General features: G+C 49.2%; 43 protein-coding genes and 2 pseudogenes (1 of these 45 only partly in view). 5 read left to right on the top strand and 40 right to left on the bottom strand.

The window, feature by feature from the left end:
• Positions 1-69 precede the first annotated feature (69 nt).
• The 13 genes and pseudogenes from RCO25_RS18165 to RCO25_RS18225 all read right to left on the bottom strand — a co-directional run bounded on the left by RCO25_RS18165 (position 70) and on the right by RCO25_RS18225 (position 17,780).
• Positions 70-1,695, bottom strand: coding sequence for a GMC oxidoreductase (locus RCO25_RS18165; RefSeq protein ID WP_308997558.1), 1,626 nt, complete (start codon positions 1,693-1,695; stop codon positions 70-72).
• Entirely contained in the window at positions 1,637-2,047 is a 411-nt protein-coding gene (locus RCO25_RS18170) for a hypothetical protein (RefSeq protein WP_308997559.1), read from the bottom strand. Before RCO25_RS18170 ends, RCO25_RS18165 begins: the two co-directional genes overlap by 59 nt.
• A 147-nt stretch (positions 2,048-2,194) precedes the next feature.
• Positions 2,195-3,157, bottom strand: coding sequence for a sugar phosphate isomerase/epimerase family protein (locus RCO25_RS18175; RefSeq protein ID WP_308997602.1), 963 nt, complete (start codon positions 3,155-3,157; stop codon positions 2,195-2,197).
• Positions 3,158-3,230: 73 nt separating this feature from the next.
• A complete protein-coding gene (locus RCO25_RS18180; protein WP_374992127.1) occupies positions 3,231-3,410 on the bottom strand; it encodes a GMC oxidoreductase in 180 nt (59 codons plus the stop codon).
• A 449-nt stretch (positions 3,411-3,859) separates the two neighbouring features.
• Positions 3,860-5,311 (bottom strand): GMC family oxidoreductase, encoded by a 1,452-nt coding sequence (locus tag RCO25_RS18185; protein ID WP_308997560.1) that lies wholly within the window; start codon positions 5,309-5,311, stop codon positions 3,860-3,862.
• A 20-nt stretch (positions 5,312-5,331) separates the two neighbouring features.
• A complete protein-coding gene (locus RCO25_RS18190) occupies positions 5,332-5,892 on the bottom strand; it encodes a sugar phosphate isomerase/epimerase family protein (RefSeq protein ID WP_308997561.1) in 561 nt (186 codons plus the stop codon).
• A gap of 682 nt (positions 5,893-6,574) precedes the next feature.
• Positions 6,575-7,981, bottom strand: coding sequence for a GMC oxidoreductase (locus RCO25_RS18195; RefSeq protein WP_308997562.1), 1,407 nt, complete (start codon positions 7,979-7,981; stop codon positions 6,575-6,577).
• Between the two features lie 71 nt (positions 7,982-8,052).
• Complete coding sequence (locus RCO25_RS18200) at positions 8,053-9,537, bottom strand: GMC oxidoreductase (protein ID WP_308997563.1); 1,485 nt, start codon at positions 9,535-9,537, stop codon at positions 8,053-8,055.
• A gap of 1,038 nt (positions 9,538-10,575) precedes the next feature.
• Positions 10,576-12,438: a right-handed parallel beta-helix repeat-containing protein gene (locus tag RCO25_RS18205; RefSeq protein ID WP_308997564.1), complete on the bottom strand. Its 1,863-nt coding sequence runs from the start codon at positions 12,436-12,438 to the stop codon at positions 10,576-10,578.
• Between the two features lie 42 nt (positions 12,439-12,480).
• The gene (locus RCO25_RS18210) at positions 12,481-13,437 is read right to left on the bottom strand and encodes a peptidylprolyl isomerase (protein WP_308997565.1); all 957 of its coding nucleotides are present in this window, start codon (positions 13,435-13,437) and stop codon (positions 12,481-12,483) included.
• Between the two features lie 482 nt (positions 13,438-13,919).
• Positions 13,920-15,905, bottom strand: coding sequence for a hypothetical protein (locus RCO25_RS18215; RefSeq protein WP_308997566.1), 1,986 nt, complete (start codon positions 15,903-15,905; stop codon positions 13,920-13,922).
• 19 nt (positions 15,906-15,924) lie between these two features.
• Positions 15,925-16,802, bottom strand: a pseudogene (locus RCO25_RS18220) (carbohydrate ABC transporter permease).
• Between the two features lie 18 nt (positions 16,803-16,820).
• Positions 16,821-17,780, bottom strand: a complete 960-nt coding sequence (locus RCO25_RS18225; protein ID WP_308093807.1) for an ABC transporter permease — start codon at positions 17,778-17,780, stop codon at positions 16,821-16,823.
• 157 nt (positions 17,781-17,937) lie between these two features.
• Here RCO25_RS18225 and RCO25_RS18230 point away from each other — a divergent pair, with 157 nt between their 5' ends.
• Both RCO25_RS18230 and RCO25_RS18235 read left to right on the top strand, forming a co-directional pair.
• Positions 17,938-19,686 (top strand): sensor histidine kinase, encoded by a 1,749-nt coding sequence (locus RCO25_RS18230; protein WP_308997567.1) that lies wholly within the window; start codon positions 17,938-17,940, stop codon positions 19,684-19,686.
• Entirely contained in the window at positions 19,667-21,277 is a 1,611-nt protein-coding gene (locus tag RCO25_RS18235; protein ID WP_308997568.1) for a response regulator, read from the top strand. Before RCO25_RS18230 ends, RCO25_RS18235 begins: the two co-directional genes overlap by 20 nt.
• A 53-nt stretch (positions 21,278-21,330) precedes the next feature.
• On the opposite strand, the gene RCO25_RS18240 is transcribed toward RCO25_RS18235, so the two are convergent.
• From RCO25_RS18240 to RCO25_RS18255, 5 genes and pseudogenes are all read right to left on the bottom strand, one after another.
• A complete protein-coding gene (locus RCO25_RS18240; protein WP_308997569.1) occupies positions 21,331-23,025 on the bottom strand; it encodes an extracellular solute-binding protein in 1,695 nt (564 codons plus the stop codon).
• Between the two features lie 269 nt (positions 23,026-23,294).
• A pseudogene (locus RCO25_RS18245) lies at positions 23,295-23,690 on the bottom strand (carbohydrate ABC transporter permease); the annotation flags it as partial.
• Between the two features lie 201 nt (positions 23,691-23,891).
• The gene (locus RCO25_RS18250) at positions 23,892-27,584 is read right to left on the bottom strand and encodes an S-layer homology domain-containing protein (protein ID WP_308997570.1); all 3,693 of its coding nucleotides are present in this window, start codon (positions 27,582-27,584) and stop codon (positions 23,892-23,894) included.
• Between the two features lie 739 nt (positions 27,585-28,323).
• Positions 28,324-28,581: a restriction endonuclease gene (locus tag RCO25_RS34875; protein WP_374992129.1), complete on the bottom strand. Its 258-nt coding sequence runs from the start codon at positions 28,579-28,581 to the stop codon at positions 28,324-28,326.
• Positions 28,582-28,651: 70 nt separating this feature from the next.
• Positions 28,652-29,455, bottom strand: coding sequence for an acyltransferase domain-containing protein (locus RCO25_RS18255; protein WP_308997571.1), 804 nt, complete (start codon positions 29,453-29,455; stop codon positions 28,652-28,654).
• 259 nt (positions 29,456-29,714) lie between these two features.
• Here RCO25_RS18255 and RCO25_RS18260 point away from each other — a divergent pair, with 259 nt between their 5' ends.
• On the top strand, positions 29,715-29,906 hold the full coding sequence (locus tag RCO25_RS18260) for a hypothetical protein (RefSeq protein ID WP_308997603.1): 192 nt from the start codon (positions 29,715-29,717) through the stop codon (positions 29,904-29,906).
• A gap of 101 nt (positions 29,907-30,007) precedes the next feature.
• On the opposite strand, the gene RCO25_RS18265 is transcribed toward RCO25_RS18260, so the two are convergent.
• The 14 genes from RCO25_RS18265 to RCO25_RS34880 all read right to left on the bottom strand — a co-directional run bounded on the left by RCO25_RS18265 (position 30,008) and on the right by RCO25_RS34880 (position 47,282).
• Positions 30,008-30,286: a response regulator transcription factor gene (locus RCO25_RS18265; RefSeq protein ID WP_308997572.1), complete on the bottom strand. Its 279-nt coding sequence runs from the start codon at positions 30,284-30,286 to the stop codon at positions 30,008-30,010.
• 64 nt (positions 30,287-30,350) lie between these two features.
• The gene (locus RCO25_RS18270) at positions 30,351-30,488 is read right to left on the bottom strand and encodes a hypothetical protein (protein ID WP_308997573.1); all 138 of its coding nucleotides are present in this window, start codon (positions 30,486-30,488) and stop codon (positions 30,351-30,353) included.
• 47 nt (positions 30,489-30,535) lie between these two features.
• Positions 30,536-33,934, bottom strand: a complete 3,399-nt coding sequence (locus RCO25_RS18275) for an S-layer homology domain-containing protein (protein WP_308997574.1) — start codon at positions 33,932-33,934, stop codon at positions 30,536-30,538.
• A 110-nt stretch (positions 33,935-34,044) separates the two neighbouring features.
• Positions 34,045-34,497, bottom strand: a complete 453-nt coding sequence (locus RCO25_RS18280) for a discoidin domain-containing protein (protein ID WP_308997575.1) — start codon at positions 34,495-34,497, stop codon at positions 34,045-34,047.
• 47 nt (positions 34,498-34,544) lie between these two features.
• Positions 34,545-35,177 (bottom strand): hypothetical protein, encoded by a 633-nt coding sequence (locus RCO25_RS18285; RefSeq protein WP_308997576.1) that lies wholly within the window; start codon positions 35,175-35,177, stop codon positions 34,545-34,547.
• A gap of 42 nt (positions 35,178-35,219) precedes the next feature.
• On the bottom strand, positions 35,220-36,605 hold the full coding sequence (locus RCO25_RS18290; RefSeq protein WP_308997577.1) for a hypothetical protein: 1,386 nt from the start codon (positions 36,603-36,605) through the stop codon (positions 35,220-35,222).
• 19 nt (positions 36,606-36,624) lie between these two features.
• A complete protein-coding gene (locus RCO25_RS18295) occupies positions 36,625-38,292 on the bottom strand; it encodes a DUF4091 domain-containing protein (RefSeq protein WP_308997578.1) in 1,668 nt (555 codons plus the stop codon).
• Positions 38,293-38,319: 27 nt separating this feature from the next.
• The gene (locus RCO25_RS18300) at positions 38,320-39,849 is read right to left on the bottom strand and encodes a glycoside hydrolase family 31 protein (protein WP_308997579.1); all 1,530 of its coding nucleotides are present in this window, start codon (positions 39,847-39,849) and stop codon (positions 38,320-38,322) included.
• Between the two features lie 35 nt (positions 39,850-39,884).
• A complete protein-coding gene (locus RCO25_RS18305) occupies positions 39,885-40,769 on the bottom strand; it encodes a carbohydrate ABC transporter permease (RefSeq protein ID WP_308997580.1) in 885 nt (294 codons plus the stop codon).
• Between the two features lie 17 nt (positions 40,770-40,786).
• Positions 40,787-41,698, bottom strand: a complete 912-nt coding sequence (locus RCO25_RS18310; protein WP_308997581.1) for an ABC transporter permease — start codon at positions 41,696-41,698, stop codon at positions 40,787-40,789.
• 78 nt (positions 41,699-41,776) lie between these two features.
• A complete protein-coding gene (locus RCO25_RS18315) occupies positions 41,777-43,459 on the bottom strand; it encodes an extracellular solute-binding protein (protein WP_308997582.1) in 1,683 nt (560 codons plus the stop codon).
• Between the two features lie 188 nt (positions 43,460-43,647).
• The gene (locus RCO25_RS18320) at positions 43,648-45,321 is read right to left on the bottom strand and encodes a response regulator transcription factor (RefSeq protein ID WP_308997583.1); all 1,674 of its coding nucleotides are present in this window, start codon (positions 45,319-45,321) and stop codon (positions 43,648-43,650) included.
• On the bottom strand, positions 45,314-47,044 hold the full coding sequence (locus RCO25_RS18325) for a sensor histidine kinase (protein WP_308997584.1): 1,731 nt from the start codon (positions 47,042-47,044) through the stop codon (positions 45,314-45,316). Before RCO25_RS18325 ends, RCO25_RS18320 begins: the two co-directional genes overlap by 8 nt.
• A gap of 97 nt (positions 47,045-47,141) precedes the next feature.
• Positions 47,142-47,282, bottom strand: coding sequence for a (2Fe-2S)-binding protein (locus RCO25_RS34880; protein ID WP_374992130.1), 141 nt, complete (start codon positions 47,280-47,282; stop codon positions 47,142-47,144).
• A 64-nt stretch (positions 47,283-47,346) separates the two neighbouring features.
• Between RCO25_RS34880 and RCO25_RS18330 the strand changes: the two genes are divergently transcribed.
• On the top strand, positions 47,347-48,135 hold the full coding sequence (locus RCO25_RS18330) for a GMC oxidoreductase (RefSeq protein WP_308997585.1): 789 nt from the start codon (positions 47,347-47,349) through the stop codon (positions 48,133-48,135).
• Positions 48,136-48,167: 32 nt separating this feature from the next.
• Positions 48,168-48,950, top strand: coding sequence for a hydroxypyruvate isomerase family protein (locus RCO25_RS18335; RefSeq protein ID WP_308997586.1), 783 nt, complete (start codon positions 48,168-48,170; stop codon positions 48,948-48,950).
• A 256-nt stretch (positions 48,951-49,206) separates the two neighbouring features.
• Here RCO25_RS18335 and RCO25_RS18340 read toward each other — a convergent pair whose 3' ends face one another.
• The 8 genes from RCO25_RS18340 to RCO25_RS18375 all read right to left on the bottom strand — a co-directional run.
• Positions 49,207-49,698: a NanQ anomerase/TabA/YiaL family protein gene (locus RCO25_RS18340; protein WP_308997587.1), complete on the bottom strand. Its 492-nt coding sequence runs from the start codon at positions 49,696-49,698 to the stop codon at positions 49,207-49,209.
• Positions 49,695-51,383 carry a ribulokinase gene (locus RCO25_RS18345; RefSeq protein ID WP_308997588.1) on the bottom strand — a complete coding sequence of 563 codons (1,689 nt, stop codon included), beginning with the start codon at positions 51,381-51,383 and terminating at the stop codon, positions 49,695-49,697. The genes RCO25_RS18340 and RCO25_RS18345 overlap by 4 nt, the downstream gene beginning before the upstream one ends.
• Before the next feature lie 41 nt (positions 51,384-51,424).
• Positions 51,425-52,348, bottom strand: coding sequence for a dihydrodipicolinate synthase family protein (locus RCO25_RS18350; RefSeq protein WP_308997589.1), 924 nt, complete (start codon positions 52,346-52,348; stop codon positions 51,425-51,427).
• Positions 52,349-52,385: 37 nt separating this feature from the next.
• On the bottom strand, positions 52,386-53,402 hold the full coding sequence (locus RCO25_RS18355) for a sialidase family protein (RefSeq protein ID WP_308997590.1): 1,017 nt from the start codon (positions 53,400-53,402) through the stop codon (positions 52,386-52,388).
• Between the two features lie 39 nt (positions 53,403-53,441).
• The gene (locus tag RCO25_RS18360) at positions 53,442-54,269 is read right to left on the bottom strand and encodes a carbohydrate ABC transporter permease (RefSeq protein ID WP_308997591.1); all 828 of its coding nucleotides are present in this window, start codon (positions 54,267-54,269) and stop codon (positions 53,442-53,444) included.
• Positions 54,270-54,282: 13 nt separating this feature from the next.
• On the bottom strand, positions 54,283-55,140 hold the full coding sequence (locus RCO25_RS18365) for a carbohydrate ABC transporter permease (RefSeq protein WP_308997592.1): 858 nt from the start codon (positions 55,138-55,140) through the stop codon (positions 54,283-54,285).
• Positions 55,141-55,222: 82 nt separating this feature from the next.
• A complete protein-coding gene (locus RCO25_RS18370) occupies positions 55,223-56,548 on the bottom strand; it encodes an ABC transporter substrate-binding protein (RefSeq protein WP_308997593.1) in 1,326 nt (441 codons plus the stop codon).
• A 121-nt stretch (positions 56,549-56,669) separates the two neighbouring features.
• Positions 56,670-57,671: the 3' portion of a LacI family DNA-binding transcriptional regulator gene (locus RCO25_RS18375; protein ID WP_308997594.1), read on the bottom strand. Its footprint extends 15 nt past the window's final position; 1,002 of the gene's 1,017 nt are visible here — the last part of the coding sequence; its start codon lies off the right edge, out of view; its stop codon occupies positions 56,670-56,672.

Consider the following 57,671-nt stretch of genomic DNA (forward strand, 5'->3'; position numbering starts at 1 on the left):
CGCTTATGCTTACAGGCATGCTGAAGTGGAAGCACCCGCGCCTCCGATTTTCGATGCCTTGGTAGAAAACTAGTTCAGTTGACTTACGATATAATCCGCCGTACGTATGGCCAGAGCGACGACGCTCAAGGTAGGATTGGCGGCGTTCAGGGTAGGCAGGACGCTAAGGTCCGCCGCATAAAGACCCTGAACGCCGTGTACCTGACCATACGGATTCGTCGCCGAGGTATCCGGGTCAAAGCCCATGCGGCAGGTCCCGGACTCATGCTGGTCGCCTCCGGGTGGCACCACCTGGATCGCCGGTTGACCTTCCTGCGCGACGATCGGAACTCCCATCGCCGCGGCAGCCTGCTGCAAAGTATTTGCCGATTGCCTTCTAATTTCCAAATCCTTGTCGCTGTAAGAAAAATCGATTTGGATGAGCGGTATACCGTACTCATCACGCCTTAACGGATCGATTGCAACCCGATTTTCGTAACGCGATTGGGTTTTTCCGAAGCCGTATAACGTGATTTCCCAATCGTCTCTGAAAGGCCTTTCTTTATACTGCTGGTACATGACAAACCAATTCGGGCCGTACGGCCCGTCTATCTGGATCTGGAAAGGACGATGCAGCGTTTGCGGAATTAAAATATCGAGCGTCCCGAGCATATCCGGAAAATCCTTCGTTTCGATTTTCCCTCTGGCTCTCACATAAGTATGACCCGTCAAATAATGGCCGATTGCCCTGCCTTCAATCCCGGAATTCAGCAAAATGCGCGGATTTTCCAGAGCGCCGGCCGATAGAACAATGTTCTTAGCTCTGATCACGTACGATTTTCCGTCCGGCTGCATGACCCTGACTCCCACCGCTCTTCCGTTTTCCACATAAACTTGAACGGCCCGGGACTTGACAGCAAGGTCGAAAGGCCGGCGGTAAATCCCGGAAGCGAAGCATTGAATCGAGCTGAAAGAGACGTTGGAATGAATGACCCCATATTTGGTCGGAGTGAGGTCGGCGGCGATCGGCGCATATTGCGCCTCCAAAAATCCATGATTTTGCAGCCGACCGAGCAGCACCTCTTGCAGCGAAGAATCGTTTTGAAAGTTTTGGGTGACGTTCATCAATTTTTCGGCAATGTTGTAATAGGCCTTCATTTCCTTAACCGGAATCGGCCATTCCGCAAGGGCGAAATCGGGGACGCGGGGACTGATTAACCCCCATAATAAGGTCCTTCCTCCGAAGGCAATCACTTGCCTGGTGCCCGGAAATTGAGGATGCGACTGACCCGTGTATGTATAAAGGTCGGCATCAAAATACGGCAGGTTGGCTGCATGCGTCGGGGCTGTCAAATCACCGGCTTCCACGACGCCGATCCGTTTGCCGTTAGCTCCCCACTGCTCGCATAACCGCCACAGAACCGCCCCGCCTCCCGCCCCGGTGCCGACGATAAGCACATCATATTCGTTTTTTTCCATTTCCTCCGGAGGCGTAGTAGGAAACCAGGGAACCGGACACTGCAGATTTCCAAAAGGACTCGTAGTCCGGTATTCCCTCGACGTGGTATGAGTAGGCAAATAAATCGGTTCTCCGGAAAGGAGCTGCCCGGGACTTCCAATTTGCGCATTTAGGGAAAGTAGGGACTCTATGGTGGTATTAAACTGTTCCGCAATTCGGATAAGGGTATCCCCGTCCTTCGCGACGTAAATCCTCATAGCTCCACGTCCTTCCGTTGAACAGCAGGAATTCAATTCTTTCATGCATGCATTTGTAACAGAAAATAATCAGCGCTAACAACCATGTCTGCGGAATTATAAGCACCTGAACAATCTCCTTGATGCTGGTTTTCTGCTCGCTTTTCTCGCACTCTTTATCCTTAACGAAAAAATAAATCAACACACCCATCAGAGCGATCAGGTACTTTGAAAATCCGTTACATATATATCGGAAAATAAGGCGTACCGCTTTCACGCCCGTACATTCATCGTCGCGATATTCCGTCCATGTGTCAGCAATAAAAGTGGGCCCGATTCGATTATCCCGATTCGTTTGCCATTGTTTCCCCACTGCCGGCATAATCTATAATCGGTTTGCGCCATTCACTCGACTGGAGTCAGAGGAATCCAATCATCCATGCTTTCAGTGGTCGAACCATTCACGGACATCTCATACTTTCAATTATTAACAACTCACTTGAAGTGAAAATCATAGAAGTTATGCAGATGACATAGGTCCGCGGATGATCAATTCACGCAAGCTCATCGCCGCTTTCGTGATTCCTTCCAGTCCGTTCATCAGCGAATCGTCTTGTTCAATGTGAAAACCATCGGTATATCCGACCAATTGGAGGGCGCTTATAATGTCGGACCATGTTTTTAAGTCATGCCCGTAACCAATGGTTCGGTAATTCCATGAACGGTATTGCGGTTGACTATGGGGCTTAGGATCGAGAATCCCATATAAATTCAGGTTATCCTCGGAAAAAATCATATCCTTGGTTGATACATGATAGATTGCTCCGGCAAACCCGAGAATTTTTATGGCCCCCACCGGATGGATCCCCTGCGTCCACATATGGCTCGCATCAAAGCAGCATCCGATCACTTCCCCCACAGCCTGGCGGAGTTTTAGAAGACCTGCCGGGGCATGTACGGTAAACCCCTCATGCATTTCTATCGCGACTTTCACCCCTCGGCTCGCAGCGTATGGCCCCATTTCCCGCCAATAAGGTATCACTTTTTGTTCCCACTGCCACTCAAAAATTTCCGGGTATTCCGGAGGCCAAGACAGAGAAGCAAAGTTTGGATAGTATGTGCTGTCAGGGGCGCCCGGATTGCCGGAAAAAGTATTTACAACGGGCACTCCCATTTTTAGAGCCAAATCGATCGTCAGAATTAAAGTGTCATGATGCTGCCGGGCGACGCATCGGTTAGGATGAAGTGGATTGCCTTGGGCGCTGAATGCGCTGATATACATGCCTCTCGACTCAACGGCTTGGATGAAGGCTTTTTGCTTTAGCTCATCCGCGAGGAACTGGGCCGGTTTGACAAAGGCATCCCCAGGATAATTTCCGGTTCCAAATTCCAATGCCTCAACACCTTGGGATCGGACAAAATCAAGCATCTCTTCGAAAGTCAGACTATTGAATGCACTATTTACAAACACACCAAGTCTAATTAGAATCAACCTCCATATCGAATGATTCTTAATATGAATGCCTATAGATTCTCATTCCGGCACATCTCTACGTTTATTTCAACAGACGCATCAAATAATCCGCCGTACGAATCGCCAGAGCTACGGTAATAAGTGTAGGATTGGCAGTTCCGCTGCTGGGAATCACGCTATTATCCGCTACGTAAAGACCGGATATGCTGTGAATTTGACCGTACGGATCGTTTAGGGTCAACCCCCATCCTGCAGGTTCCAATGAAATGATCTCCATTTATGTCAGGACCCATGACCTCTCCGATTCGAGGGGCTTGCAAGGCAGACCCTACTTGTCTAAGTTCTTCATACCCTTGACGAATGACCGCCTGACCGGTTAATTTCTGGCCAAGCTTAATGCGCTGGTAATTTCATTCACTGGCTGTCTTCATTGGTTCCTAACCAGTTCAACAATTCCTAAAATCATCCTCAAGCGTAAACGTTTTATATGTTTGGACATCCATTTTCTGATTAAAAATGTGTGGAGAGTATACACTGGGGGAGGGAGCCGAATTTGTGTCCAGTGAATCAATTGATCAGGGTCAGGGATCTGCAAATTTAAGGCAAGCAAGACTTCTGTTTCGGTTTCATACTTGGAGGCTATCGTTCTAAGCGTATCGCCGTACCCGGCCACGTAAATTCTCAGAAGCATACACTCCTTTTCTCTCACGCCTATTTTCGGCTAATATAATCTGCTGTCCGAATCGCTAATGCGACTGTCGTCAGCATCGGGTTAGCCGGTCCGGTTAAACGGACAACGCTGGAATCGGCCGCAAACAAGCCCGGAATGCCATGGATTTGTCCGTAGGTATTAGTTGCGGAAGTATCGGGATCTAGCCCCATCCGGCAGGTACCGCATTCATGATTGTCTTCTCCAGGGGCGATTAACCAGGGCTCCTTGTCGAAATCCAGCCCCATGCCATGAACCGCGGTCCGTATCGTTCTGAATAATTCAGGAATTCTGGCCCGGTCCTGATTGCTGTGAGAGAAGCTGACCTGCAGGCGCGGGACTCCATATTCGTCCTCTGTGCCAGGCTCGAGAAACACGCGGTTCTCATAGCGCTGCTCCACCGGCCCTGCACTGACAAATCTGAATTTCAGCTCATTCAACAGCGGTTTCTGTTCGTAGGCATACCAATAATAATGAAAAGGATCGGTTCCGAAGCCATACACGATCTCCCATTTGTTTTCCGGTACCGGTATCCAAAGGCTGGCAACACCCGCTACTTCTCCGAATTGGCTCCGTGCTCCCTTTACATCCGCAAACACCTTCATGTGATTCGTCAAATAATGGCCGATGGCTCGCCCGGGAATGCCGGAATGAAGAAGCAGCCGCGGCGTCTCCCATGTACCGCAGGAAAGGATAACCGTTTTGGCTCGGATCGGATAGGTTTTTAAATCAGGGGTCATCACTTCGACACCGGCGGTTTTACCTTTGTCTATCAGCACCCGAACGGCTTGTGACCGGACAGCCAAATCGAAAGGTCTGGTATTGAGTGCATGGGCCAAAAAAATAATCGAGCTGAAGAAAACATTCGAATGGATCTGTCCATACCGGGTAGCTTCAAGATCAGCCGCCAACGGGGTATCGGTTGCACCCGGAAATCCGTTCGAACGGAGGCGTTCAAGCAGAATCTCCTGGATCGAAGAACCCGCAGCATACTTTGAAGTGACATTCATGATTTGTTCGGCTGTCAAATAATAAGGAATAAGCTCGTCATATGTAATCGGCCAGCTATGGAAATCATCCGGATTTAATCGAGGGGATACCTGGTACCATTGAAGCGTTCTTCCTCCCAGCGCTCTTATCATTCTGGCGCCGGGGTATTCCGGCCAAAACTTTCCGATGTATTCGGTATGTAACGGATTTTCAAAATACTTGACGAATCGTTCTTCATTCATTGTCGCCATATTCCGTCCATGTGTCGGCAATAAAAGCGGGCCTGATTCGATCAAGCCGATGCGCCGGCCGCTGTTTTTCCACTTTTGGCATAATCTCCAGAGCGCCGCCCCGCCTCCTGCTCCGCTGCCGACAATGAGCACATCATATTCGGTTTGCGACATGGTCTCAATCGGAGTCAGAGGAATCCAATGATCCATGCTTTCATTGCCCGATAAGTTCATGGATATCTCCCCCATTCCCATTATCCGCGGATAATCAGTTCCCGCAAGTTCCTCGCCGCTTTGGTGAAGCCCTCCAGCGCAGGAATCAGCGGGTCGTGCTGTTCAATGTGAATGCCGCCGCTATATCCCGCCAATTGCAAGGCACTTATGATGTCGGACCAGGTTTTTAAGTCGTGGCCGTATCCGATCGTCCGGTAAAACCACGAACGATACTGAGGCTGTTCATGCGGCTTTGGATCGAGAAGCCCGTATAAATTTAGATTATCTTTGGAAAACATCATATCCTTTGTTGAAAAATGATAGATCGCTCCGGCAAATCCGAGAATTTTAACGGCCGCCACCGGATCGATTCCCTGCGTCCACATATGGCTTGCATCGAAGCTGCATCCAATGGCTTCACCTACCGCCTGGCGGAGTCTTAAAACATCTGACGGAGCATGCACGGTAAACCCCTCATGCATTTCGATGCCGATCCTCACCCCTCGGCTCGCGGCATACCTCCCCATCTCCCGCCAATAGGGAATCACTTTTTGTTCCCACTGCCATTGAAGAATTTCGTAGTATTCCGGCGGCCAATACAAATAAGAATAATTTGGCTACAACGTGCTATAAGGGGCGCCCGGGTTGCCAGAAATCGTATTTACGTCAGGAGCCCCCCTTTTTTGGTGCCAACTTTTCGAGGAGATGCTTGGTCCCAGGATTAGAGGCGCTGGAATTTGGCACCGTGACTATCCCGGGTATGCCTTTGTCAAACCGGCTCAGTTCCTCCCGGATGAGCAAAAACAGCAAAATTTCATCAAGGCCGTTGAGTCAAAAGGCTTGTATATCAGCGCATTCAGCGCCCAAGGAAACCCCCTTCACCCGAGCTCAGGCGTCGCGCGACAGCATCATTATACATTGCTCCATAAGCGCTTATTGGAACTGACTTACAATATAATCCGCAACTCTTACGGATAAAGCGACAGTTGTAAGTGTAGGGTTCTCACTGAACAGATTAACGGTAATAATCATTTGTAATCTCCGAGCATTTTACGCTGTTAGGCGCTTATAGATGAATACCTATTCCGTTGGGATCTAATTCTTCCGATTTATCGGAAACGTTCGATACGGGGAAAGTATCAAGGTAGAGGTTGTGAGTTGTTTTCAGCGTGTCGAGTAATTCTCCATAGAGGGCTAATTCCACAGTAGAAATTTAATGTCTCAAACAAAACGTCTATGTAAGGGCTGATTTTGAAAGCATATTTAAAATCGAACATTTATAGCCTATTTCAATTGTTCTGAGATATAATCCGCAGTCCGGATTGCAAGGGCGACGGTGGATAATGTCGGATTGGCCGTGCCGGATGTAGGAAGAACGCTGTTATCGGCGGCAAAAAGTCCTAAAATGCCATGAATCCGGCCAAAACGGTCGGTTACGGACGTCTCCGGATTTTCTCCCATCCTGCAGGTTCCCATTTCATGGTTCTCCCCTCCGGGATGCCTTAAGCATACCTCCCCCTCCCCCGAAACCGGCATTTTCAAAGCGGACGCCACAAGCACCGAAGCAGCAGCCATTTCGCTGATGATCTCCATATCTTCTTCACTGTAGGAGAAAGAAATTTGAAGATCTGGGATACCGTATTCGTTCCTTCTCACCGGGTCAAGCGTAACTTTATTCTCATATCTGGATTGAACCTTTCCATGAGCGCCTAACCAGATTCTCCACTCATCGCTTAAAGGCTTTATTTTAAACGGCTGGTAATAATCCCCTCCGAATAGTAGGAACTGATACGAACGATCCGCTGAACGGGGAATTAACACTCTAGAGATTCCGGAAACTTCTGCAAATGCAGAGCGTTGAACCTTCAAGAAGGAATCGACGGTAGAATGGTTTGCCAGATAATGACCGACAGCATTCCCGCCGACACCGGAATGGAGCAAAATATGCGGATTACCGAACGTACCGGCTGACAGCACAACCGTCTTAGCCCTAAGCGTGTATGGCTTTTTGTCTCGAGACATTGCTTCGATTCCCGAGACACGCCCATTCTCAACAAGCACTCGGGTGACTCGGGCCTTGACAGCCAGATCGAACGAATGCAGATTTAAGGCCCTCGCTATTAGCAAAATGGAGCTGAAGAAAAAACTGGAATTGATTCGGCCGTTTTGGGTCGCTGTAAAGTCGACGGCCATAGGAATATCAGTGGCTTCTGGAAATCCGTTCTCCCGAAGACGCTGAAGCATAACTTCTTGAACCGACGAACCGGCGGCAACCCGCCGCGTGACGTTCATGATCCGTTCCGCTATTTTATAATAATAGTTCATTTCCCGAATCGAAACCGGCCATTCCGCCAGATCGACCGGATCCATACGTATAGAGGTGGTTCCCCAATGTACCATTCCCCCGCCAAAAATAATCGGTTGCTGGAAATCGATCGGAATCGGAACCGCACCACTCGCGGCATTGGTCCGGTAATACTTCACATATTTCGGATTTCTCCACATATTGGCTACATCGTCGACATTATAGGTCGGAAGGTTCTGGGTATGCGTCGGCACAACCAGATCTCCCGCCTCGATAATCCCGATCCGCAATTGTTCTTTCGCCAATCGCTCGCATAACCGCCAAAGTACAGTTCCGCCCCCGGCGCCGGTACCGACAATCAGAATGTCATATGCTTCTCGGGCCATTTCCTCCAAGTGGATATGCCTTATCCAGGAATTCATGTAGGCCAATTTTTCCACCCCATTAGATTTCGAATTTAATTCATTTTTTCCATGATATAATCTGCCGTTCGGATGGCGAGTGCAACCGTAGTGAGCGTTGGACTGGTCCCTCCGCTTGCAGGAAGTATGCTGTTATCGGCCACATAGACTCCGGACACGCCGTGAACACAGCAGTATGGATCCGTTCCCGATGTATCCGGATCAAAGCCCATTCTGCAAGTGCCCATGCTGTGGAATTCTTGTCCCGGAAATCTGTAAGGCAAAAACGACTTTCCGCCGTTTACCGTTATAACTGTTTTCATTGCCGATGCGGCATACTGTATTCCTTGGCTCATTTGATGAATGACAGCTGTGTCTTCTTGGCTGTAAGAAAATTGCACCAGAAGCCCGGGCAAACCGCACTCATCGGTCTTTGACGGATCCAGCATCACCCGATTTTCGTACCGCGGCTGTACCTGGCCCGTAGCGTGCAAATAAATTTCCCAATGCTCCCGCAAAGGCACATCTTTAAATTGATACCAGAAGTAGCTGCCCGGTCCTTGAATTTTAATTTGATAAGGTCTTGAATTAGTACTTGGGATTAAAATACCCGCCACTCCCAGATTTTCCGGGAACTCGTTCCGGCTGATGGTACTTGCTACTGAAAGCATGGAATGATGAACAAGATAATGTCCGATCGCCCGGCCTTCGATACCCGAAGAAAGCAAAATCCGCGGAGTTTCAAAGGTGCCTGCAGCCAAAATAACGGTTTTGGCTTTAATCAAATGCAGCCGTTTATCCGCCGATACCACCTGAACGCCGACGACCCTTTCCTTCTCTACTTCCACCCGGATCACACGTGCGTTCACGGCCAAATCGATCTTCCGCCTGTTCATCGCCATCGCCAGGAAATGAAGCGAGCTGAAAAACACATTGGAATGGACTAACCCGTAATCGCTTCTATTCAAATCAACGGCCATCGGAAGATCCGCGGCATCGGGGAAACCCTGCTTCTCCAGCCGGTGCAAAAGAATATCCTGCAACTGTGATTCCTGGGCATACATCGCATTGACACTCATGGTTTGTTCCGCGATATCGTAATATCGGGCCATTTCCTGAGCAGGCACCGGGAATTGAAGCAAAACGGAATCGTCCATACGCGGGCTGGTCGTTGCCCAGATTAGCGACTGTCCGCCCAGAGCGATAAATTCGTTGAAGTAACCATCGACCAAAGAAGCTTCAGGACCAGAGAATGAGCCCATAAACGGAATCTTCTTAAAATATAGCGGATTGTGCCAGAATTGTTCGAACTGGTCGGTATTCAATGTCGGGATATTTTGACCGTGTGTCGGCAGAACAAGATCACCGGCTTCCACTACACCAATTCGTTTTCCGTTCTGTCCCCATTGTTCGCTCAACCGCCAAACAGCGGCTCCGCCGCCTGCACCGGTGCCTATGATCAAAACGTCGTAATCCGTTTGAGCCATATCGTCCAGAGAGGTTAAAGGAATCCAATGCTCGGGATAATCCTTTTCTGTCACCGGACATAGGGGCAACAACGGCAGTGATGAGTGGAGAGTATACGTTGGGGAAGGGAGCCGAACGTGTGTCCCGTGAATCAATTGATCAGGGTCAGTGATCCGTGAATTTAATGCAAGTAAGGTTTGAATATCGGTTTCATACTTAATTGCTATAGATTTAAGTGTATCGCCGTATCCGGCCACGTAAATTCTCAGATTGATACACTCCTTTAATACGAAATCATACTAACTCAAATATACTCGAATATCCCCGCTTTAGTACTTTGATTCGTAATCCGAAAAGAGGTTTGCGGTGGGTTTGCAGGATGTTCTTATTTCCCGATTGCCCGACTGAATCAGAATTACTCAACGCTCTTCGGTCTGCGTGATCAGAACGGGAAACGATTGGGGAGCTCGATGCGATTCTTCCCTTTCATGGACTATATCAACACAGCTGATATGATCTAAACAAAAAAGTATGTTTCGGATCTTTGATTAAACCAAAAGGTAACATACCATAAAGTTTTTCTTCGCATAAATACCCCACCTGGACCCAGTTCAGCTTTAACGACTGCACCTACCCTGGCGTTAACCGTCTTCACATGAATTCCCTCATACAACTCGAGGATGAATGGATCACCTTAATACGTGACCATACATTTCCCCTTGATTTTCCTGAGCATCTGTGCGATCCCCTAACATCTTACGAAAGAGTCTTTATCTTTCTCAATCTTGATATTTCTGCATTGATAGGAATGCCACCCTTTGGACACAAAAACTTTCTCTTCAAAGTAGTTAGGGATCTCTTCCAAAAAAACCGCCCTACCCATTTTGAGGAAAACTCATGGGTTCTCCGTCCGGCGTGTCTGCATCATTCGTCTGTTAAGTAGATCCATGCTCATTACAGCATAAGCATCATTATTTTCAGAACGATATGAATGCAATCGTGCCAAGAAAAAATCAATGCTCAAAAAGCGACCCTCCTCAGTTATTAAGAAGGGTCGCTGTTTCTATGTCGCTCAGTTAGTAACAGGAATAATCGGGGCAGAAAATAAAATTTTATTTCGTTATCGAATCGCTGTTCTCGGTATTGGCACTGGATTCGTATGTTAACGTACCGTGCGTCACGTTATTTATAGTGAGTGTATAGGTGCCTGAGCTGTTTTTGTTTTGTACCTGATTGGATTGAAGCGTTACTTTGCCGTCCGAACCGGTTACGCCAGAGTCGGAATCCGACGTTTTGCCGGACCATTGTCCGTTGACCGTCACATTCGCCACTGGATTCCCATTGCCGTCGACAATCAGGACTGTAGCCGTTGCCCGCGTTTGTCCTTGAGCAGTTTGCAGTCCCATGGTGATATTCTGAACATGAATGGCTGTGCTTACTGCAACTCCTGTACCATTGTAAGCCCCGCGATTGGGGGCATTGGAAGCCGATACAAGGTTCCCCCAATAATCTCGACCTCCATTATTATTAATAACCATTCCTGTTCCTGACGCAGGAGAGTTCTGCAATAGTTTATACCCTTCCACCGACGTTCGGTTTACTCCGCTTCCCGGATACGCGAGCCCCGGGTTGGATGTCATCTTGTTCGGATCCGCCGGCTCACCGGATGTATGGACTCCGAAGATGATATTGTATTTGAAGTTTAATGCTTGTATATTTGACAAACCTTGCCAACTGCCCGCCCCTGCTAGGTACCAAATATTGTTGTAGAACGATACGGACTTTGTATAACCGTCCCATGAGTTGACGTAAATCGGATAAGTTGTGCTGCCGGGCGGCGAATAGATGGTATTATTATAAACCATTGTATTCGTCGTCGGGCCTGCGAGTTGGAACACCCGCGTTCCATCGTTCTGGCTTATGTTATAGCGAACAACACCACCGTCATTCTTCGCTCCTCCTGGTTGGCAGATTAAAATAAACCCGCCGTCATTATCATGGCTGTAGTTATATTGAACGATCGTTCCCGTCTGTGCATAATCAATATCGAAGCCCTGTCCGTCCAGTGTGGTGTTTCCATTGAAAGCTTCATTATTCTGAATTATGGTGTGATCGGCATTCCATGCCCAAATCCCGGCGTTCACGGTCCCGGAGCGCATATTAAAACCATTGACCGTATTGTATTGAACAATTGCACCTTGTGTCGCCATCGGTACAATACCGTCCCCGCCTACATCGGATACGTAATTGTTTTCGATTACTACATTGGTGCTAGGATACCAGTTATATTCACCTGTACATCCAGAGTCCGGACGGCACCAATAATCCGAATTCACATCGATTCCGGTACGATCCACACGTGGTCCCACGGTGTTACCGTCGATTCTTACATCATTAAAATTAGAATCCACGCTTCCAGCGATCGTTCGAACTTTAATACCTGAACTACCGCTTGCATCCTTTACGTTGTCGCCATAGACATCGTGAACGTTGTTGCCGATAATGTAAATATGATCCATTGTGCCGGCATCCTGATTCACAACATAGATGCCCATACGCCTTGAGCTGGTGCCGTTATCATTCGTTATTTCGAGATTTCGTATCTCCCAGTATTCCTGATTATACAGATATACCGCCGATTCTTGACCGTTACCGTTGATAATAGGCATGTTCCCGCTTCCGTAAGTATCGACCTTGATGGGCGCAACATTCGTTCCGCTTCCCTTGGGCCAGAGTCTACCCGACCAAGTTTGCCCTCGCTTGAAATAAATCGTGTCCCCCGGCGCGAAGGTTGTACCGTTAACTTTACTCAATGTTTTCCACGCTGTTCCATTAGTGGTCCCGTTATTAGTATCACTGCCATTTGTTACATCGATGTAATAATCAGCTGCAGCAACAGATGCAGCGAATGAAATCGAAGCTACAAGAAATAAGAACAAAGTCATAAAAATGCTTCTACACCATACCGAATTCATATTACTCCTCCTTAATAATTTTGAATTCGCCTGAGACTGAAGTTAATTAAGTACAATGTTTCCGAAATGTTCTGTCTTTTCAATCTTAGCCATGGTAACTAGGCGGTCAACATATTCGCCAAATCCTTGATCCAAGTACATCGTCATCACCTCCTCTCTTTTTTCGTTTAAATCGAATTCCCCCCCCGGTCTCCGTTGCATGCACATCACAATCATGTAGGATCCATTATTTTTGATGATGCTACTGATCTCTCCCTCGTTCAGTCCCAGTACAAGGTTATAGTATTCACTGCTGTACTTGGATATAGTCTTGTAGTTCCTCTCCTCAATAATTTCAACTTCGGTTAATTCTCCAGCAGCTTTTCGTGCATTAAACAACTCGATGAATGACTTAGTCTCCAATTGGGATTTCAATTGCTCCATCTTTTCCTGTGTTGGTTCTATTAACTTATAGATTGTAATCAAGTCATGTTTTTTTGCTAACTTCTCGCTATTTTCATCAAAGAAATGAAGTAATGAATCTTCTGAAACTGTTGGTTGTCGCTCCAACCACAAATATTTAAGTTTATTTAGAATATTTGCTTGCCTAAAGTCGAAATATGCCTGCACCGAATATTCTCTTGGTCCAAATATAACAACTTCGTTCTCAATCGCACTTTTACGCCTCTCATTCTCCTTCTTCCATTCATCCAAGAATGAGGAGTAGGTATCGTTCTCGATAATGCCTAAGCGAACAGATTCCTGTTGTACGACCTTCGCACGTGTTAAATCTTGTAATGCATGTTGTTTGACCTGAGTAAAGCTATTTCCGCGATGTCTCATCATTTGGGTAAAAAATATAAGTTCTTCAGCCTCTATAGTACTGCCATTAATATAGGCGACGATGTTTTCGGGGGGATCATCGGAGTTTTTTTCATATGCAGCGAACGCAGTAAAGGAGATAACTAATAAACTAAGTACTGTGACTAAAACAATTGCTTGGCGTTGTTGGAGTTTCATAACCTATCACTTCCTCTACTTAAATGGAATCTACCAGTGGTCGACGGTTTCTTTAGATGTAATGTGGTGGCGAACGCCTGACGGTCACTTCGCACATATTTTAGCAGTTACCGTGGACCCCTTCTATGACCCAATTGTAACTTTAACACCCTAACGAAAACTTTTTGAAGCGCTTTCATTATTATAGTGAACACTGTTCTGCAGGCTTAAATCCTTTATGTTGTCATTGTCTTTTGTTCGGAATTTCTACTCCCGCGGAAGCAACCGCCACGCCGTGCGCCGTCAGAACACTCGCCTCATCCTTCAACTGACCCGCTTTCTCCAAAAGGAATAGTAAAGAAGCAGCAAAAAATCACTGCTTCCCAACGGACCGTTATGTTCTACGAAACCACGGCAACCTTGAAAGGTGCACCTCAACCTCGATTTCTCACGGTCCAATCATCCTGATACCGTCCACTCCGAGCCGGGATTGGTAAACGTATTTAAAATCCTGTTTTCGGAATTTCGTTCGGGTAAACTCCGGTCGCATCAAGCCTTCCAGTACGGATGTCGTACATCCGGCCATGTGTAAGTTTCATCGCTTCCACGAACGAATGGTAGGGCTGCTGGCAGACGTCCACAACCCCGATCTGATAGTTCTCGCCGTCAAAGCGTCCTAAAACAGGCTGATCATTGAGTTGGAAGTAATGCACCCCGATTAACTCTGGAATGGAGGCTGCCTGCTCGACAAAATACTGGTAGGCCGCTCCGCGGTCTTCCTGTGTGGCGACAGCACGGATACCGTACGCAGGCAGACCTGCGTTCGCCGCTCCGAAATGAAACTCGCCAATCATGAGTGGCTTGTTCAAACACTGGCTAATGTGCCGGATTTGCTCCCGGTTCGGCTCCATCTGGTAGCAATTAATGGAGAAGACATCAAAGGCTTCGCATCCTTCCAGCACATCGTCGCTGCCTACCCATGCGTAGCGCATCCCCAAGTTCAGATGGTTTGGGTCAACCAGCTTGCAAAGTTTGGCCGGAACCTCAACATAACGCCGGATCATAATCCGGTTAAACGCATTGAAATCCGCTTTTCTGACAGGGCTGTCCGACCAGTCAGAGAAATTGAGACCGTGAAGCAAATCCTCAACATGTTGCAAGTCACTGTTCCAAGCGAGATTTATGCCGGTAACGTCCCCATACTTTTCCTTCAGCCATTCCAGAAAATGTGTCTTGCTTACGAACTGGATCGGCGAACGAAGCATTTGCTCTGTCAAGTCCAGACCGTCGACGAACGCCCAGTGCGGCTCGTTGCGCATAAAATAACCAACCAGGCGGCGGTCTTCACGCATCGCGTGCAGCTGTTCGGAGAACACCGTGGCATTGTTCTCGAATTCCGGGCTGAACACGTCCGGGAAGTCCCGAAAGATCGTTTGTGCCGTCATCGGGAAGCCCTCCATCGGATACACGTATGGTAGCTCCGAATGACGGATGAACTCAGGACTGGACCAGTTGCCGATTGTGTTCATTCCCCACAGCTTCATCCGGTATTCAGTTAGATCCGCCCACTTTTTGTGCCATTCATCTCCGAAGGCCAAGATAAGGCTAAAGATCCCGAAGCTGTACCCCCGGTCCCGCCAGGCGTCCCGGTATTCCCCCTCCCGTGTTGGAAGCTCCGGAAGCAGATGATCCATTCCGTCTACCCACATCGTCTCGGCGGGATGAATGCTATCCATCCCGGCACTGAACAAAGCATAACCGTCCGGATCGACAAACCACCACCGTTGTCCGTCATGCTCCGTTCTAAAAAAACCAGTTGAGACAAATTGCAGCCCCTTCCAACCACCGTAACGGCCGTATCCAGACGGGGCTATTTTCTCTTGTGCAAGCTGCCATTCCTTTCTGAGCGCGCGTACGAGAACGCTCGGCGATTTCGTTTTGCCCACCCATTCCTTTCCTTCCCATTGCCCTAGACAATCGACATACGGTGTCTGCTCATACTGAAAGGATGGGATGGACTGGCTTAAAGTCAGCCTAGAGATCTCCAAGGTTCTCGGATTTAACGATGGGATTGTCGAGACCGAAAACCTCGCGATCCCGGCTCTGTCTACGAATGCGTCTCCGCGCAGCACGGATTGCATAACCCCGGGAAAGCGATCAAGAAATAGTTTTCCTCCGTTCAAAGCCTTTAATGGCAGGCAAATCCTCGTCTTTACACCGGGCAATATGCCATAATGAACCGAAATCGATCGGTCAACCCTATCGATAAATGAAAACAAAACGACGAGCACATCATGCGATTCATGATAAATGTCGGCAGATAAATATCCGTATTCTTTCCAGGCGATAGTCGTTATCGACTTCGCGTCCAATTGGACACTTCCCCCTTCCGGTGAAGCACGTATGCGAAATCCGTTTGCTTCCAGCAATTCTATCCTTGTGCTATCACTGCTATGAAAAAGCATGGCCGGTAATTCGTAAGTTTCCACGAACAAATCAGCTCCCTAATTATTCTTTTACTGCACCGAGCACAATACCTTTGACGAAATACTTCTGCAGGAACGGATACACCAGCAGGATCGGTAGCGCTCCGATGAAAATTTGCGCCGCTTTAACCGTACGCTGGGACAGGTTTTCCATGTCCTTCGGATTGATGCTCATCTTACTGAAATCCTGTTGGACGACGACGGTTTGCAGAAATGTCGCAAGCGGATAATTTTTGGTATCTAGCATGTAGATAAGCCCGTCAAACCAGGAATTCCAATGGCCGACCAATGTGAAAAGCGTTATTGTCGCCAAAGCGGGCATGGAGACCGGCAAATGGACGCTGAATAAAATGCGGAAAAGCCCCGCTCCGTCGATTAGCGCCGCCTCCTCCAGTTCCACCGGGATTGTACGGAAGAAGTTCATTAGAAGGATCAGGTTGTAGACGCTCAAAGCTGCTGGAAGCACAAGCGCCCATATCGTATTAATGAGATTCAACTCCGAAATCAGAATATAGCCCGGCACCAACCCTCCAGAGAACAGCATCGTGAAGACGAAAAACCACATATATACATTGCGGGATTTGAATGCTGCGGTTCGCTTGGACAGTGAGTATCCCGCAAAAATGATAACAGCCATGCCGATCGCGGTTCCGAGCACCGTACGATATACGGAGTAAAACAACGCCCTGACAAACGCGGGATTGTCGATCGTTTTCTCATATGATTCCAAAGTGAAATCTACGGGCCAAAGATTGATTATATTGGCACTCGCTGCTGATTTGCCGCTGAACGACACCGCCAGCACGTGTATAAGCGGTAGAATGCATACAAGGACAGTACAATAAGAAACACATGGTTAAATATGCTGAACGTTCTATAGCCGGTTGATTTAAAATACATATTCTATCCCCCTCAATCTTAGAAAATCCGATAGTTGCCCAATCGATACGCGAGCCGGTACGATACGATGATCAGGATAAAGCTGATAATGGATTTGAATAGCCCGACCGCTGTGGCAAAGCTGAAGTCCCCCTTAAGCATAGCGGAACGATACACGAACGTATCGATGACATCTCCTTTGTTATAGACCAGAGGATTGTACAAGTTAAAAATTTGGTCGAAGCCAGCGTTGAGTACGTTCCCGAGTTGAAGCGTCGCCACCACGACGATAATCGGCAGCATAGCCGGCATCGTCACATTGATCGTTTGCTGCAGACGAGTTGCGCCGTCGACTTCAGCCGCCTCGTACAGCGACGGATTCACCCCTGCGATTGCTGCAAGATATATAATCATCGCAAACCCGAATTCCTTCCATATATCACTGACGACGACAACGAACCGGAACCAATCTCCATCGCCGAGGAAGAAGATCGGCTGCATGTCGAACCAATCGACAAGCATCCTATTGACAATACCGCCTTTCACGGACAAGAGATCGATCAGAATACCGCCCAAGATAACCCACGATAGAAAATGGGGAAGATAGACAAGCGTTTGAATGCTTCTTTTGATACCAGATTTTCGGATTTCATTGAGCAGCAGTGCGATGACAATCGGCACGAATAACCCGAATACGATCTTTAATACCGAGATGATCAGTGTATTCCATATGACCTGAACCGATTCGTCGAACATAAACAGTGACTCGAAATGCTTGAAGCCTACCCATTCCGATTGAAAAAATCCGAGCCATGGCTTATAGTCCTGGAAGGCCATAACTAGACCGAATATAGGCAAATAATGAAACACAATGGCGATAACTGTCGCTGGTAAAACGAGCAGGTGAAGCGGCCATGTTATCCTCAATCCCCTTCTCCATTTTGACTCTCGTTTGATCGCTGCAGGCTGCCCCAGCGATGCTTGAAGTCCGCTTTTCATACAAAAATTCTCCTCTCTGCGATTACCGTAATTGCACTTTGGTCAGCTTCTGATACTATTATAGCAACGAGTTTTCACCAGACCTATGATAAGGTTTTAACATCTATAACCCCAATGATAACCTCTTGCGGTAAACTCCTATTAGGTGGTGTTTGGCATGGTAAAATATAAAGTGTTCCAAAGACTGTTGCTTATGCTGGCTTTTTTGTTTGTCCCGGCCACAATCTTATTTGCCTTTGCAAACCAAACAAGTAAGGACGTAGTGACGAAAACGCTTGAAAACTCTGCCGCGAAGCAGATGGAATTTACGATGCAACAGATGGAGCAATCGCTTCGGCAGCTTGAGAAGCAGACACTCCTGCTAGCGAATGATACTACGATTAAATCTTATGCGAGCTCCTGGGAATTTCCCGAATACTTGAACCACTTACTGATGCGCAAGACGATTGAAGAAAAGCTTGAGCTGCAAAGCCAAGCTGAACCGCTCATCCATGAACTGACCGTCTATTGGCCTGTCATTCAAGAGGCGATATCGACCTCTAAAACGGTCAAATATAATCAGAACGAGTTGGTGAACAAACCGAAGAATCAATGGTATGCACAGAAAACCCACGGCCTTCTTACTTTTCATCTATTAATGACGAACCCGTCGATTATCGCCGCCGATTCCAGCCACATCACCTCGGTAGTCGAGACAACTATTTCCAGTAAGTATTTGCGCTCCGTGCTTAAAGGGCTCGATAAGACCGGCAACGGCAATTCGTTTTTTTATTTCTCCGAGGATGATCTGATCGGTAATGCGGATGTTGATCCGGCCTTATTTGAGCTTTTTCTGAATGAGGAGGAAAACGTGCTTGACGGAAACATTTCGGGTCATCCAAAGCTGACCGTGTTTGAGATCGGAGGCGTCGAATATTTGGTGCAATCGATGAAAAGCCCTTCCCTTGGAGGCACGTTATTCAGTTATATTAAGCTCGGCGAATTTCTTAATCCGCTGCAGAAAGTAAATTTGCTCGTAAATGGCAGTCTGTTCTTCCTTCTAATATCGGGAATTACGATTTCCTTGATGTTCTACAGGCAATTTCGCATGCCCTTCGGCTATTTGATGCGTAAAATTGAAAATTTGGGGAGAGGCGATTACGGCAGCAGGGCCACGCTGAAGACAAAAACCGAATTCGATTATTTGTTCGACCGGTTCAACGAGATGGCTTCACGGATTCAGTCGTTGATCGAAAACGTATACGAGGAGAAAGTCCGAACGAGAGAAGCTGAATATAAGCATTTACAGTCACAGATCAATCCCCATTTTTTATATAACTGCTTGTTCTACATTGTCAGCATGGCGAATAAATCGCCTGGCGCCGTCATTTCCATGGCCAAAAATTTATCCGATTTCTACCGCTACATCACCCTCAAAGCAGGAGAAACCACGACATTGGCGGATGAGATCCGGTTGATCGAAAGCTATCTGGAGGTGCAGTCTCTGCGGAATACGCGATTAACCTTCTCGATCGAAATTCCGACCGCTATGCTGGGACTGCCCGTTCCAAGTCTGCTTCTGCAGCCGATCGTGGAAAACGCGGTTGTGCACGGCATCGAGCAGAAACGAAATGCAGGAAAGATTCATATCCACGGAGCGATCAACGGCAGCCAATACATCATCAACATCGATGATGATGGAGAGGGGCTGTGTGAAGAGGATTTAAAATCGCTCCATGACCGCGTGCAGGCCAACTATCAGAATACCGATGAGATGGGCTGCGGACTTCGAAACGTCCATCACCGGCTGATGAATCGATACGGCAAGCCATCCGGGCTGTCTTTTTCCATTAACGAATGGGGCGGCTTCCGCGTTGTACTTCAAATTCTGAACAAGGAGAATTTCAATGAACGTATTACTGGTTGATGACGAGGACTACGTCCTCGATTATTTGGAGACCGAGATCCAGTGGAAGACCCTCGGCATATCAAACGTATACCGTGCCGGCTCGGCCAAGGAAGCGCTTGACGTCGTCAAAAAAGTCCCTGTCGCAATAGTCATAACGGATATCCGCATGCCCGAACGGAGCGGACTGGAGCTGCTCGCGTCGCTTCAGCGGCATCATCGGGACACGAAAGTGATCTTGTTATCCGGTCACTCCGACTTTTCGTACGCGGTGAAGGCGCTTCAGTTGGGTGCTTCCGACTATTTGTTGAAGCCCGTTACGGAAGACGAGGTGCTCCTCAGCTTGAAGAAGGTGTTCGCAAAAATCGAGGAGGAAAAGCGGCAGATACGGAGTCTGAAAGCGGCAAGCGACGTCTTGAATCTCGGGATTGGCCGAATGCGGGAGCATTTGTTGTTCGATCTTCTGCTCGGTAAGAAATATAACGCCGAGGAATTAAGGCGCCACCTTCAAGCCCTTCACCTGCAGTTCGAGCCGGAAACGGATTGCGTGCTTGCCTTGATTCGGATCGAGACGGGTACGGAAGATATGACGCGAGAGGATTATGAATTACTCAACTTTGCGTTGCTTAATGTGGCGGAAGAGATTTTTTTCGGGCGAATCGGGGACAGGCCTTCCATTTGGTCCTGCAAAGATGACAATCAATTCATCGTTGTATTACTGCCTTATGATGTTGTAGTCGACCACAGGGAGCTTAACGTCCAAATCAATAAACTGAAGCAAGCGGTTCAAATCTATATGAAACGAACGGTCTCCATCTTGTTGTCAGAACCATTCGTGTTTCAGTACGAGCTTCACCGCCAATATTTGAAGGCTATCAACGTTTTCTGGCGGTCGGTGGGAACGCGCTATGGTGTGATGCTTGACATGAATGACTTGAGGAACCCTGAGCCGGGAGACTCAATAAAACCTCTAACAAGGCTTTACCAATCGCCGACCATGCTGCAGTTGATGGATTCCGACCGCTGGGAGGAAGTTAACGGCAAGCTCGATTACATCTTGGAAGAGCTAGATATGCCGGATTTCCGAACGCAGCATCATCTGATGGAAGCGGTTTATTATTTGCTTAGCTGCTTCTCCTATATTGCGCACAAGCAGGGGGATTCATTTGCCGAAATGATCAATTCCCCTTCTTTGAAGCGCAAATCGTATTACTTTCAACGCACCGAGCAAATCAAGGAATGGGCTCTTCCGCTAATCGTACAGTTTAAGCGTTCGCTGCAGGAGATATCGCCGAACCGCAACCACATTATCCGGGAAATTCACGACTTTATCGAAGAGCACCTGCAGATGGATGTGTCTATGACACGCCTCGGGGAGCACGTCTACCTTCATCCGGTTTACCTCTCCCGCCTATATAAAAAAGAAACCGGTGAGAGCTTGTCTGCTTATATCTCCAGGATCCGAATGGAAAAAGCGGCGCGTCTACTCGAGACGACCAATATGAAGGTTGCTGACGTGGCTAAGGAGGTCGGGTACCAGAAAACACAGTATTTTATTTATATTTTTAAGGAATTTTACGGCTGCACGCCGAAAAACTTCCGCAATCGATAGAAAGGCAGCCGAGAATGCATTTCTGCACGCTCGGCTGCCTTGCTTTCCTTCCGTTACGGGTTTACGCTCTTATACCACTTGTTTACTTCCTGATCGATTTTATCGCCGCCCTTACTCTTCCAATCGGTCACGAAGGTATCGAATTTATCCAGCGGTTCATTACCATAGATGATTTTAACGAACGTCTCCATTTCCATTGTTTTGAGATTGTCGCCATTACTCCGCATCGTTTCCGTCGGAGCGCCGAGGAATTCCGTCGGTGCGTTGATATCGCTCATCTGGTAATTCAAGGCCCCTGCGCGAATCTGCTCCGGATCTAGGATCGTTATTCCTTTATGTGACCTGTTCTTCACTTCGTTGCCATTGAAGATGTAATCATAGGTGGCAGATTCCTGGAATGGAATCTTTGGCGTGTTCCAGAATAGGTTGTACTTGTCCGGCGAAGGAGCTTTTTCAAGCGGTGTCGGGAATTTCGTCGAGTCATAGACCGGTTGGCCGTCCACGAGCGCATAGTCGTAGCCTTCGAAGAAACCGTTCTTGAAGTCTCCCGTTTCAAATTCAAAGTCGTAAATTTTATCGAAATAAGCAAAGAACGCATCCATATGTTTGAAATCTTTGTTAAACATCATGACTTTGCCTTCATTCACAAGCCCTGTGAAACGTGCTGACTTGCCATCCGGCCCCGCAGGAAGTTTATACGCTCTAAGTTTAGCATTCGGATTTGTGGCCTTGGTATCTCCCAACGGCCAGCCATATGCCCAATACGGCGCAGCGATCATGCCGGATTTGCCCTGAATAAAGCTCTCGGTCGCTTTCACTTCATCAAGTACAGCCAGTTCCGGATCCAAATAGCCTTTCGAATACCACTCATGCAACTTTCCCAAGCCTGTCTTAATCTCAGGTTGTACGGAGCCATATTTTAACGTGCCATCTTCATCCTTCTGCCAAGTCCCAGGAATATATTTGCCGGTAAAGGCACCGAACACGAAGCTGGCGTCGGACATCCAGTTCGAGAAATTGTTACGGCCTGCAAAGCTGAAACCAAACGTATCTTTTTTGCCGTTGCCGTCTGGATCTTGATTTGTAAAGGCATCCATGACAGTTTCAAACTCTTCAATTGTCGTCGGCTCTTTTAAATTCAGCTTCTCGAGCCAATCCTGGCGCACCCATAGAAGAGGGTTCGTACCGTCTCCGGCCGCGAAAATCGGAAGTCCGAGCAATTGATCGCCATTTCTCACTTGATTCATGGCATCGGAATTATCCGCATAAATTTTCTTTATTCGCTCGCTCGCATATTTTTCGAAATCCGCCCCGATGTCCTTTACCTTTCCGGATTGGATCAGGTCAGCGATCAGATTAATGTCCTGGACGATAAATACGTCAGGCAGCTGATCTGCCGTCGTTAACGAAAGCCGGAGCTTCGTATGGTAAGCGCCGTTGTCGGCAGTGTTCCAAAGGTCTTTGAACTCAATACCGAGCTTTTCCTTCGCCCATTTGTTGTGCACGTTATTATTGATGTCTTCTCCGTTAATGAACTTGTAGTCGGTTCCTACCGGGCGAGCAGTTGTGATCGTAACCGGCGGTTCGAATTTGCCGTCGTCATTCTGTGCGGTTTGCTCCTTTTGTGCGGTATTGTCCGGCGTGTTCGTTGTCTCATCGGTTTTTGCGTTACCACTCCCATTTGAACATCCGACAGCGGTTGTCAGGACGAGCGCAAGCATCAGCGAAACCCATTTCTTTTTTTTCATTTTTTTTCCCCTCTCTTCAACTTATGCTACGGCTTTATCTTAACAAACGGCACGAATAGCGTACATGCCCCGATTTTAACAATCATAACCACGAAATTAGCGACTTTTACTAAGCTTTAATCGACCATATGTAAGTATATCATGTTAGTAAAAAGGCATTTAGTATGATCCGGAACCTTCCTCCGCCTAACTCCCGCATTTCCGTATGTTCGCCGCAACGAAACAAATCGGGCTTCATGTTCAACAAGTCCTCCATAATCCACTCCCTCCTATTCTTTTACGGCGCCAAGCACGATTCCCTTGACGAAATACTTTTGCAGGAACGTGGCGAGCGGATAGTTTTTTGTATCCATCATATAGATCAGCCCGTCGAAACAGGAATTCCAGTGCCCGACCAGCGTGAACAGCGTAATGGTGGCGAGGGCGGGCATGGAAACCGGAAGATGGACATTGAACAGGATGCGGAACAGCCCCGCGCCGTCGATCAGCGCCGCCTCCTCAAGCTCCGCCGGTATCGTCCGGAAGAAGTTCATGAGCAGAATCATGTTGTAGACGCTCAGTGCGCCCGGCAGCACAAGCGCCCAGATCGTATCGATGAGATGCAGCTCGGTTATGAGAATATAGCCGGGCACCAAGCCGCCGGAGAACAGCATCGTAAAGACGAATAAAATCGACGGTTAACGGGTCATCGAACTGCTCAGCGAATGAATGGACGAAATGTTCAAACTTTTGTCTGAAGACGGGATCCGTTAAATAAGGCGTCTTGAAATTGGCATTCGACTGCGGTGCATACCCCGCCGCACCTTCAGAATATTTGAAAGGGAGAAGTGACAGGGACCGCCCCATCACTTCTCCCTCAAATAACGCTATTTGTTCATCAAGTTCCATATCGCTTGCGCAGCTTCCGCCCGCGTCAGAGTCCCAGACGGCGCGAAGCGCCCCTGTCCTCTGCCCTGCAGCAAGCCCGCTTCAAGCGCGCCGTTCACCGCATTTCTCGCCCATGGCGAGACGGTTGCTTTATCGGCATAGGCTTGCAGCGAATCGGATTCCGGAAGCGTTAAGCCGACTTTATAAATGTAGGCTCTTGCGAGAACAACCGCCATTTGCTCGCGCGTTATATCTTCCTCGGGCATAAATTCGTTTGAGGATTTGCCTTGAACCAGGCCGGCCTCGTAAGCGGCCGAGACGGAATCCGCGTACCAGGCTTCCGCGTCGACATCAACGAACGGGCTTGCGGAACCGTCGCTCTCGAGCTTTAGTGCTCTTGCCGCCAAGCTCGCGAATTCGGCTCGCGTCACTGGGTCGCCGGGATTAAACATCCCCTCCGTCACGCCGTTCACGAGATGTTTGGCTGCCAAGATCTGAAGCGTGCGGAACGCCCAATGCTCGGAGGCTACGTCTACGAACGCTCGATTGAGCTCAAATGCCGCATAGGAGCTGAAATGATCCAATTCCGCGAGAAGCCCTCCATTCGTACGGTCAATCTCCCCGCCGACGTACTCCCACGCCTTTGTTACTTCATTATGATAATAGAGTCCGAGCAGCTCTTCGTCCGTACCGGCTTCGTCATATTCGAATACGGCTTCTACCGGCTCACTGAAGGCCGTTAGCACATGCTCCTTGCCGTCCGCGGTTTTCAAGTATAGACGGAAATCGTATAGACCGCTCCTTGGCCGCATATCCTCGTCTACCTCCAGCGCTTCTTCCTGCTGTTCGACGCGGATATGGATTCTGGTCTCCGGAAGATCAAGATCTCCCGTAAGCTTCGCAGTCTCCTTTAACACCTTAGCCGGAATCGTCAAGGCGACGTCGGTTGCCTTGACAGTCAGCTCTTCTCCATTCAGAATGTCCGCAATATTCCGCGGCAGCGACAGCTCGATTTTGCCTGGCTTCAAGGCTATCGTGACCTCTCCGTCCGCTCCTCGTTGCAGTTCCGCTGCGTTAACAAGCTGGATGGTCGGATTAGGTTTCGGCTCGACGGTCACCGGACCCGGCACAGGCGGCTGCTCCGTAGTGGCCGCCGCGATTTTGACGTCCAGTTCGACCATCTTGCCGCCATCCACGGAAGTCAATGTCAGCTTCGCGGCTCCAGCCGCCTTGGCCTTGACGGTCACCTTGCCGCCCTCTACCGTTACGTCGGCGATCGCCGGATCAGCAATTTCCGCGATCACGGACCGGTTAGCGATATTGAACGGGAGCACCACCGCATCGATCGTCTTCTGTTCGCCGATGCTGAGGTCAAGCTTCTGCTCGTCGACGTGGATGCCTACTGCATATTCGCTCAAGCTGAAGTCGTCGCAATAGACCGGAGCGTTGCCGTTCCAGCGGTAGCAGAACACGGCCGCGCTTGTGCTTTCCGGACCGGTCGTGAATTTGAACGTCGCTTCCGAGTAGTCCAGGCTGCCGATATTTCGGACGACCTGGCCCGCTCCGTAGTCCTTGACGCCGATATCCATCTTGTCGAGTGAATCTGTCACTTTGCCATAGGCCGTAAGCACGTAAGTCGTATTCGGACGCAAATTCGATAACTTCTGCTCGAGAGAGCCTTCTAAGATGTCCACTTGACCGGCCTTCTCCCCGGATCTGGCATGCTCGGTCGTCTCCGCGCTTCCCGTCTTCCAGGAGCCCCACGGCGCTAGTTGCTCGTTCTCGAAGCCGGGATTCGCTATGTGTTTGTTCTCGTATTGGAACACCGGTACGACCTTCACTCGAATCATTTCCCGGAAGTCTCCATCGTTCGATACGATCGTGAGCGACGCTTCTCCTTCTTCCATAGCTGTAATCCGAACGCTGCCGAAATCACCGGTTACGTTTGCAGCCATCTCATTGTCATTCGTCAGCGTAAACGTCTTATCCGTGGCATTAGCCGGAAGGACCCGGATCGGAATTTCGGCGCTTTCGCCGATTTGCAGCACGACTCGCGAATGCTCCGCTTCAATGCCCTCGACTTCAACGACCGGAAGCTGAATGTCAATACCGATACCGTTATAAGCGCCGCGGTTAGGCAGCTCCGTGCCTGACAACGCATTGCCCCAATAATCCAATCCGCCGTTATTGGGAATCAAACGGCCCGTGCCAAGAACAGGCGAGTCTTCCGCCAGCATATAGCCGTCTACCGTATCTCGTCCCAGCGCTCCGCTGCCCGGCAGCGCCAATCTCGGATCCTCGACGCTCTTATTGGCATCCGCCGGCTCGCCGGCCGAATGAACGCCGAATATCGTGTTATGGTCGAATTCGAAGGAAGCGATATTGGACAAGCCCTGCCACTCACCCGCTCCCTCGAGATAAAACAGATTATTGTAGAACGCCGCCGATTTCGTGTAGCCGTCCCAGCTCGAAGCATAGATCGGCTTCGTCGTCGAACCATTCTCCAAATAAATCGTGTTGTTGTAAATTTGCGTATTCGTGGTTGGTCCGGCCAGCTGGAACACCCGCTCCTTGTCGTTCTGGCTAATGTTGTACCGCACGATGCCCCCGTCATTGATAGCTCCCGATGGCTGGCAGATCAGAATGAAGCCGCCGTCGTTGTCATGGCTGTAATTGTACTGCACGATTGTACCGGTCTGACCGTAGTCGATATCAAAGCCTTGGCCGTCGAGCGTCGTATGGCCGTTGTACGCCTCGTTGAACTGGATAATCGTGTTATCCGCGTTCCACGCCCATATGCCAGCATTCACCGTGCCCGAGCGCATATTGAAGCCGCCCACTGTGTTGTTTTGCACGATAGCGCCTTCGGTTGCCATCGGGACGATGCCGTCTCCGCCGACGTCCTGCACGAAGTTGTTCTGGATCACCACGTTATGGCTCGGGTACCAATTCGGCGGCCCCGTACAGCCGCTGTCCGGTCTGCACCAATAATCCGAATTGATGTCGATGCCGGTTCGGTCTACCCGGGGGCCGACCGTATTCTCATCAATAAGGATATCGTTGTAGTTAGACGGCACGTCTCCCGCGATCGTCCGGACTTTGATGCCGCTGCTGCCGTTACCGTCCTTCGTGTTGTTGCCGTACACGTCATGCACGTTATTGCCGATGATGTAAATATGATTCAGCGTTCCGGCATCGTCATTAACGATGTAGATGCCATTCTTCTTCGTGCGGCTGTTGATGTCTTCCCGGCTGCCGTCGTCGTTCGTAATTTCCAGATTATAGATTTCCCAGTACTGCTGGTTATATAAATAGACTGCCGCTTCATTACCGTTGCCATTGATGAGCGGAGACAAGTCCGCTTGATCGCCGTACGAGTCGATAACGATGGGCTGATCGGCTTCGCCGTTGCCTTTGGGGTGAAGCGTTCCACTCCATGACTCGCCGCGTTTGAACAAGATCCGGTCACCGGGCTCGAAGGTTTTACTGTTCACTTTATCCAGCGTCTTCCAGGCCCCCCCTGTGCCTGTGCCTTCGCTTGCATCGTTTCCGTTTGATGCATCCACATAATAAATGGTGCCTTGGTTCTGTGCTTCCCCATGCGCTACCTGACTTGTGCCATTGGTTGTGACTATAAGAATGACCAATAAGCACGCAAGTAAAGCCGAGATGCTTCTTTTAATACTCGTCATGTCTTCACGCTCCCTTGTTTATTTATTGAAAGCTGCGTATGACGGCAGCAGTTCAACCGCGGCTTTGCTTACCAACTTGTCTATATTGACTTTTGCACTAACATTTTAACAATTGCCTAGCAACTTTCCCATGGCCCGATTTTAACTTTTACACCCCTTAGATAACCTCTTGTGGCATCACATTCATTGATGAAATAGAAAACGCCGGCACAATCGGCCGGCAGTCTGGTCAAAACCTATTATAATTCTGTACGATTTTCTTCATACCATTCAGATTGTTATACAAATACGGATTTTAGAAGTGAGCTGGAGGCGTTAGACAACAAAACTTGTCCATTATGATAGCGTGACGTGATCACCACCTCTAACATAATGACACGAGGCAATTACAGCCTTTCCCTATCCCTGTTCGCCCTGCATCATCGTCTGAAGAAGGCTAAGTGTAACACAGAAATATCGTCGGTGAGATTCATGGGTGGGGCTGTATCGCCGTAATCTGTATTGTCGGCGATCAGGTAATACGTACCTGGAGATAGCACTCCTTCCTTATAGTCCTTCAACGTAGCGGAAGATGAAAAATCTGAATATACCTTCAGTTGTGACTCTTCCGTCCCTTCCCAACGATCTGGATCGTCCGATAATGGTCCTTAGACACGATTAAATTATCGTCAAATAATTCGAGTGGCTCGATGCTCTTGACTACTCCTTCTATGGACGGTGGCTCTTCGGAAGGGTTAACTCAGCGGCTAAGGAACGCTAACTGCCTTATTAATTCTTCTCGATCCCAAAGAATCACGCCTAGCTTTTGTGCCATCTTTTTAGCTGGAGCAGTAAATGACGATGATGTGATCAATAGGGCCTCATTACAATTATAAAAACTTGCGCCTGTATATACTTCTTGTACCGCGGATACACCGACTGAATTGCTGTATCGTTTGCATTGCACCCCGGTCATTATTTTGTTCTTTGAATGTTTGCTGAAGGAACTAAACGTCACGTAATTCCTTGAATGAATAGAGCCGCTGCCCGTACAGAAACGGTCAAACGGCTCGCGGTCTCTCTCACTATTAGAATATTACACCATATCCGTTCCCCAGCTGATTACCAGCCATCAGATAGGCCTTTGCACTTTGCTGTAATGACGTCCGCTCTTCATAAAGCGATGGGTCTTCGCACACGCGGTTGAATATGCGTTCCTCTGCTTGCTTTGCATCGCGGTCCACTTCATAGACGACGAAGTTCTTCTGGAACTTCAGGATGTTTGAAGTCGGCGGCAACACTTCGCTGAGCTGCGGATAGAGCAGCCACGAATGGCATACAAAAATTGAAGAAATGCCTCGGAAGAACGCTTTCGCCATCTCGAACGATCGCTCCACGCTTTGCCCATCCAGCGATTCGCCTTCCGGGATATGAACGTTAAGCGCCAGTTCTCCCTTACTTAACTTTCTTCCTTCCGCCTTCACGTCTTGATCCAGCGATATAGGCTGGAATTGCAGCCGGCCTAGCCGAAATAACCGTAGTTGAACATGCTCCTGCAGCCACCCGTATTCTTCGATACCATAGACACCGAAATCCTGGTAACATTTCTTGCACCATATTTGCAGATCGGAGAATGTGTCGTAATAAATATCGTCCGATATGCCTCGGGTCCTATATTCTTCATAGGCATCCACCGCAAATCTTGCGAAGAGGGCCAAGAACGTCTCGCGGTAAGAAGGCGATTGCTTCACGCTGTCAAAGAAGGCAAACCTATCGCTAATAAACTGCAGTTTTCGTTGATTATAGCTTTTATCATCGATATGAAACCGATTGATCGTCTGACGGGCTCCCTCATCCAACTGAATACCTTCGCACAATTGATTCAAGTTCATTTTGCCGGTCTCCTTCTGATTATTGTATTAATAGGGATATTAAACCACGTATTTCAATCAACCAAGCTACCATCGTACCGAGGCGCTCGTTTTTTTGAAAAACGGAAATTTAACGCTCTACAGGAATGCTATCGTTCCCCGTTAGAATTCCTGTAAAGCGAATATTTTGGACTTTGTATGAAAAAGAGCGCCTCTGTAACATGGGAGTTGGAAACGGGTCTGCAGCCCTTAAATCTCACCTTCAGAAGGTCGCTCTACTATGAAGTTTAAAGCTCAAGACAAGCATAATCAACTCATCGAAAACATTTCCTCATCACATCTTGTTGTTGGCGTGGATATTGCCCAAGAGATTCACGTGGCTCGGGCGGTCAGTTTATCGGATGAACTTTTTGCAATTGCTTTCTATGATAAGTCCGGTAGAAGGATGTCGAGCGCATATACGGCAATCTGACCCGCGTATTTGCCGAAACGGCTGCGAAGGAGCTGTCGACTGCCTCGGCGGCCGACCAAATACCTGGCGTCTGCTCCTGGTGGTAGAACTGTTAATTTCGTCTAAGGTTTATTTTTCTTAAATATTTCATCGTGTTCACAGAGATATAAAACCAAACTATCGAAATCACTTATATCTAATTTTTGTAAAATATAATGAATGTGCGTCTTCACGGTGGATACAGAAATGAATAAATGATTTGAAATCTCCACATTGTTATAACCTTCACGCAAACATTTCAAGACATCAAGTTCCCGATTTGTAAAATTATGCGACATTTCGTCCTCCTCACCCGCGTAGAACTGGATGGCGATAATGAATAAGGGGCTTCCCGAAGTCATTAATGACTTTTGAGACAGCCCCTTCTCTCTATTCGAATAGTCCTCTTATTCCGTTTATCTATCGTTATCGTATCTCTTCACGAATAAAATCAATTTCCGAAATCAACAATTTGGCGAATGAAGGATCGATAGACCGTCCGGATTGATCTTCGATGAAATCGGCCAATTGGTTCAGCCGTTTCATCACCTGAGACTTTTTCAATGGCCTCCTTGTGTGGTGCTCTTTCGTTAAATCCTCGAAATTATTAATTATTGAATAATACGGTGAATGACTACGGCCGCCTCTGCTCTCGTCGTTCCTTCAAGCGGGTTAAAGTTGCCGTTTGGCAAACCTTTGATGAAGCCCGCCTCAAACACCGCTTGAACAGCCTCTTGCGCATAGGTCCGTATCGACGATTTATCCTTGAAAGATGAAGCGACGATTGCCGGTTTGCTCAATTTCAAAGCCCGATAGAGGATGACCACCATATCCTGACGGGTGATCTTATCGTTCACACCGAATGTGCCGTCACCCTTGCCATTGACAATGCCAAGCCGCTGCGCAGAATAGATGGCATTGGTATACCATTGGCCTACCATCACATCACTAAAAGTCGATTGCGGCTTGCCGCTATCCGTTGCAATTCCCAATGCATTCGCCAGCATCGTTAGAAACTCCGCCCGAGTCACTTCGCCTTGCGGATTGAATAGACCCTCTTTTACTCCCTTTATGATGTCGCGGGAAGCCAGCGCTTCAATACTATCTTTTGCCCATGCAAGGCTAGTAATGTCTGTGAATATGACTTTCCGGTGAGCGACTGCATAACGGCTAAAATGACTAGGGCTAAATATCATGCTTTCGGTTGCCTTATCGTACTTTCCGTTCTTTACGAGTTCCAATTCCCCTTTATTCGAGATGAAGTATATGATCATTTGACTCGGGTTTTCTCCCGCTTTCAACTTATACGGAATGCGTACCGTCACATCGCCTTTTTGCTTGAACTGACTAACGATACTGTCATCAACGCTCAGCGTGAAGTCGAATACCGGACGGCTGCCGATTTGATCGCGCTCGTCCTCCGACAAGTTTGAGATGTCTGCCTTGCTTACGGACATTTGCAGTTGCTTGCCGTCCTGCCCGATCTCTCGAGTTATCTGCTCTGCGGACAGCGTCACGGTAGCCAGTCCCGCGTTCAGTACTAGAGATTGGCTTTGGTCTCCCATCTTCCTCAATTGTCCTACCGGAAGCTTCATTGTAACGCTGTTCGGCGATGAAGCAGTAAGATGCTTCACAGTAACAACGACCGTCTTGCCGCCCGTACCTGCCGCCTCCTGCAGATCGGCCTCCGAAACCGTGATGGATGCGTTTCCTTTATCGTCTTGAACAGCCGTAACTGTGACTGTATTCCCCGATATCATAGTCTCCATTGACGTTGGCGGCTTCTCCGGCGTTGTTGTCGGTGGAGTAGGTGGTGTTTCTGGCGTGCGGTCGGCCGGCGCTATACGAACATCGCTCAATTTGTACCATCCGCTATCCGTTAGGATTCCTGTGACGGCCAATTGGATGGCCGGTTCATTCCTATTGGTACTGTCGACAATCGCCATTGCCAGCTCATAGTCGCCGGCGGGTACATTCTTTAAGTCCAGCATGCCGGTGTAATAATAGTTGTCGCCAGCGATCCAGTCGGACGGTTCCGCCGTATCGTCTATCTCGATATGAACCGGCGCGTGGGTTTCCCGGTCCAGCAGCGCCATCGCGACCTTGTATTTATGCTCCCAATTCGGCATATCGTTCGGCAATTTGCCGACCGCGGCATTGCTCCACGAATGATAGATCGGATACGATTGCCCGGCAGTCATCGAGACCGGGTAAGCGACATCGTTCAGCACCAAACGATACCCGCCCTCGAGAGCGAACCGCTGAACCAAATCGGGATGATTCGTTACCCATTCCTTGACGTCCTCCGGATGGCGCAAGTCGAGCGAGTTGGCATGCGTATATATAGCATCGTCCACAACCCGGGTTAACATGTCATGAATCGGTCTAGCCATGTTGTCGCAAGCCGTTGGCCGATATACGAAGCTCTGGTAACAGTTTTCGGCAAATACGGGAACGTCCGGCCAATGAGCGTTGATGCTATCCTTGTCCCCTTGCGGGAACCATACGGGGCTGCCATAGCTGTCTCGGCGAATCATATAACCTTTCTCGTTGATCGCCCATTCCTCAAGCTCGTCATCGAACACGTTGCCATACTGTCCGCCGAGCAGCACGCTTTTAAACTCCGAGCTATATAGATTGGTGATCCATTTAAACGTATCGTTCATTTCCTCTTTGTTCAAACCTTTTATATTATGCATTTCACCCCACCATCCGAGACCCTGCGCGTCAATGAAGTCGACCCTACTCGGATCGTCGTATTGGCGGGCGAAAGCGGCTACGAATCGTTCGAACTTCTCCCTGAAGACCGGGTCCGTCAGCTTCGGCGTTTGAAAGCTCGCGTTAGAGCTTGTCTCATAACCTTGAGCACCCGCATCGAACACAAACTGCGGCGTCGCCTGCATATGCACATCCTGGCTGTCCACAATGACGCGGAAAGCAAGCTTCAGATTCCGTTCCAAAGCCATGTCCACCAGTTTTTTGAAATTTTCGTCCTCGTTCCACGCATAATGGCCTTCCTCCGGCTCCATGCGGGACCACGGCACCCGGATATAGAGGATGCTCGCCGGTTCGATATAAGGATCGACGGCGCTCCAATACTCCTCAGCATCGATCAGCGGCTGAGGAAACTCTTCGACGTAGAGCACCCAACCCATCGCCGGGTTTTTTATGATGCTTGTTTTGTCTTCCAAGGGAGCAATCGTCGCGTAATCCGCAGGCGGAACGCCGGGCACCTCAACTTTGAAGGGCGAAGTAACCGCCTTTGACTGGTCGGCTCTATTCGTAACCTCAAATACGAGAGTAACGGTCGCCGCGTCTTGCGACTGCGTTATCGTCCCGTCTAGGGCAATCCGATCTTCCCGGTCGGAGGACAGAATCCGAACATCAAAGCCGCTTCGTACGGCGGGCAGCGTCAGCCGCGTCTGACCTCTGTCCGGCTGATCGATGGCGGTTATCGATTGAGCCACCATATCCGCCGTCCATTCCAGCTCGCCCCATACCTTCAGCTCGATGATCGCAAAGCCGTCCCAAGCGAGATTCGCTTCCTCCACATGAAGACGAATTTTAGTCGTTTCGATTTCGGGAATGGCGATATCAATCGCTTCCGCTAGTTGCTCGTTCATCTTCCAGTCGATCGCGACGTCCGCTCTCGCCGTCTTCCAATCCGTCCCGTCGAAATACTCAACGTCCAGCTTGGTAATGCCTTGACCCGGACCGTAGTTGGTTAACAGCGTTAATTTGTTTGTTTTCACTTTCTTATCGCCCCAGTCCAGCACGACGTCTTGAGGCAGCTCATGATTGCCGGTCACCCATCCGAACCCATCGTTTCCGTCGATAATATTTCGGATATCGTTTTGACCGGTGACGCCCGTCGTGCTCGCCGTCGCTTGCAGCGCCACATTCGTAGCTTCCACCGTCTCGACGGCTTCGACTTTAGAACCGTACGACAAACCCAACAAATCCAACAGCAGCATGGCGCAAACCAGCATGACCAAAATATACTTTTTCATCTTCGTTCCTCCTCAAAATCTCATTCTTCGTTAGCAATCGTTATAGCCTGTACAGTAGATTAATCTCGGCGGCGGACGCCCATCCGCCATTCCCGTTAAGCGCTTCCAACTTACGTCGCGGTGAAAACCGCCGTCTTTTCCGTCGCATCGTTAGCCCATGCGCCGGCGGCCGCTTGCGTGTAATTTACCCCGTCTAAGCTAACGTATATTATGTAACTCGTTATCGTGCCGTTGCTGCCGATTTGTCTGGGCAAATACTTAAGCCCGTTCACGTTATGCGTTCCCCCAAGATTGAACGTAATGGACTGTGGCAGAGGGTTCGATAGATTCCACTTCGTATGCCAGATGGTCAGCGCTTTGCCATCGATAGCTTGAGAGGCGGCGTTGTGTTCACTAACAGTTTCCTCGCTTGTCGCAGATACGGTCAGTTGGGATTGCTGAATAACCGCCTGCGATGCGGCCGTATTCGATCTCGCCCCCACATCCTCATTAACCCATAGCTGGTAGAACAGCGTCCCGCGGCCCGCGCAAGTCAAGGGTGTTGGCGTGCGTTTCCTTCGCATCGTTAATAACCCGGGTCAGCATGTCGCCCAGAGGGCTCGTATTGCCGTCACAAGAGCTGGCCCATGTCCCAAATCCCTGAAAAAGTTGCCATGTGACCGCCGAGCAGCACCTTTTTGAACTTCGAGCTATACAGATTGACAATCCACTGGAAGGTATCGTTTTTTTTTCTGGCGTTCATATAGCCGAGCTGCGCCGGTCCCATCTCTCCCCACCATCCCAAGCCTTGCGCATCGATAAAGACGGGTAACGGGTCATCAAACTTTGGGGCGAAGGAATTGACCGAATTTTCAAACTTTTGTTTGCATACGGGATCGGTCAAATAAGGCGTTTTGAAGCCCGCATTCGACTGAGGGACGTATCCCTGGGCTCCGGCTTCGAATACGAACTGCGGCGTCGCCTGCATGTGCACGTCCTGGCTGTCTTCAAAGACTCGAAACGCCAACTTCAAGCCGCGATCCTTCGCCATCTGAGTAAGCAGCTTAAAGTTGGCGTCTTCGTTCCATGCATAATGGCCTTCCGTCGGTTCCATTCGCGACCATGGCACCCGAATATAGAGGATGCTCGCTTTCCCCATATTCGGATCCTGCTGGTTCCAGTACGTTACGGCATTCGGAAAGCTTGAGCCGTACTCCTCCAAATAGAGCGCCCAGCCCTTGGGGGGGTGACGAAGGAAACCCATCGTATTCTCGACAGGAGTTACGGTTTGCGCCCCTAGACCGCCCTATCGAACGGCCAGCCGGCCAAGGATATACCAGCCATCCGATGTCTTCTCGTTGTCGATCGCCAGCCCGATTTCGGGCTTGAACCCATTGTCACGATTCACGATCGCCGCCGCTAGGAGATATTTCCCGGCAGGAACACCCTCGAACGATACCGGTGTGCGGTAGCCGCAGCTTCGCCCTTGAAACCAGTCCGACGGTTCGGCGGCGTCGATGATCCGTAAGACCGGCGTATGGGTTGCCTCGTCCAACAAAGCAAATGCCGGTTTGTACTTGTAATCCCAATTGCGCAGACGATTCGGGATGATGCCTACTCCGCTGTTCGTCCAAACATGGGAAATCAAATAATCTTCTCCGGCGGCTGCTTCTTCCGGGTATTCAATTGACGAGAGGGCAAGCCGATAGCCGCCGTTCACTGCGAACCTCTGCACCAAATCCGGAGCGGTCTCCGTCCACAGCGTCGCATCCTCGGGGTAACGCAGGTCGAGCGTGTTGGCATGCAGCTCTTCGGCGTCGCTCACCACCTTCTCCATCATATCCCTCAACGTCGCAAACCCGTCTTCCTGATACCATTCAGGCCTCCCTGCGAAGCCGTGATAGCAGTTCTCTGCAAATACGGGCACGTTCGGCCAATGGCTTCTTATCTTGTCTTTATGTTCCTCTATGAACCAGACCGGGCTCCCAAAGCTATCGCGGCGAATCATGTACCCTTTCTCTCTGAGCGCCCAATCTTGCAGCGGCAATTCAAACGAATTTTCTCCGTATTGGGCGCCTAATAGCACTCGTTTAAAATTCGAGCTGTATACGTTCGTAATCCACTCGAACACTTGCTTTCTCTGGGAGGCGGTCAAATAGTTGACGTTATGCATCTCTCCCCACCAGCCGAGCCCTTGAGCATCGATGAAATCAACAACGGAGGGATCGTCATATTGTCTCGCGAAAGCTTCAATGAACCGGGTCAGCTTCTCTTGGAACACCTGATCATATAGATAAGGCGTAAGGAATGAAGAGTGCTTCTCATGGTTAGCATACCCTTCAGCCCCTGCATCAAATACATATTGTGGGGTCGCTTGAATAAAGGCGTCCCTGCTGTCCACATAAACGCGGAATGCCAGCCTTAAGCCCCGTTCCAACGCCATCTGAATGAGCAGCTTGAAGTTGGGGTCCTCGTCCCATGCATACTTTCCTTCTTGGGGTTCGACGATCGACCATGGCAGCCTGACGTAAAAAATGCTCGCTTTAGCCGCATTGTTTTGTTGTAATGCCCAATAAGCCCTCGCCTCGGGGAATCCTCCCTCGAAGGCATCAATGTATAGCACCCAGCCCATACAAGGATTGCGGATCAGATCGACCTTATTTTCAACCGGATATACGGTCACGTAAGCCATAACGGCACCTCCAGAATTTTTAGACAAGATGGGTATGTTCCTGCAATTTGCGGTTGATCCATTCGCGCTTCGACAGCAGCCATGAAGCTTCCCGGGGATAACGGGTGAACGTGATGGGCTCGTCGAGTCCTTCTTCCAAAGCGTTCAACACGTAGGCTCTGCCGTAAATGTCCTCAAGCAGCTGCAGCGCCCGCAAATCCTGCAGCGCGTCATGCAGCACCTCCAGTCGGATCGATTCGATCGGACCGTCCTCGCCGGGATAGACCAAATAAGAGTCGCCGGAAGCGAATGCGCGGTCCGCATCCGTTACGCGGTAAGGGTCGACGGCTTGCCGCGAATATTGCGAATACCAGAAATTGTAGCCCCAATGCAAAAATCCGGAGACGTTATATTTATAAAGCTGGATGCCCAATATCCGATTGCGCGCAGACGGCATGTTAAAGAATCGGTTGGAAACCTCCTTGTATTGCACGCAGCAATAATAAGTCCACAGGGGCGACACTCCATTCTCTACAAATGGAACCATATGGTTGTTGGCGGGAACGGGGTTTCTGACAAGCCCCTTCTCATAGAAGTCGTAATCGGACAAGGCGTCGATAATCGGGAAGCCGTCCAAATATTGCCGCACGATGCGGCTGGCGTTTCCGTACGATTCCAAGTGGTCGATCGTCGGCTCGTCGGAAATATGAAAGAAGCTGCAGCGCTCCAGGTCATTCTCTTGAATCCAACGGATCAGCGCCGGCAGCAATTGCGACAGGAATCGGCCGTACGCTTCTCCCGACGCATCCGTCTCCCATCCGAATATCCGCTTGTATTCGCTTTGCTCCGTCGCCATCACTTTCGGCGCATGCTTCGCGCCCCATTGGGTGAACAGATGGGAAAACTCGAAATATTCGATTCCCCGGCTCCGGCACAAGTCTACCCATCGCTTCAGCCGATCGAAGCCGAACAAATACGTATGGGGAGCGGTCACCTCAATGTCGAGCAGCTGAACCGTCGGCCGTTCCCCGCCTACCTGCGTATCGAGCGGAGGGGTCAGAAACGGCGTCAGGATCATGTTGATCCCGTGACGGACCGCCGTTTGCACATAACGGTCGATAAGCTCCCAATGCTTCTCTCCGTAGATTTCCACCTCGTAATACGTCGCCAGGCAATCGACATGGAACCATTCCGCATGCATCAGCCTTTGCTTCGGCAAATGCGCAGCAATGATCTCCAGCTCAAATGTCTCCTCCCCAAGCCGCTCTCCCTCAGCTGACTCGAACGCCAGGCTGATGACATGCTGGCCGGGCTTTGCATTCGCCCCCGGCTCTACGGATATCCATAACGACCGCCATTGTCCGGGCAGCGCGGTCACCCCATCGATCTCCGTCAGCGGATACAACGGATCGGGATATAGTCCGGGCGTAGCGCGAAGCACATGCTCGTCATGATCATGGTACGCCGGAAGCTCCGACGGGACGAGGCCGACGCTTCGGACCGCGATCCACTCTGCGATAGCCGTTTCGACTTTCACGCGTATCCCTTTCCGAAGCCGGTCCGATCGGTATGCCACTTGATAGGAATAGGTCTCGTTCGCTAACATGGATCCTTTCGCATACGTCGCTTCGGTTAACGGCACATCGGGAAATACTTTCGCCAGCGAACTGACGGAACGGGTCTCGAACTTCTCTAACGGATGCTTCATGCAACAACTCTCCTCCTGTGTCTTAAACTAAGCTTCCTTCCTATACCAAGGCAATCGCGATAAAGGAGCCTTTACCATCGTTTCGCACGGTCCCTGTACGACGCTTCCGTCGTCGCCGCACCATATTCCGACGGGGAAACGGATCGTTCTTTCTTCCGCTCCCTTCGTAATGACTGGCGCAACCAGCACTTCGCTTCCGAGCATGAATTGGTCGTTAACCTCTTCGAAGTTTCCACCCGCGAACTCATAAGCCATATGCCGCATTATCGGTTCGCCCGTCATAGCCGCATGATTGGCTAGCTCCACGATGAGGGTTCCGAATTCAGCATGCAGCTTCGCAGCTTCGACGCAATAACCGAAATGCTCCTTGTTCAGCACCCTCCAAGGCGCTGCAGAGAACTGCATCATCGGAAACAAGGCTGAGCATTGGGCGTACCGGACGAACAACTCCTCGTCCAAATGATCCGAGTTGGCAAGGAAATTCATATATTCGCCGCCTCCGATCATATCGGGACATGTGAAGGCGTAACCCATCAAGCCTTGAGACAATCCGTTCGGAATAAGGGAGGCGAGTCCGTCTTCGCCCCAGCTATGCGCTTTGTCGCACAATCGTTGGGCCAGCGGTTCTCCGGCCAGCTTCCAGCATGCCCGGTACTCGTTCAGCGGGTACTTTAATCCGATCCTCGCATAGGCTTCGCAATGTCCGTTCGAGGTCGTCCGCGCGGCGCATTGATCCGAGTCACGGTAGTACATCGGATCCCCTCCGTCGAACTTGAAACCGTCAATGCCGTATTGATCTTTCAGTCGATTCAATTGTGCTTCGAACCACTCGTTCGCGGCCAGATTCGTCAAATCCAATAAGGCGCTAAAGCCGTTCCACCACTCCCGGATTGCAACGGTACCGTCCTCGTTTTTGATCAAATAGCCTAGTCGCGACAGCTCGCGAAACACGGCGCTGTCCGGGCTGACGAACGGGCACGTCCACAGCATCACTTTAAAGCCCAATTCATGAAGGCGCTCGACCATCCTCCGGGGATTCTCGAACCTTCCCGGATGGAAATCCCACGCCCCGTAGTCTTCCTGCCAGTTATCGTCGATCATGAGCAGACCAGGAGGCATCCCGTTCGAAACGATCGACTCGGCATACTTGATGATCCGATGCTGATCCTGATCGTACATAAGCTCGATCCACGTATTGTACTGGGGATGCGTAAACATCGATTCGTCCGGAATTTGTCCCTTGGCCGGGAACTTCTTCGCTTGAATGGCCCTGTACGCTCCGCGCAAGCTTTCGTAACCGTCCTCGATTTCAATATCCGCCGCCCCACCTTCAAGAAACAGCGAATCGTCTTTGAATTCGAACCTTAGCCGATCTTCCGACCAAGCAAATCTGCCTTTGCTCGAGATCAATATTGGCGCAGCTTGGTTGGGAGTCAGATTCGGATTCAGCTCTCTGGCGAACGTCTCCGTTCCGAACGGCATATATATGCCGTCGGATACCGCGCCTCCCCACCAATATTCGCCTTCAACCATTTTCAATTCCGTTACTCGCTTCATCTCCGCCCTCCTTCAACTTGTGGTCGGATTTTTCGTTATTCCTTCACGCTGCCAATCGTGATGCCTTTCGTAAAATGCTTCTGTAAAAACGGATAGACGAGCATGATCGGGAGCGCGCCCAAAAAGATTTGAGCCGTCCGCAACGTCTGTTCGCTCAAATTTTGCAAGTCGTTCAAATCGTCGACTCCGATCATCGTCTTGTTGATCGATGTGACGAGCGTCGATAAATACGTTTGCAGCGGGTATTGCTCCGGCGAGTTCAAGTAAAGAATGCCGTCGAACCACGAATTCCAATGCCCGACGATCGTAAAGAGCAGAATCGTGGCGATGGCCGGCTTGGATATCGGCAAGTAGATGCTCCATAGAAGCCGCCAATGGCTGGCGCCGTCGATCAGAGCCGCCTCCTGCAAATCCTTCGATATGCCTCGAAAGAAGTTAAGCAGCATAATCATGTTCCATACGCTAAGCGCACCCGGTATAATAAGCGCCCATATCGAATTCATAAGTCCCGTTTCTTTCACGACGATATAGGACGGGATCAGTCCGCCGCCAAAAAAAATCGTAAATACAAAAAACCATACGTAAATCGTTCTGGATCGGAATTGCCTTACTTCCTTCGACAGCGGGTAAGCCGTGAGAATCGTAAGCAGCATGTTAATGAAAGTGCCGAGCACGACCCTCTGCAGCGAAACGCCAAGCGACCGGATAAACTCAACCTTCTGACCGAGGAAGCGATAAGCCTCCAGCGTAAATCCTTTGGGCCATAACGTTACTTCTCCCGCCGACACGGCGATATTGGAGCTCAGCGAAACGGCGAGCAGATGAATAAATGGTATAATGCCAAGCAGCGTAACGACAGCTAACAGCACGTAATTGAAGATGACGAACGCTCTTCTAGGAAGCGATTCTTTGTAAAACAAGCCCTCTCACCACCCTGTCAAAAAATTCGGTAATTGCTGAACCGGAAAGCCATCCAATAAGACACGCCGACGAGCACGGTCGATATGACGGACTTGAATAATCCAATGGCAGCAGCCGGTCCGTATAACTGATCGAATATGCCCATCCGGTAGACGAACGTATCGATGACGTCGGAGCTCTCGTACACCGTCGGATGGTATAAAATCAAAATTTGATCAAACCCGGCATTTAATAAACCGCCCAAACTAAGCGTCGTGAGCAATATAATAATCGGCGCCATGCCTGGCAGCGTAATATGAAGCATTTGCTTCCACTTGCCGGCCCCGTCCACTTCGGCCGCTTCGTACAGGCTAGGATTAATGGCCGTGATAGCCGCCAAGAAAATAATCATGTTATACCCCATGCCCTTCCAAACGTCGGACCCGACCAATATCGCCCGGAACCAGCCGTTGCTGCCCATAAACATAATGGGCTCCGCGCCGAACGCTTCGATCAGGCCGTTAATCGGCCCCTTGAGCGAAAAGATTTCGAACAGAACGCCTCCCAGGACGGTCCAGGATAAGAAAAAGGGGAGAAAAACGCTGGTTTGCATCATGCGTTGAAACCATACTTTTCGAATCTCGTTCACAAGCAGAGCCAAGGCAAGCGGAACGATAAGCCCAAATATAATTTTTAATAAAGCGATAATAAACGTGTTCCAAATGACTTGAAGCGTATCTGGCAAGTTGAACACATATTCGAAATTGTCGAAGCCAATCCACTTGGATTCAAAAAAACCTAAAGTCGGCCTAAACTTCTGAAAGGCCATCACAATGCCAGCCATCGGGCCGTACGCATAGATCAACGTAACGATCACGCCCGGGATCAACATCAGATGCAGAGGAAGCTCCACTCTGGCCCGTTTGAATTTCATTACTCTATCATTCATGGAATACCTCCGTTTAAGATGGGACGGACGTTTAACAGAAACGGAGGGGAGGGGGAGCTCTCCCCCACCGTCAAGCTGCTATTTCGCCGCGCTTTCCGCATACCATTCATTGACTTCATCCGAGATGTCGTTGCCACCGAGCTTCTTCCAACTCTCCACATATTTATCGAATTCACTGATCGGCTTGCCGACAATAATTTTAATGAACGTTTCGTCCGTTAATTTATCGAGTGAAGCGCCTTTCTCTACCTGTGTCGGAGTAGGAGAACCTGCAAATTCATTGAAAACGACCGGCATTTCTTTTACTTTTTGGGTCATTGCCCAACCGCCGTTTTCGTCAACGCGGCTCGTATACTCCCCCCAGGAGGATTGATCGCCGTCTAGATATTTTTTGGCTGTATCGTATGTTTTTAGGTATTGGGGATCGAGTGAATCCGCGTTCCCGGCTTTCAACGCTTCGTTGACCGCCATATAACCGTCGGCAATAGCGGTCGGATTAAAGAAGCGAGGATCGTACCAGCTGTAGACGAAGCCGTTTTCCGGCTTTCTCACGTCTTTATATTTCGGATCTTCCAATTCGAGAAAGAAATTCGCCATCTTCACCATTGCCTCGGGATTTTTCATCTCCTTATTGGCAACGAAGACTTTGGTCAGCCTCACCTTCGGAATCATAGGCATGCTGGGCTTGCCTTCGTAGGAAGGAAGCACGAAAGCTTTCCAATCCGCCTTCGGATCTTTGTCCCGGTTCAAATTAAGCGGCCATTCCGGGTACCACCATTCGCCGAAAGCGATGCCGACCTTGCCGGCTACCACGTCTTCTACCACTTTATTGATATCTTTATAAGCAAACTCTTTATCGAGCAGGCCGTTCGTGTACCAGGACTGCAGCTTTTCGAGCGCTTTTTTGGTCTCTGGCTGCACCTCGCCGGCCACGAGCTTGCCGTCCGCGCCTTTCACCCAAGCCTTCGGATAAGCGCCCATCGTATGGAACAATCCTCTGGCATCGAAGCCCCAAGTGACCAAATCTTTATTCATCGCAATACCGAACGTATCGTCCTTGCCGTTCTGGTCCGGATCTTGCTTGACGAACGCCTCCGCCACTTGCTCAAGCTCTTCCAGAGACTCGGGAACTTCCAATTTCAAATTGGCCAGCCAGTCGCCCCGAATCCATAAAATTTGCGACGACATATAGGGATCCTCGAAATTCGGCAGTCCGAGAATACGGCCTTCCTTATCTTTGAACATGCTAAGCGTAGCGCCGCCGTCTTGCTCCACGTATTGCTTCAAACGCGGGGACGCGTAGTTATTGTAAGCATCCGTCAAGTCCGCGAGCAGTCCGTCTTCCTTAAACTTCTCGAAGTCAGTTGTGCCGACGGACATGATGTCGGGCAGATCTCCCGACGCGACGGATAACGAAAACTTTTGCTCAAATTGGTCCGATGGCACGGTCCACAAATATTTCAAGTCGATGTTCAGCATCTCTTTCAATTTGAGAACATAACCGTTCGTTTCCGGCGTTGTGGATGCCGGCGTCTTCCCATCCTGGGGAGGAGAGAAGCCAAGCACTTGCGTTACTGTAACAGTCTCGGGATATTTCTCGAGCGGGTCGGCCGGCTTATTGGAACCGCCCGTATTTTCCGTCTGATTGCTCTGTGCCGGCGGATCGTTATTCGGTTGATTCTGATTCGAACAGGCCGATGCAAGCATCATGCTTACCGTAAGAAAAGATGCGAGAACGATCGTACCGTATTTTTTTTTCATTTGTATTGCCCCCTTTTAGCTAGTGTGTAGGTCCCTACACGTTTCATTATAGGGTCTCATAAAAGCGCTTACTATCTCTTTATCTTTACATTCTTTTACTTGGTTTACTTCTATATTTTTAGCGACGAAATAAAATAAAAGCTCTTTGCGATCGGTATCCGCGATGAGCTTTTATTATGACCGAACGGTTAACCTGCGTACCGATCCCTGTATTCCTGCGGGGTCATGCCGGTCATTTTTTTGAAAAAGATAGAGAAATACGAAGGGGACGTAAAGCCCAAATGGCTCGCGATGTCTTGAATTCTCAGCTTGGCGTTCTGAAGCATCGTCTGGGCCGCGCCGAGCTTGGAATTCTGAATGTAGGCGGAGACGTTGCGGCCCGTCTGCTGCTTATAGTACCTGGAGAAATAGGACGGATTCATATAGACGACATCCGCAAGCTTGATCAGCGATAGATCTTCGCTTAGATTGGCGTCGATGAACTGATGGACTTTTTCGATCAGCTCGTGCATCCCTTTCTCCTGCCGGCTATGGCTTTGATCGCATATCAATCGCCCGATCGATACTAAATACTTCTCCTCGTTTTCCCAATCCTCGGGCATGTCGAGGCGGAACAATCGGGTTAAATCCATATCCTCGTTTACTTTCAACGATAATTCCATCTCCAGAACATAGGACATGAATAGCAGCAGCAAATTCAAATATTTCCTCATGCCGTCCGCATAGCTGAACGCGATGTCTTGCTTGATGAATCGAAGCAATTGGCCGCATGACTGCTGCGCCTGATCTCCGTCGCCGTCTCGGAATGCAAGCTCCAGACGATGAAGCAGCCGTTCGTAATGCTCGTTGTCGGAAAGACGCTTCAGTGTCGGATTGAACAAGCTCGGATCGGCGGCGACGCTTAAATCGATGATTGTCATATCGGGCGCAATCCAGTTCTGCATTTCCGTATAGGATCGCATAAATTCAAACTCGCGGTGCACGTCTTCCCACGCGGACGCGCCTCTGGAGATGTAGAAGGTGAGATCGACGCCGAGTGTATCCTGGCATGTATTCTGCACATATTCGAGCATGCCTTTCAAATATTCCGTGACGGCTTTCCAATCCGTCTTATGTTCCTCTTGAAGCAGCCGCTCCGCCCTACCCCCCTGTATAAACCAAACGAGCTGGCTTCGGTCATAGATGACTTCCTCGGCAGCTAAGAGAGGAGTAAGCGTTGAACGGAACAAATTTTGGACAGCAAAATGAATTTCCAGCTTTCTCGCGTATGTCGTCTCGCACGGCCAATTCCGAATATGACCGGTCAGCAGCAAAACGGGCGTATCCGTGTCGACTTGCAAGGTGTGTGGATCGAGTCCGGCATACTGCGCCAGACCGCCGGTCGGCTCTCCGGCCAAAATACCTTCGAAATATTGTTTGCGGAGATAAGGCCGGTACGCCTCCACTTTGTTCATGGCTTCTTCCAGCAGATGCAGCTTGCGTTTCTCCTCGTCAAGCTTTCGGATAACGGCTTCCACAGCTTCGATTAACGTTTGATCGTCCTCATCCTTCAGTAAATAATTTTCCACGTTTTTTTGAAATGCGCTGTACGCGTAATCGAATTCGCTGTATCCCGTCAAAAAAATAATTTTGCATGAAGGCCAAAATGCCAATAGCTCGTCAATGAGCTGAAGCCCGTTTTTCTCCGGCATGCGAATATCGCTGAGCACCAAATCCAGTTTCATCTTCCGGGCCGTTTCGATCGCTTCCTGTGCGGAAGTCGCCTGCCAAATATCGAGCTCCAGATGCTCGCATTGTTCGAATAGCAGCGCCAGTCCTTCCACAATGGCCGGTTCATCGTCGACGATAAGCAGTCTATACATCCGTATCCCCCCCGTTCATATCCATGATCATTTCGACCCGCAGCCCGCCAAGCGAGCTTCGCGATACGAATATGCCGCTATTGCTGCCGTATTTCAGCCGGATTCGTTGATTGACGTTCAGCACCCCGGTTTTTTCGATGTTTCCCGCAGGGTCCGTGAGCCGCTCCTGAAGCTGAACAATCCCCTTATCCTCGAGATTGGCTCCACTGTCTTCCACCGTAATGCGGAGGCGGTCGTCGTACTTGATCCGGATGTGCAGCGTCCCGCCTTTCGAGCTATGCTCGAAGGCATGCTCGAACGCGTTCTCGATCACCGGCTGAATCATCAGGCGGGGCACCATTATGTGGCGTAACTGCTCTGGCAGTTCATCGCACTGCACGTCGATCCGGTTCGAGAATCGAATGCGTTGAATGGTGCAATAATCGAGCGCGTTCTGGTATTCCATTTGCAATTGGACCTGATCGGAGCCGCTTCGCGTAATGAAACGGTAGTAGCTGGCCAGCTTCTGTGCGAGCGTCGCCGCATTGTCATGATGGCCGGACTTGCTTAACCGGTAAATATTATAAAACCCATTATACAAAAAATGAGGATTGATTTGCGATTGCAGATGTTTGAGCTCAAATTCCTGCAAGGCGATTCGCTGCTCGTAGTTTTCCCTAATCGACGTTTTTAATTTATCGAGCATGTTGCCGTAGCTTTCGTAAAGATAATCGAACTCGTTGTTGTTGCTCGGCGAATTGAAGGCATGAAGGTAGTCAATCTCCGTCCTTCTGAACGATTGCATCAATTTGTTTAATGGGACGTGAATCATGCGATTGACGGAAAAGGCAAAGATGACGATGACAACGACCGAAATGATCGATAATATAAAAAACCATGCGCTATATTTTTTTAGCGGCCCCGTCACTTCCTTTTCCGAAATATACGTGCACAGCGTCCAGCCAAAAAACTGAAGCTTTGTCACCGTTGTCATAAATGTCTGGCCATTCGCCTTGATAGACATGTTGACGGGCTTATCCAGCATATCAAGAGTGCCGAGCCTATTGGACACGGATTGTATTAAGGAGAGGTTTGTCTTGTCGTATACGACCGGCGTGTTGTCGGCGATAATGGCCGCTCCCGTACGGCTGTTCTGCAAGGTGAGCTGCTGCAGCATTTGTTTAAGACGATCGACCGACAATTCGATATAGGAGATCAGGTTTTCATTGTTGGACGATTTGAGAAGAATCATTTTTTGCTCGGAATAATAGACGGCTTTGCCCGAATCGCCGCCCATCATGGTTTTGATTTCATCCCATTCGCGATTCGGAAGCGCAGCGACGTAACTGCCGGTCGATATCGTTTTTTGGAAGGAGTCGATGTATACGCCTACATTGACGATTAACGGGCTCGCGTTTTGGATCGTGAGGAGATGTTCGTTTATCTTTTTTACGATCTGGATTTCTTCCGCCGTTTCGAGAGAATCGGATTGGAAGCCAAGCTTCTGCAGGTCGGAATCGTTCAGCAGATCGAGCTGGCGGATGCGGATGAAATCGAACTGGTTCTCCAGCTGCTTGGAATAAAAGTCCGCATTCGATAAAGTCGAATCTATGATTTGCTCTTTCGCATACGAGAAGCTCAAGTAGTTGATGCCCATATTTACCGCGTACACCGGAATAATGAGCACGAAAAAAACGATGATTACTTTGTGATAGACGAATAATTTTTTCTGTTTGAGTCTCATTGCTTCTACGCCCCTCCCCTTCGAATCTATAAATCATTTTCTAAATCATAGTTGAAAAGCCTTCATCTCGTAAAGATGAAGGCTTTTGGGTCGTCACTCATTTATTGGTTTTCACTTTCGGGCAAGTCGAGCAATAGGTATCCGCATTCACTTGATAGAGCAAGCAGCATGTTGTTCGAATGTGAATGGGCGCATCTGAAGCAGGGGGGACGGATTGGGGATTGTTGAATTTTTTCAGCGGGTTTTACTTTTCTCCGAAAACATGGGCCTGCGCCTCTTGAAGCAGATAGCGGTACCTGGCGGTGAAAGCCCGCGTGACCGAGGTGCTTACCAACAATGGGAAAGCGGTTGGCGTAAAGGTGATGACCCGGGATAAGAAGACGTATAACCTGAAAGGAAAAACCGTCGATTTGTCGGCAAGCACGTTCGAGACGCCGCGCATTTTATTAAATTCGGGCATTCCAGGAAGAGCGATCGGCCATTATTTAACGACGCATACCAGGATAACCGGCGTAGGAAACATTCGCACCGCCGGTTTCCCGGAGACACTTGGGGTACTGGCTCTTTTGGTTCCGCGTACGGCAGAGCGCGATTATCAAATTCAGCTTAGTGGATCTTATTTTAATTATTTGTATGAATTAAAGCCGATGCTTGAGCAAGTGAACGTCGGATACGGCGCTTCCGGAGTAGTTGAATCCCGGTATGAGAATTACGTCGTGTTGAATCCGCGCAGAGTGGACGATTACGGCGTTCCCGAATTGGAGGTTGAGTTCTCGTACAGCGCCAAAGACAAGGAGGTATTTCGGCGGATGGGCGAAGGCGTTAAGCGGGCGCTTGAGGCTTCGCAAGCAACGCAAACATCGCTTAGTTCGCTTACTGCCGGACTGGTGTATCATGATATGGGAACTTGCAGGATGGGCTATGACCCAGCAACCTCCGCAACCGATCCTTACGGCCAGATTCACGGCGTGCAGGGCCTTTACGTAGCGGATAACAGCGTCATCCCGACGAGCGGTGCGGCGAACCCTACGCTCACCACCGTCGCTCTTGCTATCCGCACAGCGGACCATTTGATGAAACAGCTTCGCTAGAAGCGGATCGGCATGTCTAGATAATGGAGGTGATGACGCTGAAATTTTCCGTTTCCATTGAAGCAGTGTATGCAGGCAAAGATTTTGTCCAAAGCATGGTGGAGGTTAAACGGGCAGGCTTTAACGCATTTGAGTTTTGGATCTGGTGGGAAAAAGATTTGTATGCGATTAAAGCTGCGAAGGAGGCGCTGCAGCTTACACTGGCCAGCATTGTTACGAAATTTATCAGCTTGACCGACCCTTCCAAAAGGCAGGAATATGTGGAAGGCCTCAAGCAAACGATTGCCGTTGCTCAGATGCTGGGATGCAGCCACATTATTTCGCAGGTCGGACAAGAAATGCCGGGCGTCCCCCGGGAGGAACAGCATAGCAGTATTGTAGAAGGGCTGAGAGTATGCGTGCCCCTGCTGAGGCAGGCGGGAATGATGCTGGTGATTGAACCGCTTAATACACAGGTCGACCATCCGGGCTATTATTTATACCACTCCGATGAGGCGTTTCAGATTGTCGACGAAGTCGGCAGTCCTTATGTCAGAGTGGTTTTCGACATTTATCATATGCAGATTATGGAGGGGAATATTATATCCACCATTACTCGGAATATCGATAAAATCGGGTATTTCCACGTTGCAGGGGTTCCTGGAAGACACGAGCCGTATACAGGGGAGCTATATTATTTGAACATCTTTAAAGCAATTGAAGCTACCGGGTTTAGAGGATATGTAGGACTGGAATATTTTCCGATGGAAGACGCTGCGTTGGGACTAATGAAGTTTCTTAACTGGGTAAAGTCCGGAGGCATTCGCTTGGACTGAAAATGGTTATTCATGAGTAAGTTGTGAATAGAGAAAATAAAGCATTAGATTGAAGATGTACATTAAGCTAGCGGGCAGGATAGCTTAATCGTTTCACGAATAATACAAGTATAAAACGATAGCTAAATTACTATTAATCCAACAAGGAAGAGCTCAAAATGAATAACTTTATTTACATGAACACTTATTTATGCAATTTATGAAGAAGGGGCTCCCCCAAAAGGTTTATAACCTTTTGGGGGAGCCCCTTCTTCGACTAATCATACTGGTTATCCCATAACTGCTTATGAATTTTTATAACGATTTTTTTCAGTTCAACGGGCTCATCCACTGCGCAACATGGACGGTGTGTATCGGAGGGATAGAAGACGGCAAACTGGCCTTGTGTCAGCACCAGACTGGATTCTTGATTCTCCATCCTTGCGTAAAAAACAATATCCCGGACAGCCAAATCCTGCTCTTCTACTACAAGTTGGTCAGAGAGCCTAATAAAATCGATTCTTTCTTCCCCGCTAACGACGTACTGAATGTCTACATAAGTGTCATGAGACTCCAATCTATGCTCACTGCTCGGCTGTGTAACGATTTGTTGCACCAAAGCGTACATAAGCCCTCCTTCTGCTAGCTCATATCTCCCGGGATCCTTATCGGCAAGCCCGCCTGATTTCAAATGCTCCAAAGCTCTGCGGACAGCCTGGGGATAGAACTGGATCTCCTGCGCGAGGTGCTGAATATCGCCAACGATCATATGGCAGCGCTTCTTTCTTCCTGCTGCAATCGAATACGCTTCAGCTGTTTCATCACAGCGCTTCCGCCCCGTCCGAATAATTCATGCAGACGACAGTATTCAGCGTACAGCTGGTCATAGACGATGCTATTCGCCTCGATCGGCTTATACACTTGTTCACGCACACGGGCCATACGGGCAGCGGCTTTCTCTATGCTGCTGTATCCGCCCCGCTCCTCACCTGCAGCTACAGCACCGAACATTGCTGCGCCAAGCGCAGACGTTTGTGTAGATTCTGCAATCTTGATCTCGCGCCGGGTAACATCAGCATAGATTTGCATGAGCAGCTCATTACGCTGCGGCAGTCCGCCGCATGCGAACAGCTCATGAATGGCAAGCCCGGCTTGTTCAAAGTTTTCTATGATCGTCCGGGTACCGAATGCAGTCGCTTCCAGCAAACATCTGTATATTTCCTCCGGCTTTGTCTGCAGCGTCAATCCAACGATCATACCGCTGAGGTCTGCATCGACCAGCACCGTTCGATTGCCGTTCCACCAATCAAGCGCCAGTAAACCGTGCTGGCCAGGTCTTAGTTCACATGCTTGCCGCTCAAGCCACCCATGAACACTTATGCCGTCATCCTCCGCCGCTTGCTCCACATAAGCAGGCACCCCCTGTTCAACAAACCAGGCGAATATATCTCCTACAGCAGGTTGTCCTGCTTCATAACCATAAAGCCCCGGTATAATTCCGTCCTCTACGACGCCACAAATACCTTCGACATGAATTTCTTTATCACTCAGAAGCATATGGCAAAGCGAAGTCCCCATCGCCATAACCATCTGACCCGATTGGACAGCGCCCGTGCCCGGAACTCCCGCATGAGCGTCAATAATACCCACAGCTACTGCTGTTCCTGCTCTAAGCCCCATCATTGCGGCCGCTTTCTCTGTCAGCTCTCCCGCTTTGGCTCCCAAGGATACGACGTCCCCTTGCAGTTTATCTTTAACAAAGTGCTCCAGCCTCGGATCCAGCTCCCGGAAGAAAGAAGCTAAAGGATAGCCTTCCTCTTTATGCCAAAACGCTTTATAGCCGGCGCAGCAGCTAGTCCTTGCGCAACTGTCCGTCATCTGAAGCACGACCCAATCCACCGCCTCCATGAACCGGTGAGTCCTCTCATACAGCGCAGGAGCTTCATTCAGCAGCTGCCACGCTTTGGCCACCATCCATTCCGATGAAGTTTTCCCGCCATACCTGCTAAGGAATCGTTCTCCGCGCCGCTCTGCTATTTGGTTAATCCGATTCGCTTCATCCTGGACGGCATGATGTTTCCACAGCTTCACATAGGCATGCGGCTCGTCCCGCAGCTCATCCAGTTCACATAGCGGAACTCCGCTCTCATCAACCGGCAGTACCGTACATGCCGTAAAATCAATGCCGATACCTATTACCTGTCCGGCATCGATCCCGGCTAGGCGAAGCACCTCAGGGACCGACCTTCGAAGCACTTCCATATAATCATCCGGATGCTGCAGAGCCCAATCCGGCTCTAGAAGCTTACTCGAATAGGGCAAGCGCTCGTCCATGACACCATGAGGATATCCAGTCACATGCTCTGCGATGACTTCCCCGTTGCCGATATCAACGAGAACAACTCTCCCGGACTCTGTTCCGTAATCGATACCAATCGAATACTTCTTCTCCATCTATCCTGCCCCCTGTAATTTACCGTTCATCCATCCCAATTCTATTTCGCATACGACTTGGCATACGTTTCAGTTAACCGATGCAGCTGTTCCACTTCTAATCGATTTGTTGGCGTGAACTCGTCAGCGTTTTTGGAGCGGCAGTTGTAATTGTCGTATACCCCTTCGAGCATTAAGTAATATTTGGCGTTGACCGGATACATCTGCTTTTCGATCAAAGAAGCGAGGCTTAGGAAATTAATGAGCTGCTCCGCTTCCCTCGGCTGCTCTAAGCCGTCATGCATAAGCTTTACATACAGCTCCGGATGAAAATTGGCCATCACACCGCTATAACCGGTTACTCCCAGCTTCAGCGTCTCCAGCAGCGTAGCGGTATTCGCGTTATACAGGTTTAAGCCGGTCCCTTGCACCGCTTGCATTTTCTCCGTCATATTAGCAATGTCGCAGCTCGTATCCTTAAGGAATAGAAATCTGTCCGTTTCAGCGCACCACTTCAATAACGACGGCGATATCAGCCTCTTATAAGGATAGGGGCATTCGTAAAAACCAAGCGGTACCGATTCAGGAAGCTCTGCCATAAGCTTCTCCAAATTCGCCAGCCATACCTCATCGGATTCATCCTCGCGTGCCAGCCGATTCGTAATTAGCACTAACGCATCGATGCCCGTGGCCGCGATTGCCTGCAGCTCTTCTACTTGATCCTCAAAGGAATCAGAAATATGGCCGGAAGCAATAACCGGTACGCGCCCGGCAGCCTTTTCCTTCACAAAAGCCGCAAGCTCTACCCTCTCCTCTAAACTTAAATAGAACATCTCGCTCGATTGGCATACCGCGAATAGACCATCTACTCCTTTGCGGATATACCATTCTATCGCTTTCTCAAGCACTTTATAGTCAATTTTATTATCTTCTGTAAACGGGGTGACCATTGTCGGCCATACGCCTGTCGATATCTTCATATTCATCCGGTTCTCCCTCTTACTCCGTCTTATCTTATTAATCCTATGAAAGGTTAATCATGCAAAATGCAATGTTCTCTCTTTTCCATGTATAAGTTATGAATAACTGATTGCCATCTGCTAGAATCGCAGGGTAAGAAAACTCGCCTTCCTCATCCTCCAAAATATAAGGGGGTTCCCAGGTTAACCCGTTATTCAGGGAAGCGCTCAGTACCAGAGGCGACCTCTCGCCCCAATTTTTGTCCACCGGGTTATAAGCAAGCACAAGTGTTCCATCACCCAGCTTAACCAAATCAATACCGCTGTTATTATTCGGAAGCTCTGTCGGATAGGCCTGCGACCAAGTTCTGCCCCCGTCCTCCGAATCGCTGCGGTAGATGCGCCCTTCTGTGCTTCGCAGCAGCATGTGCACATGTCCCGGCCTCGACTCCCATAAGGTAGGCTGAATGACGCCCCGCCCGGAAAAGGATTGCTTCGATACCGGTATGCCGCTATCCACTACTTCCTCTATTCCGCTGTAATCCAAGCCTTGGATAACGACTGAGCCGCTCTTCGTCCAGGTTATACCGCAATCCTCCGAACGGTCGGTGAACGCTTGCCAAATGCCGTCTTCCGTAGATGCGGGGGCCAACCAAGCTCCGTCTGACAAAACAATGAGCTTATTCCGTACCGGTCCTCTTCCTCCCCGATCTCCATCCACAAGCTCGAGCGGATCTGACCATGTCATACCTTTGTCCTTCGAAACTTTGTACCTCGTATACCATTCTTTGAGCAATGCTCCTACTTTGTAATAGAGGATAAGCTCATCGTTGTTCTTCTGATGAAAAACAGGATTCCAATGCGGCAAATTTTCTTCGTCCGCGAGCACAACCGGCTTCGTCCAGTTCCCTTGGCGCCTTCTTGAGCACCAAATTGCAATATCTCCCTCGCCCTCCTTACTGCCGGCAAACCAAGCAACCAAAATATCCCCGTCTGGTAATACAACTAAATGGGAAGCATGGCAGCTGGAGAATGGAGGTTCATTGCTGAATAAAAGCTCTTTCGTTAAGGTTGTATACATGATGCGCCTCCTATAGCAGCTATAAATAGCTGTCTTCGGTTAACCCTTAATACCTGTATTCGCGATCCCTTCAACAAAATAACGCTGCAGCGACAGAAATACGATGATAGACGGAATGATTGCCATGCATGCACCCGCGAGCGAGGTCCCGTATTGGAACTGTGCTGTCGAATTAGCTCCGCCCATGAACTGGGCAATACCAACCGTCAACGGCTTCAACGAGTTGTCTCTAATCGCAATAAGCGGCCAGAGGAAATTGTTCCAGTTCGTAATAAACATCAGAATGGTTACCGTGGAAACAGCCGGCTTCGAGAGCGGCAGCATGATTCGCGAGAATATGCCAAAATCCTTGCAGCCGTCTATACGCGCCGCTTCCTCCAGCTCCTTCGGAATACTCTTGAAGAAGCTCGTCAGAATAAACACACTCGTTACGTTCGCACCCGCTACTAGAATAATCGAAGCGAATGTATTGAGAAGGCCAAGCTCTGAGACAAGTAGAAACAAAGGAACGATATACGCTTGAATCGGAATAAGCAGCATAGAAACAACTAAAGTGAAGATCAGTTTTTTCCCTCTGAACTCCAAACGGCCAAAGGCGTATGCAGCCAGCGTGGTTAGTATAAGTACGAGAATCGTAGAAGCAACCGTAATAAAGACGCTGTTCCACATCCAGGTGAGAAAAGGATGATTCTTAAGCACGAGTGAATAGTTGCTGAAAGTAAAATTCTCAGGAATCCAGCGCGGCGGGTAGCTTATAATTTGATTCTCCGGCTTCACGGAAGAAATAAGCGACCAAATAAGCGGAAACAAGAAAATGATCCCTATGAAGGCCATCAAAACATATACGGATATTTTTTTCACATTCATGTATCGCTCACTCCTAGTTATCAAGCTTGAAGAGTCTGGATTGAATTTGGACTAACACAATCAATATGACAACAATCGCTATGCCGAGCGTCGAACCGTAACCGAGATTATAATTTTGGAAGGCGGTTCCATACAAATACTGCACAAGCGTCAATGTCGCTGTTCCCGGTCCGCCGTTCGTCATAACAAATATTTGGTCAAATATTTGAATGGCGTTAATGAGCGTGAGGGTGATGATCATGGATGTAATCGACTTCAGCAAAGGCAGTGTAATTTTCATAAAGGTCTGAAACTTATTCGCTCCGTCAATGGTCGATGCTTCGTACAAATCCTTCGAAATGTCCTGCAGCCCCGCGAGGTACAGAATCATGTTATAGCCCATGTAAGACCATACCGTTACGATTGCTACGGAAAATAACGCGTATTTGTCGCTAGTCAGCCATTCAATCGGCGCAATGCCGATCATCTTCAAATAATAATTCAATATCCCGAAATTGTTATCGTACAGCCAGTTCCATATAATTCCCACTACAGCGGGAATTAGAACATACGGAATGATGGAAACCGTTCTAACGGCATTGCGGTAGCGAAGCTTCTGATTAAGCAATACGGCAAGCAGCAAGCTGAATACGACAAGTGGAGGCAAAACCATAAGCAAGAACAGCATCGTGTTCTTCAAGGACGTATAAAACATCGGATCGCGAAACAGCTTCTCGAAGTTGTCTAAACCGGCGAAAGTGGCATCGCCAACGATATTCCATTTCGTGAAGCCGACGAACAAGCCCGCCATACTCGGCCCGAAGCGAAAAACGGTGAAAATAAGCAAATAGGGCAGTAAAAATAATGCTGCGATTTTCCCTTGTTTGTTCATAGCGCTACAACCCTTCTGGTGAAGATAACAGGGATACGCCTGGAACCGGATGATGTCCAGCCGTATCCGCCTGTAACCATTTTTATTGGTCTGCTAATATCGCATTCATGTCTTTCATCAACTGCTTGGCAATTTCATGCGGGTCTTTATTATTCAGAATCGCATCCTGCGCGGCTGTCAGGATCGGGCTCGGTGCTGTGCTCGAGAACAGCTGCGCTGATTGCGGGTGCGCAGGCAGCAGTACGGCATTATCCAAGCTGGCGATAAACGCCTCGCGTCCTTCAAGTCCTTTAGCCGATTCCATGCCTGCATTGTTCGATGGCAGTTGTCCGGATTTCGCCCAGTCCGCCGAATTGGCATCGAGCCATTTGACGAATGAAATGGAAGCCTCTTTTTCCTCTGCGCTTCCTTTTTTGTTAACCGGGAATGTTAGAACTTCCGCTGCACCCCATGCTGCCTTCTTATCAAACACCTGAGGATACGGCGCGCTTCCCCATTGCAAGCCGGATGCCTCAAGCTTCGGCATTTGCCATGGACCGTCAAAAATCATAGCCACTTTGGATGTAGTGAAATCATCCACTGGCGATTTTTCCCCTTTAGGAACGACTTTGTATTTGAAGACGAGATCCTGCAGGAAGCCAAACGCCTTAGCCGTCTTCTCTTCGTCAAGTTCCATCTTATCCATGCTCTCATTGAATGGATTGTCGCCTTGCTGATTAATCAACGCATAAGCTTGATAGAAGATATGATGGTTCATATTAAAGCCTAGACCGTATTGCACAATGTTGTTCTCATCAAATCCGCTTTCGTTCGGATGTTTGCCATTGTTGTCAATCGTCAGCTTTTGCGCCATCTCGATCAGCTCTTCGCCTGTTTGCGGAGCAGCGGTTAAGCCAGCTTTTTCGAATAATGCTTTGTTAAAATAAAGGCCATGCATGTGTACATCAAGCGGCACCGCATACTGCGTATCCTTGTAGAAGGTACCGCCCCATGCGAATTCAGAGTAATCCGACTCATTCAGCTTGGCCGCTTCAATCTGCTTGTTATCGAGCACGCCCATCTCGGAAAATTGTCCGATCTCAAAAGGGTGCATCGCAAGTACATCCGGCGGTTCTCCGCCTTTCATCTCGGTTAGAAACTTGGCAAATAACGGTGTCCATTGCATCGAAGTGAACTCAACATGGATGCCGCTTTGTTCGGCATTGAACTTATCAACGAGCCCCTTCATCGTTTCCAGATCGGGTCCCGTCCACCCGCCCCAATAGTCGATTTTAATTGGAGCGTTCGAATTGCCCGCTGTACTGCTAGCGCTCCCTTGCTGCTCATTTCCATTGCTTGAACATGCTGTAAACAACGTCGTGATTAAAGCTGCTGAAGCGAGTATGGCTGACACCCTTTTGAATTTCATACAAGAACCTCCCAAATAATTATGATATATACTTAAAACGCTTCATCAGATGTAGGCGAGTTATGTTTGTTGAAGCGTTCACAAGTCGATTCCAAGCGTTCTGACATTATGGAAACGCTTACTATTCAGATCCGCCGCAAGAGCTGCGTAAAATCAAACAGGACTCGAATAATTTACTGATAGGTTCATGTGAGCGATACTGCATTAAATCACTAAGAAGGTTAACACAGGCTTCGGCCATTTCCTCAACGGGAAGATGAACGGTAGATAATGCAGGAATGGTAAATTTGGTGATCGCATCATCATCGTAACCAACGAGCTCCATCTCATCCGGTACTTTTCTCCCAGATTCGTGAAGCGCTTTCAAAGCGCCTACTGCCATTTGATCGCTAATCGAGAACATAGCCGTCGGAAGCTCTTCCATCTCCAGCAGACGATGGATCGCATCGTAACCGCCCTTCTCCGAGAAGTCAGCATACAGCGTATGCTGCTCAGATAGTTCAAGCCCCAGCTCCTTTGCCTTGTCCGTAAAACCTTGCAATCTAAGCTGAATCGCATTCGAGGAAACTTCCGGCACTAAGACGCCCACTTTAAGATGCTTTCTGCTTGCAAAGAGCTGCGCTACCTCCTGCCCTGTTTTAAAGCTGTCTACCTTCACGCTCGAATATTTGTCCGAGCTGCGCTGGTACAGCACAATTGGAACGTGAAGACTAGCATCCTCCAAAAATTGTTCATCCAGCTCCGTCGGGTTCGCAATAATCGCACCGTTGTACCTCGTTCCCGTAAGCAAGCTGTTCACCTCACATAGCTTATTGCCCACGTAAGGCTGGATCAGAAGCTCATACTCTTGCTCCAAAGAATGAAATGCGCGCTGCAGTCCATGCAAAAACCGATTAATGAGAGCTGTTCGAACATCCAGTGACCAGAATAGCGCGATGATCGGAAGAACCGTTTCGCCCCCGCTGCGCAGACGCCTCGCTGAAATATTCGGCTGGTAATTAAGCTGCTTTGCCGCCTCTACAATTTTCTGCTGCGTAACAGCAGAAATTCGATATTGGTCGCCCTTTCCACCCAGCACCATCGAAGCGGTGCCTTGAGACACATCCGCAAGCTTCGCTATCTC

The sequence above is a fragment of the Paenibacillus sp. LHD-38 genome (genome assembly GCF_031157315.1).
GTDB lineage: Bacteria > Bacillota > Bacilli > Paenibacillales > Paenibacillaceae > Pristimantibacillus.

Coding starts and splice junctions, on each gene's coding strand:
- RCO25_RS18165 (WP_308997558.1), bottom strand. CDS start 1,695: ATGAGGATTTACGTCGCGAAGGACGGGGATACCCTTATCCGAATTGCG.
- RCO25_RS18185 (WP_308997560.1), bottom strand. CDS start 5,311: ATGAACTTATCGGGCAATGAAAGCATGGATCATTGGATTCCTCTGACT.
- RCO25_RS18195 (WP_308997562.1), bottom strand. CDS start 7,981: ATGGCCCGAGAAGCATATGACATTCTGATTGTCGGTACCGGCGCCGGG.
- RCO25_RS18205 (WP_308997564.1), bottom strand. CDS start 12,438: ATGAATTCGGTATGGTGTAGAAGCATTTTTATGACTTTGTTCTTATTT.
- RCO25_RS18210 (WP_308997565.1), bottom strand. CDS start 13,437: ATGAAACTCCAACAACGCCAAGCAATTGTTTTAGTCACAGTACTTAGT.
- RCO25_RS18225 (WP_308093807.1), bottom strand. CDS start 17,780: ATGAAAAGCGGACTTCAAGCATCGCTGGGGCAGCCTGCAGCGATCAAA.
- RCO25_RS18230 (WP_308997567.1), top strand. CDS start 17,938: ATGGTAAAATATAAAGTGTTCCAAAGACTGTTGCTTATGCTGGCTTTT.
- RCO25_RS18235 (WP_308997568.1), top strand. CDS start 19,667: ATGAACGTATTACTGGTTGATGACGAGGACTACGTCCTCGATTATTTG.
- RCO25_RS18240 (WP_308997569.1), bottom strand. CDS start 23,025: ATGAAAAAAAAGAAATGGGTTTCGCTGATGCTTGCGCTCGTCCTGACA.
- RCO25_RS18250 (WP_308997570.1), bottom strand. CDS start 27,584: ATGACGAGTATTAAAAGAAGCATCTCGGCTTTACTTGCGTGCTTATTG.
- RCO25_RS18255 (WP_308997571.1), bottom strand. CDS start 29,455: ATGAACTTGAATCAATTGTGCGAAGGTATTCAGTTGGATGAGGGAGCC.
- RCO25_RS18260 (WP_308997603.1), top strand. CDS start 29,715: ATGAAGTTTAAAGCTCAAGACAAGCATAATCAACTCATCGAAAACATT.
- RCO25_RS18265 (WP_308997572.1), bottom strand. CDS start 30,286: ATGACTTCGGGAAGCCCCTTATTCATTATCGCCATCCAGTTCTACGCG.
- RCO25_RS18275 (WP_308997574.1), bottom strand. CDS start 33,934: ATGAAAAAGTATATTTTGGTCATGCTGGTTTGCGCCATGCTGCTGTTG.
- RCO25_RS18280 (WP_308997575.1), bottom strand. CDS start 34,497: ATGCGAAGGAAACGCACGCCAACACCCTTGACTTGCGCGGGCCGCGGG.
- RCO25_RS18285 (WP_308997576.1), bottom strand. CDS start 35,177: ATGGGTTTCCTTCGTCACCCCCCCAAGGGCTGGGCGCTCTATTTGGAG.
- RCO25_RS18290 (WP_308997577.1), bottom strand. CDS start 36,605: ATGGCTTACGTGACCGTATATCCGGTTGAAAATAAGGTCGATCTGATC.
- RCO25_RS18295 (WP_308997578.1), bottom strand. CDS start 38,292: ATGAAGCATCCGTTAGAGAAGTTCGAGACCCGTTCCGTCAGTTCGCTG.
- RCO25_RS18300 (WP_308997579.1), bottom strand. CDS start 39,849: ATGAAGCGAGTAACGGAATTGAAAATGGTTGAAGGCGAATATTGGTGG.
- RCO25_RS18310 (WP_308997581.1), bottom strand. CDS start 41,698: ATGAATGATAGAGTAATGAAATTCAAACGGGCCAGAGTGGAGCTTCCT.
- RCO25_RS18315 (WP_308997582.1), bottom strand. CDS start 43,459: ATGAAAAAAAAATACGGTACGATCGTTCTCGCATCTTTTCTTACGGTA.
- RCO25_RS18320 (WP_308997583.1), bottom strand. CDS start 45,321: ATGTATAGACTGCTTATCGTCGACGATGAACCGGCCATTGTGGAAGGA.
- RCO25_RS18325 (WP_308997584.1), bottom strand. CDS start 47,044: ATGAGACTCAAACAGAAAAAATTATTCGTCTATCACAAAGTAATCATC.
- RCO25_RS18335 (WP_308997586.1), top strand. CDS start 48,168: ATGACGCTGAAATTTTCCGTTTCCATTGAAGCAGTGTATGCAGGCAAA.
- RCO25_RS18340 (WP_308997587.1), bottom strand. CDS start 49,698: ATGATCGTTGGCGATATTCAGCACCTCGCGCAGGAGATCCAGTTCTAT.
- RCO25_RS18345 (WP_308997588.1), bottom strand. CDS start 51,383: ATGGAGAAGAAGTATTCGATTGGTATCGATTACGGAACAGAGTCCGGG.
- RCO25_RS18350 (WP_308997589.1), bottom strand. CDS start 52,348: ATGAATATGAAGATATCGACAGGCGTATGGCCGACAATGGTCACCCCG.
- RCO25_RS18355 (WP_308997590.1), bottom strand. CDS start 53,402: ATGTATACAACCTTAACGAAAGAGCTTTTATTCAGCAATGAACCTCCA.
- RCO25_RS18360 (WP_308997591.1), bottom strand. CDS start 54,269: ATGAATGTGAAAAAAATATCCGTATATGTTTTGATGGCCTTCATAGGG.
- RCO25_RS18365 (WP_308997592.1), bottom strand. CDS start 55,140: ATGAACAAACAAGGGAAAATCGCAGCATTATTTTTACTGCCCTATTTG.
- RCO25_RS18370 (WP_308997593.1), bottom strand. CDS start 56,548: ATGAAATTCAAAAGGGTGTCAGCCATACTCGCTTCAGCAGCTTTAATC.